The organism is Gemmiger sp. An194, from assembly GCF_002160145.1.
Lineage (GTDB): Bacteria > Bacillota > Clostridia > Oscillospirales > Ruminococcaceae > Allofournierella.
Map to the genome: position 1 here is coordinate 56,807 of NZ_NFKA01000007.1, position 55,064 is coordinate 111,870.

The window sequence follows — 55,064 nt, forward strand, 5'->3', positions numbered from 1 at the left end:
GAAGGACCTGGTGGAAAAGGGCCTGGCCAACAACATCAAGAGCGCCCGCAAGATGGTGGAGCGCGCCCGCACCGAAGTGTGGGACAGTCTGGAGACCGTAATCAAGGGTCACCCCGTCATGCTGAACCGTGCGCCCACCCTGCACCGTCTGGGCATCCAGGCCTTCGAGCCTGTGCTGGTTGAGGGCCACGCCATCAAGCTGCATCCCCTGGTATGTACCGCCTTCAACGCCGACTTCGACGGCGACCAGATGGCCGTGCACCTGCCCCTGAGCGTGGAGGCCCAGCGCGAGGCCCGCATGCTGATGCTGGCTTCCGGCAACCTGCTGAAGCCCTCTGACGGTGCTCCCGTTGCCGTGCCCACCCAGGATATGATTCTGGGTTCCTACTACCTGACCATGGTCAACAATGGTGATAAGGGCGAGGGCAAGGTCTTCCGCGATGAGGAAGAGGCCATCATGGCTTACAGCGACAAGGTCATCACCCTGCAGGCCCGCATCAAGGTTCGCCGTACCATGGAAGTGAACGGCGAGCTGAAGAGCAAGCTGGTGGACACCACCGTGGGCCGCATCATCTTCAACCAGCCCATCCCGCAGGATCTGGGCTACGTGGATCGCAACGATCCCGAGACCATGTTCGGCTACGAGGTCGATTTCCAGGTCACCAAGAAGAACCTGCCCGACATCATCAGCCGCTGCCTGGCAGTGCATGGCACCAAGGCCACCAGCGAAATGCTGGACCGCATCAAGGCCCAGGGCTACAAGTACTCCACCATCAGCGGCATCACCGTTGCCGTGTGCGACGCCGTGATCCCGCCCCAGAAGCCCGAGCTGCTGGCTGAGGCCGACGAGCGCGTTTCCAAGGTCATCAAGCAGTTCAACCGAGGCCTGATCTCCAACGAGGAACGCTACAACGGCGTGATCCAGATCTGGCAGGAGACCACCGATAAGGTTTCCAAGGCTCTGGCCGACAACCTGGAGGACCGCAACCCCATCTTCATGATGGCGGACTCCGGTGCCCGTGGTTCTATGAACCAGATCAAGCAGCTGGCCGGCATGCGCGGTCTGCTGGCCAACACCGCCGGTAAGACCATCGAGATGCCCATTCGAGCCAACTACCGTGAAGGCCTGAACATCTTGGAGTACTTCGTTTCCTGCCGTGGCGCCCGTAAGGGCATGGCGGATACCGCTCTGCGTACCGCCGACTCCGGTTACCTGACCCGCCGTCTGGTCGACGTTTCTCAGGACGTGATCGTCCGTGAGGAGGACTGCGGCGCTACCGAGGGTATCTGGGTATCCGATATCCGCGAGGGCAAGGAAGAGATCGAGACCTTCCGTGAGCGTCTGATCGGCCGTTACGCCGTGGGCGATGTGTGCAACCCCGCCACCGGCGAGGTCATCGTGCCCGAGGGCAAGATGATGGACCTGTTCGACGCCGAGAAGATCGAGGCTGCCGGCATCACCGAGCTGCAGATCCGCAGCGTGCTGAACTGCCGCGCCAAGGTGGGCGTATGTGCTCACTGCTACGGCTCCAACCTGGCCAACGGCGATCCCGTACACATCGGTGAGTCCGTTGGTATCATCGCTGCTCAGTCCATCGGTGAGCCCGGTACCCAGCTGACCATGCGTACCTTCCATACCGGCGGTATCGCATCTGCTGAGGATATCACCCAGGGTCTTCCCCGCGTTGAGGAGCTGTTCGAGAGCCGCCGGCCCAAGGCTCTGGCCATCATGACCGAGATCGCCGGTACCGCTCACATCGACGACAGCAAGAAGAACCGCCATGTGGTGGTTTCCGGTGTGGACGAGAACGGTGCTCCCGCTGAGAAGAGCTACCTGATCCCCTTCGGCCAGCGCATCCGCGTCACCGAGGGTCAGCAGCTGGAAAAGGGCGACATGATCACCGAGGGTCATGCTTACCCCCACGACATCCTGGCCATCAAGGGCCGTATCGCCGTTCAGAACTACCTGATCCAGGAAGTTCAGAAGGTATACCGCCTGCAGGGTGTAGAAATCAACGACAAGCACATCGAGGTTATCGTGCGTCAGATGATGCGCAAGGTCCGCGTGGACGACGCGGGTTCCACCACCCTGATTGGCGGCGCTCTGGCCGACAAGATGGAAGTGGAGCAGCAGAACGCCGCTCTGATGGAGCGCATCGCTGCCGGTGAGGAGGGCCTGAAGCTGGCTCAGTACACCGATGTGCTGCTGGGTATCACCAAGGCGTCCCTGTCCACCGACAGCTTCCTGTCTGCCGCCTCCTTCCAGGAGACCACCCGCGTGCTGACCGAGGCCGCCATCAAGGGCAAGGTCGACCCGCTGATGGGCCTGAAGGAGAACGTCATCATCGGTAAGCTGATCCCGGCCGGTACCGGTCTGGACGAGGTGGAAGCCGAGCTGATCCGCCGCGAACAGCTGGAAAACGGCATCGTTCCCACCGAGGAAGAGATCGCCGATCCTGCCGAGGACGCACTGGAGCTGGTCACTGAGATCGCTGCCGAGTAAGAACCGTTCCGGTATCCGATTCGTTTTTCAGGAAATGCCGCCCTTTTGAAGGGCGGCATTTCTTTGTAAAACGGGCAGCTCTGATGCAGCACAGGGCAGGGGAGGCCCGCATCCGGGCGGCTAAAATAAAATTTCAGTGAATCAACCAAGTTTTTTTCGAAAATACTGTTGACATACACAAAGCTTGTGTGTAAAATAAAACTGTTGCGCGGCTAAGGCGCAACTATGCCTGTTTGATGTTATGGCGGCTTGCCGCCTTAACATAAATAATTTGAAGAAAGGAGAACAAAATGCCTACTTTTAACCAGCTTGTACGCAAAGGCCGTGAGGTGTCTGTCCGCAAGTCTACCGCTCCTGCTCTGCAGAAGAGCTACAACTCTCTGGACAAGTCCTACAGCGACGCTAACAGCCCCCAGAAGCGTGGTGTATGCACCGCTGTTCGTACCATGACCCCCAAGAAGCCCAACTCTGCTCTGCGTAAGGTAGCCCGTGTAAAGCTCACGAATGGTATTGAGGTAACCTCTTACATTCCTGGCATCGGCCACAACCTGCAGGAGCACAGCGTAGTACTGATTCGTGGCGGCCGTGTTAAGGACCTGCCCGGTGTTCGTTACCACATCATCCGTGGTACTCTGGATACCCAGGGTGTGGCCAACCGTAACCAGGCCCGCTCCAAGTACGGCGCGAAGCGCCCCAAGGCCGGTGCTAAGAAGAAGTAATTAACGTTTACCCCGCCATCAAAGGCGTCTTTATATAAGACCTCTTTGTATGGCACAACGGGAGTTTATTGCTTTCGAGTACCGATGATATCATTCTGTGAAGGAGGGAAGAAAGATGCCTAGAAGAGGTAACATTGCTAAGCGGGACGTTCTGGCTGACCCGCTGTACAATTCCAAGATGGTGACCCGCTTGATCAACAGCATCATGCTGGACGGCAAGAAGGGCGTCGCTCAGAAAATTGTTTACGATGCTTTCGAGATCGTAAAGGAGAAGTCCGGTAACGATCCCCTGGAGATGTTCGAAAAGGCTCTGGAGAACATCATGCCCAGCCTGGAAGTTAAGGCCCGCCGCGTTGGTGGTTCCACCTACCAGGTACCTGTTGAGGTTCGTGCCGAGCGCCGCGAGACCCTGGGTCTGCGCTGGCTCACCGCTTACTCTCGCGCCCGCAGCGAGCGCACCATGCGCGAGCGTCTGGCTAACGAGATCATGGATGCCGTGAACAACACCGGTAACGCCGTGAAGAAGCGTGAAGACACTCACAAGATGGCCGAGGCCAACAAGGCTTTCGCCCATTACCGTTATTGATCCGCCCTGTAGATATAGGAGGTTAATATGCCAAGAGACGTTTCTCTGGAAATGACCAGAAACATCGGCATTATGGCGCACATCGACGCCGGCAAGACCACCACCACCGAGCGTATCCTGTATTACACTGGTGTTAACCACAAGATCGGTGAAACGCACGATGGCGCGGCTACCATGGACTGGATGGCGCAGGAGCAGGAGCGTGGTATTACCATCACCTCTGCTGCGACCACTTGCTACTGGAGCCACACTGAGCTGCTGGGCGACCCCGCCAAGGCCAAGAAGAACCGGCATCGGATCAACATCATCGACACCCCCGGCCACGTGGACTTCACCGTTGAGGTAGAACGTTCTCTGCGTGTTCTGGACGGTTCTGTTACCGTTCTGTGCGCCAAGGGCGGCGTTGAGCCCCAGTCCGAGACTGTTTGGCGTCAGGCCGACAAGTATCACGTACCCCGTATGGCTTACGTGAACAAGATGGACATCATGGGCGCGGACTTCTACCGCGTTGTGAAGATGATGCGCGAGCGTCTGAAGTGCAACGCTGTGCCCATCCAGCTGCCCATCGGCAAGGAAGACGAGTTCAAGGGCATCATCGATCTGATCGATATGCAGGCGGACGTCTACTACGACGACCTGGGCAAGGATATCCGCGTGGAGCCTATCCCCGAGGATATGCGTGAGCTGGCCGAGCAGTACCGTGCCGAGATGCTGGAGGCCATTGCCGAAGGCGACGAAGAGCTGATGATGAAGTACCTGGACGGCGAGGAGCTGACCAAGGAAGAAATCAAGAAGGCTCTGCGTAAGGAAACCATCGCAAACACCGTGGTTCCTGTTACCTGCGGTACTTCCTACCGCAACAAGGGCGTTCAGAAGCTGCTGGACGCCATCGTGGATTACATGCCCGCTCCCACCGATATCGAGGACATCAAGGGCGTTGATCCCGAGACCGGCGAGGAGACCAGCCGTCCTTCCGACGACAACGCTCCCTTCGCTGCGCTGGCATTCAAGATCGCGACCGACCCGTTCGTTGGTAAGCTGTGCTTCTTCCGCGTGTACTCCGGTACCGTAGAGGCCGGCACCACCGTTTACAACTCCGTGAAGGAGAACAACGAGCGTATGGGCCGCATCCTGCAGATGCACGCTAACCATCGTCAGGACATCGAGATCTGCTACGCCGGTGATATCGCCGCCGCTGTAGGTCTGAAGAACACCACCACTGGTGACACCCTGTGCGATCCCAAGCATCCCGTCATCCTGGAGAGCATGGAGTTCCCCGAGCCCGTTATCCGCGTTGCCATCGAGCCCAAGACCAAGGCTGGTCAGGAGAAGATGGGCATTGCGCTGAACAAGCTGGCTGAAGAGGACCCCACCTTCCGTACCTGGACCGACGAGGAGACCGGCCAGACCATCATCGCCGGCATGGGCGAGCTGCATCTGGAGATCATCGTTGACCGTCTGCTGCGTGAGTTCAAGGTTGAAGCCAACGTGGGTGCTCCCCAGGTTGCTTACCGTGAGTGCATCCGCCGCCCGGCCAGCTCCAACACCAAGTACGCTCGTCAGTCCGGTGGTAAGGGCCAGTACGGTCACTGCATCATCGACATCGAGCCCAATGAGCCCGGCAAGGGCTACGAGTTCATCAACGCCGTTGTTGGCGGTGATGTTCCCAAGGAGTTCATCGCTCCTATCGATCAGGGTATCCAGGGCGCTATGAAGGCCGGTATCCTGGCCGGTTACCCGGTGGAAGATGTTAAGGTCACCCTGAAGGGTGGTTCTTACCATGAGGTTGACTCCTCTGAAATGGCATTTAAGATCGCTGGCTCCATGGCGTTCAAGGACGCTATGGCCAAGGCTGATCCCGCCATCATGGAGCCCATCATGAAGGTTGCTGTTATCGTTCCCGATGATTACATGGGCGACGTTATCGGCGATCTGAACTCCCGCCGCGGTCAGATCCAGGGTATGGAAGCTCTGTCTGGTTCTCAGCAGATCAACGCTTTTGTTCCCCTGTCCAACATGTTCGGTTACTCCACCGACCTGCGTTCCAAGACCCAGGGCCGCGGTCAGTATTCCATGGAGCCCAGCCACTACGCTGAGGTTCCCAAGAATATTGCCGAGGGCATCATGGCTGGCCGCAACAAGGAGTAAACAAGACCAGAGATTTGCCGCATGGGATTTTCCATGCGGCAAATCATCAAAAATCTCTTGATTTTTGACGTTGGTTTTAGTATTATAACCTTAGGCTCTATGGTTTAAAAAAAGGAGGACAATTAAAATGGCAAAGGCTAAGTTTGAGCGCAGCAAGCCTCATATTAACATTGGCACCATCGGTCACGTTGACCACGGCAAGACCACTCTGACCGCCGCTATCACCAAGGTTCTGGCGATGAAGGGCGACGCCGAGTTCACCGATTACGCCAACATCGATAAGGCTCCCGAGGAGCGCGAGCGTGGTATCACCATCAACACCTCTCACGTTGAGTACGAGACCGACAACCGTCACTACGCTCACGTGGACTGCCCGGGCCACGCCGACTACGTTAAGAACATGATCACCGGTGCTGCTCAGATGGACGGCGCTATCCTGGTGGTTTCTTCTGCTGACGGCCCCATGCCCCAGACCCGCGAGCACATCCTGCTGTCCCGTCAGGTTGGCGTTCCCTACATCGTTGTTTTCATGAACAAGGTTGACCAGGTGGACGATCCCGAGCTGCTGGATCTGGTTGAGATGGAGATCCGCGATCTGCTGAGCGAGTACGACTTCCCCGGCGACGACACCCCCATCGTGAAGGGTTCCGCCCTGGCTGTTCTGGAGAGCACCAGCACCGACATCAACGCTCCCGAGTACAAGTGCATCCTGGACCTGATGGACGCTGTTGACAGCTACATCCCCACTCCCGATCGTATGGCTGACAAGCCCTTCCTGATGCCCGTTGAGGACGTGTTCACCATCACCGGCCGCGGCACCGTGGCTACCGGTCGTGTTGAGCAGGGCCAGATCAAGGTTGGCGAGGAAGTTGAGATCGTTGGTCTGAAGGACGAGAAGAGCAAGACCACCGTTACCGGTCTGGAGATGTTCCGCAAGCTGCTGGACTTCGCTGAGGCTGGCGACAACGTTGGTGCTCTGCTGCGTGGCGTTCAGCGCTCCGACATCGAGCGTGGCCAGGTTCTGGCTAAGCCCGGCAGCATTCATCCTCACACCAAGTTCCAGGGTCACGTTTACATCCTGAAGAAGGATGAAGGCGGCCGTCACACCCCGTTCTTCAACAACTACCGTCCTCAGTTCTACTTCCGTACCACCGACGTTACCGGCGTTATCACTCTGCCCGAAGGCACCGAGATGTGCATGCCCGGCGACAACGTTGATATGAACGTTGAGCTGATCACCCCCATCGCCATGGACGAGGGCCTGCGTTTCGCTATCCGTGAGGGTGGCCGCACCGTTGGTTCCGGCGTTGTTTCCAAGATCTACGAGTAATCTTTTGATTCTCTGATTTTGTGAGCTTCAAAGCTCCCCGCTGTTAAGGCGGGGGGCTTTTTTGCGCTGTTTTATAGTTTTATATACTTCGATGGGAAAAGAAAAATCCTCCTGCGCCGGTCTTTGACGCAGAAGGAAGGAAAGTGAGAACAATCAGATGGATGTGGATTCATAGGTGTGGTCACAGACTTTTTCGATCATCTCACGCAAAGCAACAAAGTCCCCAAAGGCCATGGGCTTTTGCTTGGGATTGCGCAGCAGTGCCGCGGGATGAAGAGTGGCCATGAAGAGAACGCCGTTCTTTTCAATGAATTGTCCGTGTTCCTTGGTTACCGAGAAGTCCGGCCGAATCAGACGCTGGGCGGCAATGCGGCCCAGGCAGACCACGATTTTGGGGCGGATCAGTCGGAACTGTTCCCGAAGCCAGGGCAGGCAGGCATCCCATTCCTCCGGCAGAGGGTCTCGGTTCTGAGGCGGACGACACTTCACGATATTGGCGATGAAAACGTTTTTCTCCCGGGAAAGGTCCACGGCCTCCAGATACTGGTCCAGCAGCTTTCCGCTGCGGCCAACAAAAGGAAGACCCTGCTCATCTTCATTCTGGCCGGGGCCCTCACCGATGAACATGATTTCGGCGGTGGGGTTGCCCATACCGAACACCACATTGTGCCGAGTCTCGCACAGGCCGCATTTGCGGCAGGTCAAGCATTCCTGCTTCAGGGTTTCAAAATCCATCCGGGGCACCTCGCTTTGCTGTGTATCACTTGTTATAAAAATATTATAGCACAAAAGGGCGGTTTTTGTCTTGAAGTTTTAGTTTGCCCTTGTTACAATAAATATGAGCGGCCGGAACCTATCCGACCCAAGGGAGGAAATGACATATGAAATTCTTAGTTGAAACTTCTGCCCGTCACGTACATGTGACCAAAGAGACCTTGGAGACCCTGTTTGGCAAAGGCTTTGAGCTGACCGTGAAGAAGGAGCTGAGCCAGCCCGGCCAGTATGCTTCCGAGCAGCGCGTGACCGTTGTTGGCCCCAAGAAGGAGCTGGCCAATGTGTCCATCCTGGGCCCCTGCCGCAATGCGGATCAGGTGGAGCTGTCCGCTTCTGATGCCCGTTCCATCGGCATTGCTGCTCCCGTGCGTGAGTCCGGCGACATCGCTGGTTCCGGCGCCTGCAAGCTGGTTGGCCCCTGCGGCGAGGTTGAGCTGAAGGAAGGCGTGATCGTTGCCAAGCGTCACATCCACGTAACTCCTGAGGACGCCGAGAAGCTGGGCGTGCAGGATAAGGAGATCGTGAAGGTAGCCTGCGGCAAGGAAGGCCGTAAGCTGGTATTCGACGATGTTGTGATCCGCGTGAGCGAGAAGTTCGCCACCGCTATGCACATCGACACCGACGAGTCCAACGCCTGCCTGGGCGCCAACGAGGGCGAGATCGTTAAGTAATCGTTCCCGTGAACAAGAGGCTTGAACCGCTGAACGGGAAGAGCCTGTCGTAATGAAACAACAAGACCCCCTGCTGCGGAAGGTGAATGCCCTGCGCCAGGGGGTTTTGCTGTTTCATAAAAATATTGGGTTGGAACAAAATAAAAAGCTCGGTGCGGCCTGTGGCTGCACCGAGCTTTTTATTCAGAACATGTTCGCGGCCAAGGTGTTGAATCCATTCGCCGGAACCTTTGGAAAACGATCAGTTCAGGAAGGCCAGATCGTTCTCATAGGGGCTTTCCACTGCAGTTTCGATGGGAGCTTCCTTCTTGTACTTGGACAATGCGGCAGCAGCCTTCACAGGATCAGCCAGAGTACCGGCGCCGCCCATGCAGCCGCCGGGGCAGCCCATGCCCTCCAGCAGGTAGCCGTTGTACTTGCCGGCCTTGGCCATCATGAGCAGCTTCTTGCACTCGGCCAGACCCTGAGCGCTGGCAACCTTGACCTCACGGTCCGGGTCCAACTTCTTGATTGCGTTTGCCACAGCCTGGGCGACACCGCCGCCCACAGCGAAACCGCGGCCGTCAGCAGAGGCCTTGTTGAAGTCGTCGACGGGATCGACCTCCAGATTGTCGAAGTCCACCTCGCGGGCTTCGAACATGCCCATCAGCTCCTCGAAGGTGAGCACGAAGTCCACATCGCTGCGGATGCTGCGGCGGCTGGCCTCCAGCTTCTTGGCGGAGCAGGGGCCAACGAAGACCACCTTGCAGTCCTTGCCGTGATGCTTCTTCACCAGACGGGCGGTGAGCACCATGGGAGTCAGAGCCATGCTGATGTAGTCGGCCATTTCGGGGAAGAGTTTCTTGGCCATCACGCTCCAGCTGGGGCAGCAGCTGGTGGCCATGAAGGGCTGATGCTCGGGAACCTCACGCATGAAGTCCTTGGCTTCTTCGATGGTGCACAGGTCAGCGCCCACGGCAACCTCGAAGGTGTCCGCAAAGCCCAGCTGACGCATGGCGGCCTTCAGTTTGCCCACGGTCAGGCCGGGGAACTGGTTCACGAAGGCGGGAGCCATGATGGCGTAGACCCGGTCACCCTGGCGGATGCTCTGGATCAGCTGGAAGATCTGGCCCTTGTCCACGATGGCGCCGAAGGGGCAGTTCACCAGGCACATGCCGCAGGATACGCACTTGTCCTGATCGATCTGAGCGCGGCCCAGGTCATCGGAGTGGATGGCGTTCATGCCGCAGGCAGCAGCGCAGGGGCGCTCCATCTTCACGATGGCGTGATAGGGACATACATCCACGCACTTGCCGCACTTGATGCACTTGTCCTGATCGATCACGGTCTGGCCGCCGGGGGTAAAGGTCAGGGCATCCTTGGGGCATACATCCACACAGGGATGGGCCAGACAGCCGCGGCACAGGTTGGTCACTTCCACCTTCTTTTCAGGGCAGGCGTTGCAGGCGAACTTGATGATGTTCACCAGCGGGGGATCGTAGTACTTCTGGGCGATCACGCTGTTTTCCATGCCGGAATTGGTGGGCGCCTGCTCATCCATGGGGCGCAGGGGCAGACCCATGGCCAGACGGATGCGCTCGGAAACGATGGCGCGCTCCAGGAAAATGCTGTTGCGGAAGCTGTTGACCTCGCCCGGGATAATTTTATAGGGCAGGCGGGAAACCTCCTGTGCGTAGTTCTGCCCCTCATAGGAGAGGCGGGCCACTTCGGTGAAGACCCGGCGGCGGATCTCGGTGACCGAGGTGTAGATACCGCGCATGTTGCTCATAATCACATAACTCCTTCCAAAATGCGTTGGGGTTCGCATACAATAAAAATATAACATACTCGCTCTTCCGGGGCAAGCACCGAAAGAGGACAAGAACGGGAAAGAATGTGGATATTTTTTGTGGCTGCAATCAAAGCTGCACAGCGGTGGCCCGGCAGCGCTCGCCATCCCACTCACCCAGACGGCAGGAAAGGATCTGACCGGCCGCTGCACCGGGGGCGCTGACCACTACCGGCAGATACAGCCGGGTATAACCGGTGAACAGATTTGCACTGAGGGGCTTCTCCAGCAGCACGGTATCCACCGAGCCGAACCACTCTTTGGCCAGCTTGCCGCGCACCTCGTCTGCCGCGCTCTGCAGCAGGTGTACCCGGCGGGCCTTTTCCTCCTCGGGAATCTGGTCCGGGAAGGTGGCGGCAGGGGTTCCCTCCCGGCGGGAATAGGGGAACACATGGACCTTCAGGAATTCCAGCTCCTGCACAAAGCGCACGCTCTCGGCAAATTCCTCCTCGGTCTCACCGGGGAAGCCCACGATCACATCGGTGGTGAAGCTGCAGGCGCCGCCATAAGCCTGGCGCAGCTTTTTCACCACAGTGGCGTATTCCTCGGCGGTGTAGACCCGGCGCATCCGGCGCAGGGTAGCAGTGCAGCCGCTCTGCAGCGAAAGATGGAACTGGGGACAGAGCTTTTCGGTGCGGGCCATGCGGGCGATGTCGTCGTCGCTCAGCAGGTCCGGCTCCAGGCTGCCCAGACGGATGCGTTCGATGCCCTCCACCTGTGCGCTGTGCTCGATGAGTTCGATCAGGTTGGTGCCGGTGTCCTGGCCGTAGCTGGGCAGGTTAATGCCGCTGAACACCACTTCCTTGTAGCCCGCGGCAGCCAGAGCCTCCAGCTCCTTCAGGATGCTGGCCTCACTGCGGCTGCGCACCCGGCCACGGGCCCGGGGAATCACGCAGTAGGCGCACTGGCGGTTGCAGCCGTCCTGAACCTTGATGAAGGCCCGGGTGTGACCCTCGAAGCGCTCCATGGGCAGCTCCTCAAAGGCCTCGCCTTTTTCATGGGCGGCAATGTCCACCACCCGCTCGCCCTCCAGGGCGCGGGCCACGTTGCGCAGAATGGCGTGCCGGTTGGCATTGCCCATCACCACATCCGCCTCCATCACCGCGGCGGCCTCTTCGGGAAAAGCCTGGGGATAGCAGCCTGTGAGCACCGTGACCGCGCCGGGATACTGGCGCTTGGCCCGCCGCAGCCACTGGCGGCTTTTTTTATCGCCCCCGGCGGTGACGGTGCAGCTGTTCACCACAAAGACATCGGCCTCCTCGTCGGGTTCGGCCAGGGTGTATCCGTTCTGACGGAAAAGCTGGGCAAGCGCGCCGGTCTCATTCTGATTGACCTTGCAGCCCAGCGTATAAAAACTTACGCGCATGGATTCGCTCCTTTATCTGATAGGAAAATACTTCTCTTATATTATAGGGGAGAATGGCAAAAAGGCAAGCATATTCCCGGCGGGCGGCAGCATAGAGATAAACGAAAGAACAACGCCCGCGGGCCGGCGAAAAGACCCCGGGAAGAAGGGTGGAGGTTTTATGGCGAAACGACGGGCGGCGGCGCTTGCTTTGACGGTGGCAATGCTTTTCGGGCTGGCCCTGCCGGTCAGAGCGCAGGAGGTGCAGGCGGGGCGGTTTGCCCTGGGGCAGTTTGATGTGCCCTGCCGGGCGGCGATTCTGATCGATCAGGAAAGCGGCACCGTGCTGTATGAAAAGGAGGCAGATACACAGATGCCCATTGCCTCCATCACCAAGGTGATGACGCTTTTGCTGGTGATGGAGGGGCTGGAGGCGGGCCGCTTCACCCTGGAGGACACCGTCCCGGTGACCGAGCATGCCTACAGCATGGGCGGCAGTCAGATCTGGCTGGAGCCGGGGGAGCAGTTCACTGTGGACGAGATGCTGCGGGCGGTCTGCGTGGCCAGCGCCAACGATGCAGCAGTGGCCCTGGCTGAGATGGTGGGCGGCAGCGAGCCGGTGTTTGTGGAGCAGATGAATCAGAAGGCCGCCCAGCTGGGCATGACCAACACAACCTTCCGGAACGCCTGTGGGCTGGATCAGGAAGGGCATCTTTCCACCGCCCGGGATGTGGCGATTATGAGCCGGGAGATCCTGAACAAGCATCCGCAGATTCTGAATTACACCGGTATCTGGACTGACAGCCTGCGGGATGGTCAGACCCAGCTGGTGAACACCAACAAGCTGCTGCGCCGTTACCAGGGCAGCACAGGGCTGAAGACCGGAACCACCGGCGGGGCAGGGGTCTGCCTTTCCGCCAGTGCCACCCGGGACGGCCTTTCCCTAATCGCGGTGGTGCTGGGGGCCTCCAGCAGCACCGAGCGATTCGACGCGGCCACCACGCTGCTGGATTACGGTTTTGCCAATTTTACCCGCACCCAGGCTCCCGTGCCGGAAAACGCGCCGGGAAGTCTGCCGGTAACCGGCGGCGCACTGGAGGAGGTGCCGCTGCAATACCAGACACCGGGCACGGTGCTGCTGCAGAAGGGGGAAGAGCAGAGCCTGCGGGCAGAGCTGGAGCTGAGCGAGGGCGCACAGGCACCGGTGGCGCTGGGCGATGAGCTGGGCCGGGTGGTGATGTACGCCGGCCAGACCGAACTGGGAAGCTGGCCGGTGACCGCTGCCGCCCAGGTGCCGGCCATGAGCTGGCAGCTGGCCATGGAACGCCTGTGGCAGGGCCTTCTGGCGCACTGAAAAATAAAGCACAAAGCCGCCGCTTGGGCCCCGCCGCCCGGGCGGCGGCTTTGCTGCAGGAAAGCCGCGAAATATTTGTGCGGAATGTACGCTGCCCTTGACTTTTAGCAGTCAAAACGGTATAGTTATAACAAAGAAAACACATGGTGGGAGGCAGCGATATGAGCGTTAAATTTAACGGTAAATATCTTGCAAAATTTGTAAAGGACTCTGAATTTGAAGCCATCTGGCCTCAGGTGAAAGCGGCTCACGAGATGATGGAAGGCCGTAACGGCCCCGGCAACGATTTCCTGGGCTGGGTGGATCTGCCCGTAAATTACGACAAGGAAGAGTTTGCCCGCATCAAGGCCGCGGCCGAGAAGATTTGCTCGGATTCCGACGTGCTGGTGGTGATCGGTATCGGTGGCTCCTACCTGGGCGCCCGCGCCGCCATCGAGGCCATCAAGGGTCAGATGTACAACTGCACCTGCAAGAAGACCCCGCAGATCTTCTTCGCAGGCAACTCCATTTCTCCCGCCTACCTGCAGGATATCCTGGCCTGCTGTGAGGGCAAAGAGGTCAGCGTGAACGTGATCTCCAAGTCCGGCACCACCACCGAGCCTGCGCTGGCGTTCCGTGTATTCAAGAAGTACTTGGAAGAGCGTTACGGCAAGGAAGGCGCTGCCAAGCGCATCTACGCCACCACCGACCGCAGCCGCGGCACCCTGAAGAAGCAGGCCGACGAAGAGGGCTGGCCCACCTTCGTGGTACCCGACGATGTGGGCGGCCGTTACTCGGTGCTCACCGCTGTGGGCCTGCTGCCCATCGCCTGCGCCGGCTGTGACATTGACGCTCTGATGCAGGGCGCCGCCGATGCCCGCGCTGAGTACTCCAGCTGCACTCCTGACAACGACTGCTACAAGTACGCTGCCGCTCGCAACATCCTGTACCGCAAGGGCAAGGCTGTTGAACTGCTGGCTGCTTACGAGCCCAACTTCACCATGATGAACGAGTGGTACAAGCAGCTGTTCGGCGAGAGCGAAGGCAAGGACAACAAGGGCCTCATGCCCACCAGCGTTGTTTTCTCCACCGATCTGCACTCCATGGGCCAGTTCGTACAGGAAGGCGCCCGTGTGATGTTCGAGACCGTGGTTAACATCCACAAGCCCTCTCAGGACCTGTTCATCGAGAACGATGAGGAGAACCTGGACGGTTTGAACTTCCTGGCAAACCAGAACATGAGCGTGGTCAACGAAAAGGCCATGCAGGGCACCATTCTGGCCCACACCGACGGCGATGTTCCCAACATCGTGCTGGAGACTCCCAGCCTGAACGAGTATGATCTGGGCTACCTGATCTACTTCTTCGAGCGGGCCTGCGCCATCAGCGGTTACCTGCTGAGCGTGAACCCCTTCGATCAGCCCGGCGTGGAGAGCTACAAGAAGAACATGTTCGCGCTGCTGGGTAAGCCCGGCTACGAGGACCGCAAGGCCGAGCTGGAAGCAAAGCTGGGCTGAGCACACCGCATCCCCGGCGGAAAACGGGGCATAACGTGAAGGGAATTGCGGCATGCCGCATTTCGCAAAATAGAAGGAGGTACCCTCTTATGATTAAACTGATCGTTGGCACGAAAGGCACCGGCAAAACCAAAGCGATGATCGAGGCCATCAACGCAGTTACCAAAACCACCAGCGGCAACGTTGTCGTTCTGGAAAAGTCCATGAAGCTGACTTATGATATCGATCATGCTGCTCGCCTGATCGATCTGGATGAGTATCACATCGCCGGCTACAACATGATGTATGGTTTTGTGGCGGGCGTTCTGGCCGGCAACTACGACATCACCGAGCTGTTTGTGGACGGCATTCTGAAGGTTGGCGACCACGATCTGAACGGTCTGGGCAAGTTCCTGGATGACGTGCAGGCCATTGCTGGCGAAAACGTGAACGTTACCATCACCATTTCCGCCGCCCTCGAGACTCTGCCTGAGGACGTAAAGAAATACCTGTAATCGTTCCATCAGCGGGCGGGAGCCAAAAAAATTGGTTCCCGCCCGAAATTTGGTATTGACAAACCCTCTGGGATTCGGTATACTAGGTAGGCAGTCTTTTAGAGGTGTACTATGCAATTCGACCTGAAAAAATTTTTTCAGACCGGCCGCGTGCCTTATCACGCGGAGCTGCAGCTGGACCTGAGTGATTATGACTTCCCGGGTTACCAGATCACGCAGCCGGTCACGGGCACCTTTGACGCCGCGCTGAATGGCGAGGGCGTTGTGCTGCGGCTCAGCTTGCATGCGCTGGCACAGGCAGAATGTGCCCGTTGCCTCACACCGGTGGAATATCCCTGTTCGCTGGAACAGGAATGGCTGGTGCGCGAAAGCGAACTGAGCAATGAATATCAGGAATTACCCATCGATGAGACGGGCAAGCTTTCCGTCAAGGAACTGGCTTGTGAAGAGCTTGTGATGGAGATTCCCACCGTGCTGCTGTGCAGTGCGGATTGCCAAGGGCTATGCCATGTTTGCGGTAAACCCAAAGCAGCGGGGTGCACCTGCTGTGAGGGGGGCTCCACTACCCCCGTAGACGAACGGCTTGCTATATTAAAACAACTGCTGAATTAACTTCATTCACATTGAGGAGGTGCTAAAATGGCAGTACCCAAGAGAAAGGTTTCCAAGGCACGGCGTGACAAGCGTCGCTCCTCTGTGTGGAAGCTGGAAGCCCCTGCACTGGTAAAGTGCAGCCAGTGTGGCGAGTACAAGCTCCCCCACCAGGTATGCGGCAATTGCGGCTACTACAAGGGCAAGGAAATCATCAAGAAGGAAGCGTAATCCGCTTTCCGTAAGAGCTAGGGGAGGGCTTACGCCTTCCCCTTTTTCTTGTGCGGTGCAAAACCTGTTGAAAAGGAAGGTGCAAAACTGGCATGGCAGTACGCGTGAAAAGCGTGCAGAAGGGCTCGGCAGCCGAAGCGCTGGGCCTGAGCGCCGGGTCGATGCTCTATTCGGCTGACGGCAACGAAATCAACGATATGCTGGATTACCAGTTCTACACCGCCGGCGAACGCTTCGAGCTGGCCGTGATGAAGGACGGCCAGCTGGATTATCTGAAGGTGGAAAAGGGCGAATACGAGCCTCTGGGCTGTGAGTTCGAGACCTATCTGATCGACCAGAAGCATTCCTGTGCAAACCATTGCATGTTCTGCTTCATCGATCAGCTGCCCAAGGGCCTGCGGGAAACCCTGTATTTCAAGGACGACGACGAGCGCCTGTCGTTCTTGTTCGGCAACTATGTGACCCTGACCAATCTGAACGAGCATGAGGTGGAGCGCATCAAGAAGATGCACATTTCGCCCATCAACATCTCGGTGCACACCACCAATCCGGAGCTGCGGGTACGGATGATGGCCAACAAGCGGGCGGGCGAGGTGCTCAAATATCTGGATGAATTTGCCGAGGCGGGTATCCAGATGAACTGCCAGCTGGTGCTGTGCCGGGGCGTGAACGACGGCGACGAACTGCGCCGCACGCTGGACAAGCTCACCGGCATGTACCCGGCGGTGCAGAGCATCGCAGCGGTGCCCAGCGGCCTGACCGATTACCGCAAGGGCCTTTACAAGCTGGAGGCCTATGACGCGGCTACCAGTGCCGCCGTGCTGGATATCCTGGAGGAATACGGCGACCGCTGCAAGGCGCAGAATGGCTGCCGTATGGTCTATCCCGGCGACGAGTGGTACCTGTGCGCCGGGCGGCCCATTCCCGGCGGCGATTTCTATGAGGATTTCCCCCAGCTGGAAAACGGTGTGGGCATGTGGCGCATGTTCCGGGACGAATTCCTGGCGGAGCTGACCTTTGCCCACCGGCGTATTCCCATTCCCCGGAACATCGATGTGGTCACCGGAACTCTGGCGGCACCGCTGATCCGGGAGATGATGGCCGAGCTGACCCGCCGTCACCGCAGTGTGAAGGTGCATGTGCATCCCATCAAAAATAATTTCTTCGGCGGCAACGTGAGCGTGGCCGGTCTGGTCACCGCCACCGATATCATCGACCAGTGCAAGGGCAAGCTGAAAAGCAAGCACCTGGGTGTGCCGGAAGTGATGCTGCGGGACGAAAAAGACCTGTTCCTGGATTCCAAGTCCATCGCGGATCTGGAAAGCGCTCTGGGCGTGAAGGTGCATATCCTGCCCAGCGGCGGCGGCGATCTGGTACGGACGCTGCTGGCGCACAAGCTGGCCTGACCGCCGGTATGGAACCCCCGTGCCCGAAGGGGCAGAAACAACTGAGAAAAGGAGGCTCTTATGGCAAAACCTATCGTTGCAGTGGTGGGCCGCCCCAACGTGGGCAAATCCACCCTGTTCAATAAATTGATCGGTCAGCGGCTGGCCATCGTGGAGGATACCCCCGGTGTGACCCGCGACCGTATCTTCGGCGACTGCGAGTGGCAGAACCACACCTTCCTGCTGGTGGATACCGGCGGTATCGAGATGGGCGAGGACGACATCCAGACCCATATCCGCCACCAGGCCCAGCTGGCCATCGACGCGGCGGAGTGCATCATCATGGTGGTGGACCTGCGGGCCGGTGTGACCGCCCAGGACCAGGACATCGCCAACCAGCTGATGCGCAGCGGCAAGCCCGTTGTGCTGGCGGTCAACAAGGTGGACCGGATCGGCGAGCCCCCCATGGAGTTGTACGATTTCTACAGCCTGGGTCTGGGCGAACTGTACCCTATCTCCAGCGTACACGGCCACGGCACCGGCGATCTGCTGGATGCGGTGTGCCAGTACCTGAACTTTGACGATGAGAACGGCGAAGAGGACGAGCGCATCACCGTTGCGGTGATCGGCCGTCCCAACGTGGGCAAGTCCAGCCTGATCAACCACATCCTGGGCGAGAACCGGATGATCGTAGCCAACCAGGCAGGTACCACCCGCGACGCCATCGACTCCCAGGTGGACAACAAATACGGCAGCTTCATCTTCACCGATACTGCGGGCCTGCGCAAGCGGGGCAAGGTGGAGGAAGGCGTGGAGCGCTACAGCGTGCTGCGCAGCCTGGCCGCCGTGGAGCGCAGCCGGGTGTGCGTGATCATGATTGACGCCACCGTGGGCTTCACCGAGCAGGACTCCAAGGTGGCGGGCTATGCCCATGAGCAGGGCAAGGCCTGCATCATCGCCGTGAACAAGTGGGACGCGGTGGAAAAGGACGACAAGACCATGGATGTGCAGCGCAAGAAGCTGATGAACGACTTTAGCTTCATGAGCTATGCACCCATCATCTTCATCAGCGCCAAGACCGGCCAGCGCGTGGACCGGCTGTTTGAGCTGATCAAGTACGTGGACAGCCAGAATGCCCTGCGCGTGACCACCGGTATGCTGAACGAGCTGCTGGCCCGTGCCACCGCCCGCGTACAGCCCCCCAGCGATAAGGGCCGCCGCCTGAAGATCTACTACATGACCCAGATCTCCACCCGGCCGCCCACGTTTGTGTGCTTCGTGAACCGGAAGGACCTGTTCCACTTCTCCTATCAGCGCTACATCGAGAACCAGATCCGTGAGACCTTCGGCCTGGAAGGAACCCCCGTGCGCATGGTCGTGCGGGAACGGGGCGACGGCAGCACCAAGTAAAACAGCCGCAAAGCGGGAAACAACAAAGGAGCGTGTGAATCCATGGCGTTAGAACAAGCGTTTATTCTGATGATGGCCGTCTCCGTTGTGATTGGTTATCTGCTGGGCAGCATCAATTTCGGCGTGGTGGTGAGCAAGGGCCTCTACCATGAGGACGTGCGTACCAAGGGCAGCGGCAATGCCGGTACCACAAATATCCTGCGCACCTACGGCAAAAAGGCCGCAGCGCTGACCCTGGCCGGTGATATGACCAAGGGCGCAGTGGCGGTATGGCTGTGCCACTGGGGTGTGGCCGCACTTACCGGTGCGGATGTGAACGGCGTGTATGCCGGATATCTGGCTGCCATCGGTGCGGTGTGCGGCCATCTGTGGCCGATCTGGTTCGGCTTCAAGGGCGGCAAGGGCATCGCGGTGGCCGCGGGCGCCATTCTGGCCAGTGAGCCGGTGGTGCTGCTGGCACTGCTGGTGGTGTTCTTCGCAATCGCTCTTGCCACCCGCATTGTGAGTCTGGCTTCGGTTACCGTTGCGATCCTGTATCCCATCCTCACGCTGCTTTGGTCCTGGTACACCCAGCGCAGCCTGCTGTTTACCGGTGTGTGCACCGTGCTGATGGCGGTGCTGGTGGTATGGATGCATCGGGCCAACATTCAGCGCCTGCTGAACGGCACCGAATACCGCTTCGGCGAAAAGAAAAAGGACGAATAATCAAACTGTTCTGCAGCCCTTCGGGAAGATCTTCCCGAAGGGCTGTTTTTTTGCTGGAAAATGCCGGTGATTTTTTCACGATTTTCAAAGAGCTTTTGCAGAATTTTCACAGCCGGACGATACACTCAAACTAGGGAAAGGCGGGCGCAGAGCGCCCGAAAAGGCCTCGGGCGAAAGAAACTGAGGCCGCCTTTTTTATGTTGCAGCCGTTGCCCGGCCGGGCGGCGGAACAAAAGGAGTGTGGCTTTTTTGATTCAAGTGGAGCATCTCACCAAGCGTTATGGCAGCCATCTTGCGGTGGATGACATCTCGTTTGAAGTGGAGGAGGGCATCGTATATGGATTGCTGGGTCCCAACGGCGCAGGCAAATCCACCACGATGAACATTCTGACCGGTTATCTTTCCGCCACCAGCGGCACGGTGGCCATCGATGGGCACGACATTCTGGAGGAGGCCAGCGCGGCGAAGGCCTGTGTGGGCTATCTGCCCGAGCAGCCGCCCCTGTATGTGGATATGACGCCCCGGGAGTATCTGATGTTTGTGGCCGAGCTGAAAAAGGTGAAGCGGGCCGAGCGCGCCGCGCAGGTGGAGCAGGCCATGGACCGCACCGGCCTGGCGGAGATGGAGCACCGGCTGATCAAGAATCTGTCCAAGGGCTACCGCCAGCGTGTGGGCCTGGCCGCTGCGCTGCTGAGCAGCCCCAAGGTCATCATTCTGGATGAGCCCACTGTGGGCCTGGACCCGGCTCAGGTGATTGAGATCCGCAGTCTGATCAAGGAGCTGGGCCGGGACCACACTGTGATCCTTTCCAGTCACATCCTCAGCGAGGTGAGCACCCTGTGCGATAAGGTGCTGATCATCGCCAAGGGTAAGCTGGTGGCGCAGGGCACCCCTGAGGAGCTGGCCCAGCGGCTCGCCGCCGGTTCTTCTTTGAATATTACCGCTTTGGGCGAGGCGGAGGCAGTGAAGAATGCGCTGCTCACCGTGCCCGGCGTGAGCGAGGTCCAGATCACCGGCCAGCAGAATGGCGAGACCAGCGCCACCGTGCAGGTGCCCCAGGGCGAGGATCTGCGGGCAGCGGTCAGCGCCGCGCTGGCAGCGGCCGGATGCCCGGTTCTGGGCCTGACCACCGCCTCCATGAGCCTGGAGGACGTATTCCTGCAGCTCACCGCACAGGCAGGCGACGAGGAGGCACAGGAGGTCCTGGAGAACCAGGAGGAAGCGACCCTGCGTCCGGAGGACCTGGAATTTGTGCAGGATGCGGTGGAGAGCACCGCGCAGCCTGACGAGGAAGAAATCGAGCAGGAGGATGCGTCCGCCCAGGCGGAAGAAGAGGAGGCGGACAAGCAATGATCGCTATTTTCAAACGGGAATTCAAGAGCTATTACAGCGGCATGATGGGCTGGCTGCTCACCGGTGTGATGCTTCTGTTCGGCGGTTTGTATTTTACCGCAGCCAATCTGCAGGGCGGCTACACCAACTATGCCATCTCGCTCTACAGCTTCGTGATCGTGCTGCTGATCTTCATCCCGCTGCTGTGCATGCGCAGCTTTGCGGAGGAAAAGCGCAGCAAGACCGACCAGCTGCTGCTCACCAGCCCGGTGAGCGTGAGCGGCATCGTGCTGGGCAAATATCTGGCGCTGCTGGCCATGTTTGCGGTGCCGGTGGCCGTCTTCTGCCTCTACCCGCTGGTTATGCTGCTGCTGGGCGGCGTGGACCTAATGGCCAGCTACGCGGGCATTCTGGGCTATTTCTTCATGGGCGCGGCCTGCATTGCCGTGTGCATGTATCTTTCCACCCTCACCGAGAACCAGATCATCGCGGCGCTGTCCGGCTTTGGCGTGCTGCTGGTGGCCTATCTGCTGCCCAGCATCCAGACCCTGTTCACTGCCGGCAGCGGCCTTGCCATGGCCGCCTTTGTGGTGATTCTGCTGGCGGTGAGTGTGATCGTGGGTCTGCGCAGCCGCACTCTGACTCTGGGTGCCGGTGTGTTCCTGGTGGGCTTTGTGCTGCTGACCATCCTGTTCAATACCAAAAGCGCCGCGCTCACCAGTGCCTTCACCAGTGTGCTGGGTGCGCTGGCTCTGTTCGAGCCCTTCCTGGAATTTGTGAACGGGCTGTTCAGCGTTACGGCGCTGGTGTATTACCTGGGCGTGATCGTGCTGTTCCTGTTCCTCACCGGGCAGGCGCTGGAAAAGCGCCGCTGGAACTGAGAGGAGGAAACGAGCGATGAAGTTTTTCAAAAAGAAGCAGGAAGAACCTGCACAGGAAAAGCGCAGCCTCCGCCAGTGGGCGGCGCTGATGGTATCCGCGCTGAAGGGGCAGCCCGCCAGCAAGGCGGTGTTCCAGAACGGCGCCATGGCCAGTGCGCTCACCGCCCTGGTGCTGGTGGCGGTGATTCTGGTGAACCTGATGGTGGGTATGCTGCCCAGCAAATACACTCAGTGGGATATGAGCCAGAACGGGCTTTACTCCATTGGCGACACCACCAAGGAGCTGCTGGCAGGCCTTGAGCAGGATGTGACCTTCTATTATCTTGCCCAGAGCGGCTATGAGAGCGAGAGCGTGGTCACCTTCCTGGACCGCTACACCCAGGAGAGCAAGCACCTGAGCTGGGAACAGAAGGACCCGGCGGTTTACCCCACCTTTGCCCAGCAGTATGGTGCCGAAACCGCCAGTGAGGGCAGCATCATCGTGGTGAGCGGCGACCGCAGCAAGGTGATCGACGCCAATGATCTTTACACCTACGATTACAGCAACTACTACACCAGTGGCACCTACGATGTGCTGTTCGATGGCGAGCAGCAGTTCACCAGCGCGGTGTATTATGTGACCACCCAGGATCTGCCCAAAGTGTACACCCTTACCGGCCACGGCGAGCAGCAGCTCACCAGTGACCAGGAGAACGCCCTGAACATGCAGAACATCGATGTGGAGGAGCTGGCCCTGGTATCCAGCGAGGGTATCCCGGAGGATGCGGCGGCGGTGCTGATCGCAGGCCCCACCGTGGACTACACCACCGATGACGTGCAGCTGCTGCGGGATTACCTGAGCAGCGGCGGCAAGCTGATCCTGCTGAGCGACAGCGCCGCCAGCACCCCCAATCTGAACGCACTGATGGCGGATTACGGTCTGACCGCTCTGAGCGGCCTGGTGGTGGAGGGCAATTCCTCCTACCATGCCCGGGGCTTCAATTACTATCTTCTGCCCCAGATCCAGAGCCACGAGGCCACCAGCGGCCTTTCCAACCTGTACGTGATGCTGCCCTATGCCCAGGCCATCCAGTCCGGTGAGCTGGAGAACGTGACGGTGGACAGCCTGCTCATCACCAGCTCCTCTGCCTACAACAAGGCTGCAGGTTACGACATGGCCACCACCGACAAGGAGGAGGGCGACCAGGAAGGTCCCTTCGATCTGGCTGTGGCAGCCACCAAAACCGAAAATGAGGACGAGGGCATTGAATCCCAGGTGATCTGGGTGAGCAGCGTGGCTCTGCTGGACCAGAACGTGAATGCTTCGGTGGGCGGCGGCAACGACCAGTTCCTGCTGGGCTGTGTCAGCTGGCTCAGCGGACAGGACAGCAGCATCCTGATCGCGGGCAAGAGCCTGAGCAGTGATGTCCTCACCGTGAGCGCAGCGGATGCCGCCTTCTGGGGCAATCTGACCACCATTGTGCTGCCGGTGATCTGCCTGATCGCCGGTGCGGCCATTACCATCAAACGGAGGCGCCAATAATGAAAGCAAAGCGAAACCTGATGATCGGTCTGGTGATCCTGCTGGTGATTCTGGCCGCCGGCGTGTTTGCCGCCAAGACCATCAGCGACCGGGATGCGGCGGCCAGCGCTTCGGAGGACACCAGCATCAACCTCACCTCCATCACCGCATCCTCTGAGATTGAAAGATTCGGCTACACCTTCGAGGGGGACACCCTGAACTTTGAACAGCGGGAAGAGGTGGTGGAGGCAGAGAGCGAATCCACCAGTGAAGCCGCTGATGATTCCGAAAGCACTTCGGCCTCGGAGGAGACTGAGCCGGAGACCGAGATCGTCTGGTATCTGGCAGATGACCCGGAATACAAACTGAATCAGAGTACCGTGAGCAGCATGCTCACCGCGTTTGTGAATCTGGAGGCCAGCCGTCAGCTGACCGAGACCAGCGAGGAATACGGCCTGGAAGAGCCCACCCTCACCTTCTGGATGACTGCAAACGGCGAGACCACCACCTGGATCTGCGGTGCCACCAACGATGTGACCGGCACCGTTTACCTGCAAAAGCAGGGCGAGGATACGGTCTATCTGGTGGACACCGACAAGGTGACCGTGTTTGAAAAGAGCCGGATGGATCTGGGCGATACCAGTGATGCCACCGGCGACATCGCCACCAGCGAAGAGGCCACCAGTGAGACAGCGGCCAGCGAGGAGGCTTCCAGTGAACCAGCCGCCAGTGAAGTGACTTCCGCTGAATAATTTAATCTTCAGGCAATCAGAGCCGCCGCGGGGAAAAGTCCTTGCTGCGGCTTTGTTCGTTTGGCAAAAAATCGCCGCCCGGCAGGATGCAGCAAAAACGGCGTGCCGCCCGTGGTAGCATGGGTTCACAAAAGCAGAAAAGGGGAGTGGGATTCATGGGAACGATCCTGTTGCTGTTACTGCTGGGGGCGATGCTGGGCAGTGCGCTGGTCTGCTATGCGGGGGCCTGTGTGTCCGGCCGGGAGGAGCGCCGCGAGGAGCGGCAGCGAAGGCGATGAGCATGCAAAGAGGGAAAAAGCGGCTCGGAATTTTGCGAATTCTGTGATACAATAAAAGGCAGTATGATCACAGGAGAAAAACGCGATGAAACGAATTTGTGCTGGTCTGCTGGCCCACGTGGACGCAGGCAAGACCACTCTGTCTGAGGCGCTGCTGTATCGGGGCGGCTGCCTGAAAAAGCTGGGCCGGGTGGACCATAAGGATGCCTTTCTGGATACCAACGCCATGGAGCGGGAGCGGGGCATCACCATCTTTTCCAAGCAGGCGGTGCTCAGCCTGCCCGACGCCCAGATCACCCTGCTGGATACCCCCGGCCATGTGGATTTTTCCGGCGAGATGGAGCGTACCCTCTCGGTGCTGGATTACGCGGTGCTGGTGGTGAGCGGCACCGACGGTGTGCAGAGCCATACCGAGACCGTCTGGAAACTGCTGCGCCGGTACGGGGTGCCGGTGTTTGTATTTGTAAATAAGATGGATCTGGCGGGAGCAGACCGGCAGGCGGTACTGGATCAGCTGGCCCGCCTGGAGGAGGGCTTTGTGCCCTTCGACGGCTCCCTGGACCCGGATGCCTTTGCGGAAGCGCTGGCCATGCAGAGCGAGGAGGCCATGGATGCCTATCTGGAAAACGGCCAGGTGCCTGCCGACCTGATCACCGCCATGGTGGCCCGGCGGCAGGTGTTTCCCTGCATGTTCGGCTCGGCGCTGAAGCTGCAGGGAGTGGATGAGCTGCTGGAAGCGCTGCAGGCCTATACCCGTCAGCCCAAAGCAGCAGAAGAGTTTGCTGCCCGGGTGTTCAAGATCGCCCGGGATGAGCAGGGCAACCGGCTCACCTGGCTCAAGGTCACCGGTGGCAGTCTGCGAGTGAAGGCGCTGCTTACCGGAGAGGACCCGGACGGCCAGTCCTGGCAGGAAAAAGCAGACCAACTGCGCGTATATTCCGGCGCAAAATTCCAGATGGTAGAACAGGCTCCGGCGGGAACCGTGTGCGCCGTCACCGGTCTGACCCGTACCTGGGCGGGTCAGGGCCTGGGTGAGGAGACCATGGGCCGATCCCCGGTGCTGCAGCCGGTGCAGAGCTGCCGTCTGCTGCTGCCTGAGGGCTGCGACGCTCATGCAGTGCTGCCCAAGCTGACCCAGCTGCAGGAGGAGGACCCCCAGCTGCGCATCGTGTGGAACGAGCGGCTGGCCGAGATTCATCTGCAGATGATGGGCGAGGTGCAGCTGGACGTGCTCAAGCGCCTGATCTGGGAGCGGTTCGGTCTGGCCGTGGGCTTTGGCCCCGGCAGTATTGTGTATAAGGAGACCATCGCGGGCCCGGTGGAGGGCGTAGGCCATTTTGAGCCCCTGCGCCATTATGCCGAGGTGCATCTGCTGCTGGAGCCGCTGCCCCGGGGCGCGGGCCTGCAGTTTGATACGATTTGCAGCGAGGATGTGCTGGATCGGAACTGGCAGCGGCTGATTCTCACCCACCTGGAGGAGAAGGAGCATCTGGGCGTGCTCACCGGCAGCCCCATCACCGATATGAAGATTACCCTCACCGCGGGCAGAGCACATTTGAAGCACACCGAGGGCGGCGATTTCCGCCAGGCCACCTACCGGGCGGTGCGCCAGGGCCTGATGCAGGCGGACAGCATTCTGCTGGAGCCCTGGTATGAGTTCCGGCTGGAGGTGCCCGCCGAGCAGGTGGGCCGGGCCATGGCGGATGTGCAGCGGATGGGCGGCAGCTTTGACCCGCCCGAGCTGCTGGGCGAAACCTCGGTGCTCACCGGCAGCGTGCCGGTGGCCGAGATGCGGGGTTATGCCATGGAGCTTGCCGGATATACCCGGGGCAAGGGGCGGCTGTCCTGCACGCTGGCAGGCTACCGGCCCTGCCACGACGCCCCCGCCGTGATCGAGGCGATGGGCTACGACCCCGAGCGGGATACCGAGAACCCGCCGGATTCGGTGTTCTGTGCCCACGGCGCAGGCTATACCGTGAAGTGGGATGAGGTGCCCGCCCACGCCCATGTGGAGAGCGGTGTGCGTCTGAACGAGCCGGAACCGGAGGAGCAGCCCGCACCCCGGCAGACCCGGCGGCAGAGCGTACCTGTTTCCTCGCTGGAGGAGGACAAGCAGCTGGCAGCCATCTTCGAGCGCACCTATGGCCCCTCCAAGGGCCGGGAGCTGTTCCGCCCCGCACCAGTGAAGCAGGCGGAGTATCATTTTGAATCCAGCGGGCCGGAGTATCTGCTGGTGGACGGCTATAACCTGATCTTTGCCTGGGAGGAGCTGAAAAAGCTGGCGGCGGATAACCTGGCGGGAGCCCGTCAGGCGCTGGCAGATCTGTTGTGTAATTACAAGGGCTTTCACGACTGCCAGGTGATTCTGGTGTTCGATGCCTACAAGGTGCCCCATGGCACGGGCGAGGTGAGCCGGTATCATAATATCCATATCGTCTATACCAAGGAAGCGGAAACCGCTGATATGTATATTGAAAAGACCACCTATCAGCTGGCGAAAAAGCGCCGGGTGCGTGTGGTCACCTCGGACGGTGCAGAGCAGCTGATCATCCTGGGGCACGGTGCGCTGCGCATTTCGGCCCGCCTGTTCCGGGAAGAGGTGGAGCGCACCAACGGTGAGATCCGGCGTATTTTGGAGGAAAACCGCCTGAAAAACGCCCGGCGGTAAACGAATGCAGGCAACGAGAAACAGGCAGAAAAACAGCGGCCCGGTTTTGCGAAACGCAATGCCGGGCCGCCGCTGCATACCGCGAAAAAGGGCTTGCTTTTTTGGCGTTGCTATAGTATAATAAACCCTGTTACAAATAAGCCGGTGTGTCGGAATGGCAGACGATGCGGACTCAAAATCCGTTGGTGGCAACACCGTGTGGGTTCAAGTCCCACCACCGGCACCACGTCGGAATGGACTACGCTCCATTCAAAAGCCCAGCAAGCCCAGCCGTTTGGCTGGGCTTTTCTCATACCGCTCCGTCATTCCTCCTTTTCCCCACAAAACTTTGCTGTGCAAACTTTCGTGGGAGCCCCGCCCTACGGGCCAAGGAGGAGAAAGGCATCAATTCATCACGCAAACTCAAAAGATCCCGAACGTGAGAGCGTTCGGGATCTTTTGTTTTACACGGTGTCACTGTCCAAAATTTTAATCAGAATCTTCGTAATATAATTTTGCGGATTTACCTCCACAAACTGGTCAATGATATTGATGCAGATGACATCATCAGCCAGAGGTAGCTCGGTGGAGGTACGCATTCTGGCAAAGGTTTCCCAGATTGTGGAGTAAGGCCCGGAGTGGTAACCGGTCAGATAGGTCCCGGCGTGAATCTCGTGTACGGCGTGCTGCGAGGCCTCGGGAACTTCACCGATGAGATATGCACCGAAGGACTGCTCCTCGCCCTGATAAAAGGCCAGGGTGGGATACAGATAGAACAGCTCGTTGGAAAAAACCTCGCTGAGGTTTCCCAGCGCAATATACTGCATGGAATCAAGATGCTCCGCACTGACCTTTTCAACACAAAGATTTTCCAGTTCCTGCTCGGTAAAGGCAATTTTCGTCTGGATCACCGCATCCAGACGCAGCAGCTCCTGAAGCTGTTCCTGAAGGTTGCTGGACTGATGACGCAGATAGGAGCAAGTTTCTGTGAAGCTGCGCTGGCCCATAAAGCCGCTGATCTCAGACAGCGGGCAGCCCAGCCGCCGCAGATAGCGGATCAGTGCCAACGAGTAGGACTGATCGAATTTATAATAGCGATAGTTGCTTCCTTTCTCCCGCCCCTGTGGTAGCAAAAGTCCCTTTTCCTCATACAGCCGCAATGTCTGTACATCCACATGAAACAGCTTGGCCAGTTCTCCGATTCGCAGATACTCCTTCATAATGCACCTCCCGTGATGGCGGTAAAAAAGATGACAACCGCCGGGCTTCGACGGTTGTCATAATAGGGGGAATTTGAACGTTTGTCAAGAGCTGCATCAGCCAATGCGTTTGCCGCCAAGGTACCGGGCCTTGATGTTGTCGGTGGTTCCGATGTAGCAGAACCGCTCCACCACCTGAGCCGGCGTCAGAGGGATATTCAGATCCTCCATGCCGTCGATGACCAGCGCGTTGAACACATAGTCCTTTTCGAAGGCACCAACCTTCCCGAACACGCTTCCGCCAGCCTTGGTGGCCAGATAAAAGGCGTTGGTGAAGGTAATGGGGCTGGCGTTTTCCGGCTCATAGAACCACTTCAGCTTGGACAGCTGAACAGCGCGGCCGATCTGTGTGTAGACGCCCATGGAATGGCCGCCGCCCACATCGGTGCCCAGGGTGATGTTTACGCCATTGCTGTGCAGGTTGGAAACACCCATGATTCCGGCGATGATGTTGGTGGTTGCATCCGGGCAGTGAACGGTGTAACCGCCGTGACGCTTGATGATTTCGATGTCCTCTTTGGCGGGGAAAATGAAGTGCGCGCCCACAACCGGGCCATTCTCCATCAGCCCCGCTCTCTCGTAGATCTCAGTGTCGCACTTGTATCCCGGATAGACCCACAGAGCTTCCTGAGCTTCCCAGCGGGATTCCACCAGATGGGTCTGCAAGCCCACCTGATACTTTTTGCCCAGAGTACCCAGTCCCTTCACCAGCTCCTCGCTGCAGGTGGGGGCAAAGCGAGGGGTGATGATGGGTTTTGCGGTTTTGTGATCCTTGCAGTCGGCCAGGTACTGTTCGGTTTCCCGGAGGGATTCCTCCACGGTCTCGTACAGGTACGACGGGGAGGCGATATCCATGTTCACCTTGCCCACATAGCCGTAGAGACCGCGCTCCTCCATGCGGCGAATCAGATAAGAGGTGGCCTCCCGATGGATGGTGGCGAAAATACAGGCATGGAAGGTTCCGTGCTTGATCATATCGTCAATGAAAGCATCGTAGATGGGCCGGGCGTAGTTCATGTCCGCAAAGCGGGCTTCCTGGGGGAAGGTGTACTGATTCAGCCAGTCGGACAAAAGCATATCCATGCCAAGACCGCGCTCGATGTACTGCGAAGCGTGGACATGCAGGTCCGAAAAGGCCGGAATGATCACGCCTTTGCCATAGTCGGTGATCTCGGCGTTTTTATACTGCTCCGGCAGAACGCTGCAAATTTCCTGAACTTTTCCGTTTTCCACGATCAGATAGCTGTCTTCATAGGTGACCAGCTCGTCGTAGCTTTTTGAAAACAGAATGTTGCCATGAAGAATATTCACTGTATGTTCCTTTCTTCTATCAGACCGCGAGTCCCGACACAACGGACAGGAATCGAATTGCAATACCGGCCAGAAGACCCACAAAGGGATCGATCAGCGCGGTGACGGCAATGGTAGCGCCGCCGGCCAGAGCATCCGCCTGGCTTGCACCCTCAAAGGTGGCTGCTGCGTACTGGGGAACACTGACCATGGAGCCCAGCACGAACAAAAAGCCGGAAATGGAGACCGCCGGAATAAACCGTGCGATCTTCGGCACAAGGCGTGCGAAGAGGATGAGTGCCATCACCACCATCAGCAGGATGCCGGCCGCCACCGGATGGGGCGCCGCCGCTGTGGAGGAGAGGGTGATTTCAACGGGAGTACCGCCAAACAGACCGGTCAGGATATCCGCCGCGCCGGAATAGATGGTCAGGCCGTCCACATTGGGGTTTTCCATTCCGGCCATGCCGGAAACGATGCCGCTGTAAGCGATGTTCGTGCCAATGGACAGGCAGGCCAGGGCAAGAGCACCGCGAACAACATTCAGATTGGTCACAGGCTTGAAGAATTTGAACTTGCTCTCTTCCTTTACCTCCTCCATGGGACCTTTGTTCAGGATCAGGAAGCAGGCGATGCTGGCGGCCATGCTGATGACCAGGGTCCAGTTCAGGTCCTTGGTCAGAAAGTAGGCGGCAAAGGCGGAAATGAGCGAGACTGCACCGGTCTTCTTGCTCTCCCTGATCAGATCAATGGCTACCCGAATAACGATGATGCCCACACCGGCCTCCATGCCGGAAATGATGGAGGTGCCCGCAAAATCCACGATGCGCTGCAGCAGTCCCAGACCGCCCAGCACCACCATGATCACACCGCTGTAAAATACGATGCTGATGCGTTCCCGGAAGTTTTTGCCCACACTTCCGGCCAGCACGATGGTCTCGCCCTGAATGTTGATGGGAATGACGGTTTTAAATACCAGCATGCCGATGATGCCCGCACAATAGCCCAGTGCGGTGGGGGCGGACAGAAACCCGAAGCTGAGGCCCATGATGATTCCCGAAAGGCCGTTGATCACGTTTCCGAGCACCGAAAGAATGTCTTTGATGATCTCAAATTCCAATGTGTTTTCCTTCCTCTCTGTTTCTGCGCCAGCCGGAACGCCGCTGTTCTGGAATAGCGCGGATTTGCTGTTATTGAATGGTTTCCGATGTCAGGATAAACCCTATGGTAACCATAGAGTCAAGAGCTTTTAAAAGGAGATTCGGAATATTTTTCATAATTATCGGATACTTCTTGTAATTACTCATGGTGCAATTACAAGAAGTATCTTTTTTACAAGAAGGAAAAGTAAAATAGCTGCCGCTGCTTATCCAAACACACAGGGATATGCGATATAATATGGGGGAGCTTTGGAATGGGCAAACAGCCTGCAGAATGTGTGGAAGGGAGAAAAAGATGGAGATTCGGGAATACCGGCCGGAGGACTGCGCAGAGCTTACCCGGCTGTTTTACGACACAGTGCACACTGTCAACAGTAAGGACTACATCCCGGACCAGCTGGACGCCTGGGCGGATGGGAAGCCTGATCTGGAACGGTGGGATCGGTCGCTGCGGGAGCATTTCAGTCTGGTGGCGCTGGAAGGGGAACGAATCGTCGGCTTTGGCGATATGGACGCCACCGGCTATCTGGACCGGTTGTATGTGCACAAGGACTACCAGAAGCAGGGCGTTGCCACTGCACTCTGTGACCGACTGGAGCGGGCCGTGAGCGGAACTATCGTTACCCATGCCTCCATCACCGCCCGCCCCTTTTTTGAGGGGCGGGGATATGTGGTGGTCAAGGAGCAGCAGGTGGAGCGCAAGGGGATTCTGCTGTGCAATTTTGTGATGGAGAAAAGACGATAAGAAACGCCGGGCTTCCCGATTGATCGGAAAGCCCGGCGTTTTTATGGCTGTATTTTGAAAAAAGGATCAGGCATTCTCACCGAAGAAGAGGGCCAGGTCCTCCTCCACGGTGCCGATGCCCGCGATGCCGAACTGCTCCACCAGCAGCTTTGCCACATTGGGGCTCAGGAAGGCGGGCAGCGTGGGACCCAGATGGATGTTCTTTACACCCAGATACAGCAGCGCCAGCAGTACGATTACCGCCTTCTGCTCGTACCAGGCAATGTTGTAAACGATGGGCAGCTCGTTGATGTCCGAAAGGCCGAAGGCCTCCTTCAGCTTGAGGGCGATCACGGCCAGCGAGTAGGAGTCGTTGCACTGACCGGCATCCAGTACCCGGGGAATGCCGCCGATGTCGCCCAGAGGCAGCTTGTTGTATTTGTACTTGGCGCAGCCCGCAGTGAGAATCACGGCATCCTGGGGCAGCGCCTTGGCGAACTCGGTGTAGTAGTCCCGGCTCTTGGCGCGGCCGTCGCAGCCTGCCATGACCACAAACTTTTTGATGGCGCCGCTCTTCACCGCGTCCACGATCTGATCGGCCAGAGCCAGCACCTGCGCATGGGCAAAGCCGCCCACGATCTCGCCGGTCTCGATTTCGGTGGGAGCCGGGCAGGTCTTGGCCTGCTCGATGATGGCAGAGAAGTCCTTGGTCTGGCCTGCATCGCCGGGAATGTGTTTGCAGCCGGGGTAACCGGCGGCGCCGGTGGTGTACAGCCGATCCTTGTAGCTGGCTTTGGGCGGCACAATGCAGTTGGTGGTCATCAGGATGGGACCATTGAAGCTCTCGAACTCCTCCTTCTGCTTCCACCAGGCGTTGCCGTAATTGCCCACAAAGTTGGGATATTTGCGGAAGGCGGGGTAGTAGTGGGCGGGCAGCATCTCGGAATGGGTGTATACGTCCACGCCGGTGCCCTGGGTCTGCTCCAGCAGCATCTCCAGATCACGCAGGTCGTGGCCGGAAACCAGAATACCGGGGTTCTTGCCCACGCCAATGTTTACCCGGGTGATCTGCGGGTTTCCGTAGGCGGTGGTGTTGGCCTTGTCCAGCAGAGCCATGCCGGTCACACCCTGCTTTCCGGTTTCCAGAACCAGTGCAGTCAGCTCATCGGCAGTGAGGCTATCGTCCAGAGTGGCAGCCAGAGCCCGCTGCAGGAAGGCGTCCAGCTCCGGGTCCTCCTCCAGCAAAGCGTTGGCATGCTTGGAATAGGCGGAAAGACCCTTCAGGCCGTAGGTGATCAGTTCACGCAGGGAACGGATGTCCTCGTTTTCGGTGGCCAGTACGCCCACGGTACGGGCTTTCTGCTCCCAGTCGCCGCTGCCGTCCCACAGAGCGGCCTCGGGCAGGGGGATGCGGTTATTCAGCTGAGCCAGCAGAGCCTTCTTTGCATCCAGAGTGGCATGAATGCGGGCCACGATGGCTTCTTTATCAAAATTGGCGTTGGTGATGGTGGCAAACAGATTCAGAGTAATCAGATGATTGATGTGAGAAGGCACCTCTTTGCCTTCGCTGCGCAGGGCGGTGGTCACCGCGCTGATGCCCTTGCTGGCGTACACCAGCAGATCCTGCATAGCGGCCACATCGGGGGTCTTGCCGCACACGCCGGAAAGGGTACAGCCCTTGCAGCCGGCGGTTTCCTGGCACTGATAACAAAACATTTTCTGTTCCATGGTCAAATCTCCTTATGGATGGGGAATGAAGGGAACGCCGGAGCGTTCTTAGTGAAAAAGCAACCGGCATAAAAGGCTTTATCTGCCGGAAAGCTGCTCTAATGATAATGCATTTTTGAAAACATGTATGTTTGAAATCCAACATTTTGATGATGCCAAATGGAAAGAACGGCCCCGGATAAAGATATATTGCGCAGGAATGGAACCGAAATTCCTAGGATTCAGGCAGGTTTTATGAATATCACATTGTGAGACTTGAGATTTTTATGCATAAAAACGGGGAAACTGTCACTATTTTTTCATTGACCTGAAGACTTTTCTGTGATACAGTGTTAACAAACAGGAAGGTGTTTGCCAAATCGCACAAAGATGATAGGTAATTGGTGAATTTGCCTGTGAATTTGCTCCAAAAGTTGTCGATAATCCCATTTGACAAACGTTGGGCAAAACGGTATGCTTTTATTATGTCACATAGAGGTCCGGCGGATAGGCCGGTTCAGGTCGCCGCGTATGACTCAGATCACTCCAGAATTGCTTGAGCAGGCCAAGGCAGGGCAGGAAGCTGCGCTGGCCGCTGTGCTTGCCCATATGATGCCGGTGATCCGCAGCCATGCGGCAGCGGGCGTTTGTCCCGGGCTGGATCTGGACGATGCGGTGCAGGAAGGAATCATCGGCTTGTTTGCCGCCATCCGAAGCTACCGCCCCGGAGAAGGAACCTCGTTTGGCACCTATGCGGGCCGCTGCATCCAGAATGCAATCCGCACCGCAAGGCGAGCGGCCGGCCGCAAAAAGCATGGTCCGCTCAACCAGAGCGTTCCCCTCAGTGAGGAGAACACCGCTCCCGGGCCGGAGGAGCTGGCCATCCAGAATGAGCAGCTGCAGGATACTCTGCAGACCATTCAGACCCGGCTTTCCCCTTTTGAGCAGGAGGTGCTGGAGCTGTTCCTGAACGGCTGCAGCTACGAGCAGATCGCTCAGGCGCTGAATCGCAGTGCCAAATCGGTGGAGAACGCACTTTCCCGCCTGCGCCGCAAGCTGAAAGAGGCCCGCGGCTGAAGTTTTTCTTTTGGATTATGGGTGGCGACCCATAAGTATATATGCCCCTGTAGCTTAACATTTAGAGCATTGGTCAATTCCAAAGGTGTCGGTTGAAATCCTTCCGCGGGCAAAAAAACAGAATGCAGAGGAGAATCTAGCATGTACGAAGATAAGACCCTGGTATGCAAAGACTGCGGTAAGGAGTTTGTATTCACCGCCGGCGAGCAGGAGTTCTACGCCAGCCGTGGCTTTGAGAACGAGCCCCAGCGCTGCAAGGCCTGCCGTGACGCTCGCAAGAACGCCACCCGCGGCACCCGCGAAATGTTCGAGGCTACCTGCGCCGCTTGCGGCAAGGTTGCTCGCGTGCCCTTCCAGCCCCGCGAGGATCGCCCCGTTTACTGCAGCGAGTGCTTCGCCAAGATGAAGGAGAACGGCTGATCCGTTTTTCGCTTCTTTGCGATTCAAAGCCCCCGGCAACAGCCGGGGGCTTTTTCTGTGCCCGGGACGCGGCCTTGTGTTTTGGGTGCATTTACGGTACAATGAACAGGCGGCAGAACGGCGTGAACGGCTCTGCCCATATACTGTATATAATAATGTAAGAGCAGGCGGGACCAGAGCGTCCGGCCTGAATGCAAACCCAAACGGAGGAGCCCTGTTATGGCATGGAACCAAACAGCTTGCAAGCGCTGGCGGCTGGTCGCCGCGGGTATTCTGGTGGCTGCGGTCACGGCGCTGGCCCTGGCCTGGACCGGCTACAATGTGATTCGCACGGTGAACGGCCAGTCGGAATATTACCAGGTGCATGATTATTACGCCGAGGATCAGGTGATGCTGGCGGCGGACCCGGCCCAGGGCTGGACCCAGGGTATTCTCGCCGGGCCGGATACCCCGCTCTACGGCGTACGGCTATATTTTTCCAGTCTGGACCGGGTGGTGCACGGCACCCTGTATGTGGACCTGCTGGATGAAAGCGGCCAGAGGCTGACCGGCGCCGTGCTGGATATGACCGAGATCCTGGGTCTGGATTTCCAGGGCATTGTATTTGAGCAGCCGGTCTTCCCGGAACAGGATGGCACCCGCTACACCCTTCATATCTATTATGCACCGGCCACGGCAGAGGATGTGCTGGGCCTTGTCTATGGCGCCGGACCCATGCCAGCGGAAGCGGAGCTGGATGCAAACCAGATCCCTCTGGTGCCAGACCCGGATGCGGCGATCAGCGCCAATGCGGCGAACCCGGCCTTCCCGTTGGAGGGCGGAACGGTGCAGCCGGAGGGCGGCGCCACCGCGGCGATGCAGTACATCACCAACTACAGCGGCAACATCGGCCTGTGGCTGTGTGTTCCGGTGGCGGTAGTTCTGTTCGCGGCGGTGATGGGAGCCTGGTGGCTGATTTTTTGGAAAAAGGCGTCCGCACCGGCTTGTGTAGCTTATGCGGTTGCGGCTCTGGGTCTGGGTTGGGCGCTGATCACACCTCCCATGGCCGGGCCGGATGAATATACTCATCTGGCGGGAGCTTATTCCATGGCAAATCAAATGCTGGGTCAGCCCGGTGCACAGATGCATTACGACGACTGGGGCCGGGAGGTCTACACGCTGCCCATGCGGGAATGTGACGCCGGATACATGCGGGATCGTTCCGGTGAGATCGGGGTGTTCGGCTACAAGCAGATTCTGGATCATCCGGGCGGATTTGGCAACAGCGGTCAGCTCACCCGAGAGGTGGACGTGGTGGCACCGGCCAACCCGCAGGCGGTGCAGTATCTACCTCAGGCGCTGGGCATCCTGCTGGCCCGGCTGATCGGTCTGGGCTTTTATCCCATGCTGCTGATGGGGCGGCTGTTCAGCGTAGCGGCGTACACCGCATTGGCGGCGCTGGCAGTGAGCGCAGCGCCCCGGGGCAGCAAGGAAATCTTCAGTGCGGCGGCGCTGCTGCCCATGGGGCTTTCCCTGGCGGGCAGCTTCTCAGCGGACACCATGGTATTGGGCATGGCCTTTCTGTTCACGGCCCTGTGCTTCGCCGGTATGACGGAGAAGAAGCCGGTGAGTTTTGTGCGTCAGGCGGCGCTTCTGATTCTGGCAGCACTGCTGGCCCCGGCAAAAGCGATCTACCTGGGTATGGTGGCGCTGGTCTTCCCTATGAAGGCGGAGAATCTGGGGGGCAGGCTGCGCAGCCGTGTTTTCAAGGCGCTGGTATGTGCGGCGGCCGTGATCGGCTGGCTGCTGGCCAACGGCACCACCATGGCCTATATGCTGCGCAGTGTGGATACCGAGCGCATCCAGCTTGCCGTATTGCCTGCGCTGCTTCTGGCGGCGGTATGCGTAGCTGCCTGGTATAAACTGCATCACAAACGCTGGTTCAAGTGGGCGGCGCTTGGGGTCTGCGGGCTGATTGTGCTGGCGGGCGGAGCCACCGTGCTCTGGGTGCTGGCCAACAGCGGCCAGACCCTGACCCCGGAGGAGATGGCCGCGGGCATCCAGCCCAACGGAGAATCCATCTATACCTTCAGCATTGGCTACATGCTCAGCCATCCCAGTCAGACCATCAAGCTGCTGGCCAACACGGTGGTGGATCAGCTGCCGGTCTATCTGCAGGGACTGGTGGGCGCACTGCCCGGCGAGCCCATTGTGCACAAGCTGGCGCTCAGCTGGAGCCTGACCATCCTTCTTCTGCTGGTCCCGGTGTGTGCTTCGGTCCGCCAGACCGAGCAGCCGGTGCGGCTGACCCGGCCGGTCCGCTGGGTCATGGGCCTGGTGGTGGTATCGGTGGTGCTGCTCATGGTGGCGGCGGCTCTGATCTGGACGCCCATCAATGCGACCACGGTGTTCGGCATTCAGGGCCGATACCTGCTGCCGGTGCTGCCCTTGTTCCTGCTGCTGTTGGGGGAGCAGGGAGCCTTCTGCACCCGGCGGGATATGAGCCGAGGCATTCGCGCGGCCTCGGTCTTCGTCAGCGCGGCGGCTGCGATGGAAAGCTTCGCGCTGTTTTGCGGGGCCTGACGGTTGCAAAATATGGAGAAATTGGGTATAGTATAAGTACCGGCGGCCTGTGCGGCTGCCCGAGATTATAAAGGAAAGTGAGATCGAACATCATGATCATTACCAAAAATACCATCATCGGCGATATTCTGGACACCGACGGCACCGTGGCCCCCTACTTCCTGGAGATCGGCATGCATTGCCTGGGCTGCCCCTCTGCCCGCGGTGAGACCATTGAGGAGGCCTGCATGGTTCACGGCACCAACGCCGACGAGCTGGTGGCCAAGCTGAACAAGCACTTCGGCAACGAATGATCGCCCCCAAGCTGGATGAACGGCTGCAGGCGGCGGCAGATCTGGTTCGCCCCTGCGATACCGCCGCGGACATCGGCTGCGACCACGGCAAGCTGTCGGCCTATCTGGCCTGCACCGGCCGTGCCCGGCGGGTGATCGCGGCGGATCTTCGCCCCGGTCCTCTTTCTACTGCCGAGAAGACCTGCCAGGAGGCGGGCTGCCTGGAGAAGGTGGACCTTCGCCTGGGCGACGGACTGAGTGTGCTGGCTCCCGGTGAGGCGCAGGCGGTGGTGATTGCGGGCGTGAGCGCCCAGACCGCCATCGAGATGCTCACCGCCGCTCCCTGGGTGCGGGACGAGGGCACCCAGCTGGTGCTCATCCCGGCCACCAAGGCCCCGGTGCTCCGGCGCTGGCTGTGGGAAAACGGCTTTTCGCTGAACGCTGAGCGCCTGGTGTGCGCGGCGCACCACTGGTATGCCGTGATGGATGCGGCTTATACCGGAACGGTCCGGCAGCCCACCGATGCGGAATGTTTGCTGGGCCTGACCCAGGACCAGCCGGGCGCGGCGGAATACCGTGCCCAGCAGCTGAACCGGCTGAAAAAGTTCCGGCGCGGACTGGAGCAGGACCCGGAAGCCGCCCGGCGCGCCGACGCGCTGCTGCGGCAGCTGGAAGGCGAAGCATAAAGGAGGAAGACCCAACATGGCAAGAGTGCGTGAGATCTGTGAGTGTCTGGAGCAGCTGGCCCCGAAGGACCTGGCGGAAAGCTGGGACAACGTGGGCCTGCTGGTGGACTGCGGGGCTGAGGTGACCAGCGTTCTGGTGGCGCTGGACATCACCGACGAGGTGGTGGCTGAGGCTGAACTGCAGGGCTGCCAGCTGATCGTGGCCCATCATCCGGTGATCTTCAAGCCGCTGCGCACCCTTGCCCGGCGAGATGTGGCCTTCCGCCTGGTGAAGAAAAATATCTCCGCCATCTGTATGCACACCAATCTGGATGCGGCAGAGGGCGGCGTGAACGACGTGTTGGCCCGGCTGTTTGAGGTGGAAAACCCGGAGCCCTTCGGTGAGGAGGGGATCGGTCGGGTGGGCAGCGTGGAGCCCACCGACGCAAAGGCGCTGGCTGCTTTGTGCCAGAGTCGACTGAATGCCCATGTGAAGCTGGTGGATGCGGGCAAGCCTATCCGGCGGCTGGCACTGATCGGCGGCAGCGGAGGCAGCATGCTGGCGGACGCGGCCGCTGCGGGAGCAGATGCTCTGCTCACCGGCGAGGCCAGCCACCACGATGCCATCGACGCCCGGGCGATGGGCCTGAGCCTGATCGTGGCCGGGCATTACAGCACCGAATTTCCCATCGTGCCGGTGCTGGCGGACCATCTGAGCCGCCGCTTCAGCGGGCTGCGGGTGATCTGCAGCCGCCGCAACAAGGACCCCTTTTCTTATTTATAATAGGAAGGAGCAGCCGTCATGTGGAACGAGCAGGACAAGAGCAGCGTGGGCTATAACGAGGAAATGTTCGGTGAATCACCCGCAGCCGGGCGTGAGGCAGCGGAGCAGCCCCGGCCCCGCGAGACAACCGGCGCAGCACAGGCGTTGCTGGAGCGCCAGATTGCTCCCGGTGAACGGCTGCTCTGGTCCGGCAGACCGCAGAAGCTGCACGGTCCCCGGGGAGCGGGCAGGCTGTTCGCGGTGTTTTTTCTGGGCTTTGCCTGCTTCTGGGAGCTGATGGCACTGCAGACCCTCACGTTGGGAGCAGGGCTGTTTGGCATCCTGTTCCCGCTGTTCGGCATTCCGTTCATTCTGGTGGGCATCAAAATGCTGTTCCCCCAGGTGGGCGGACCCAAGCCGGAGGAGATTGCATACGCCATCACCGACCAGCGGGTGCTGGTGGTGACCAAAGGGCGGGTGAGTTTCTGGGAGCTGGATTCCATCCAGGGCGTGGAGAAGCGCTATTATCAGGATGGGACCGGTGACCTGATCCTTTCCAATGGTCAGGTGGAGACCTATTATCGAAACGGTCACACCCGTCACCGCAACATCACGATGGAATTTTCCGGTCTGGCCGATGTGGATGCTGCCGAAGCGGCGCTGCGCGGCCGGTGAACCAAGTTGACTGCAAGCAGGCCGTGCCGCCCGGCACGGCCGCTTTTTTTACAAAGAGGTGAGACCCATGGCATTGGATGCCGCATTGCTGGCCCTCGCGGCCCGCGAATTGAAACAAACCCTGCTGGATGCCAAGATCGACAAGATCTTCGAGCCCACCCGGGACGAGGTGGTCATTACACTGCGCACCCGGACGGATACCTTCAAGCTGCTGCTTTCCGCCCGCAGCGGTTCCGCCCGCGCCTGCCTGACGCAGGACACCTTTGAAAATCCGGCAGTTCCGCCCAGCTTCTGCATGCTGCTGCGCAAGCATCTGACCGGCGGCCGTCTGGTGGACCTGCGGGTGGAGCAGGGCGACCGGCTGGTCTTCTTCGAATTCCAGTGCACCAACGAGATGGGCGATCTGGTCCGCAACATCCTGGCGGTGGAGCTGATGGGCCGTTATTCCAATCTGGTGCTGGTGCAGGAGGGGCGGATCATCGATGCCCTCAAGCGGGTGGACTTCGAAGATTCTCAGATTCGCCAGCTGCTGCCGGGTCTGGCGTACACCCTGCCCCAGAAGCCCAACAAGCCGGATCTGTTCGCGGTGAGCAGCGCCGGGCTGGTGGCTGCCGCCTGTCAGAAGGATCTTCCGGTGGCGGATGCGCTCATGCGCAGCTGTGCCGGTGTGGGCCCGGTGGTCTGCCGGGAGGCAGCCTTCCGGGCGCTGGGGGAGAGCGCAGCCCAGGCGGATATGCTCACCGAGAGCGAGAAGACCGCGTTGATTGCCGCCATCGACGGCATCAAGGCGGATTACGAGGCGGGCGGCAAGCCCTGCCTGGCCTGCGACGAGACCGGCAAGCCGGTGGAGTTCAGCTTCACCGCCCTGACCCAGTACGGCGAGCAGCGCCTGACCCATTACGACAGCTTCAGCACCATGCTGGAGGGGTATTACTCCACCAAGGACCGGGCCGAGCGGCTCCGCCAGAAGAGCAAGGACCTGGCCAAGACCGTGAAAAATCTGCACGAGCGTGCCATCCGCAAACAGGCCGCCCGAAAGGAAGAGCTGGCCCAGAGCGGCAAGGCCGATCAGCTGCGGCTGTACGGCGAGCTGCTGCAGGCCAACCTCTGGGCGGTGGACAAGGGCATGCGCAGCGTACAGGTGCTGAACTACTACGACGGTCAGACCATTGAGATCCCGCTGGATGCCCGGCTGAATGGCGTGGGCAACGCCCAGAAGTATTTCAAGGAATACAAGAAAAAGCAGACCGCGGCCAAGATGCTGAAAAAGCTGCTGGAGGAAGGCGAGCGGGAGATCGAATATCTGGGCACCGTGCTCTACGAGGTGGAGACCGCCACCGGCGAGCAGGCTCTGGGCGAGATCCGCGCCGAGCTGAAGAGCCAGGGCTATCTGAAGTATTACAAGATCCGGGACAAAAAGCAGAAGCCGGCGGATTTCTACCGCTATCGCTCTTCGGACGGCTTTTTGATCCTGGTGGGCCGCAACAACCTGCAGAACGACAAGCTCACCCTGCATACCGCCCGTGGCAAGGACCTGTGGTTCCATGTGAAGGATGCACCCGGCAGCCATACCGTGGTGATGAGCGAGGGCAAAGACATCCCCCTCACCACTCAGAACGAGGCGGCCATGCTGGCGGTGGTGCATTCCAGCCTGGCAGGCGGCGCCAAGGTGGCGGTGGACTACACCGAGGTGAAGAACATCCGCAAGACCGGCGACCTGAAGCCCGGCATGGTGCTCTATGAAAAATACGAGACCGGCTATATCACCCCGGAGGAGGGCATTGAGGAACGCCTGCGGGAACAGCCGGCCAAAAAGTGACGCGAAGGAGGAATCCATCATGTATTGCAAACAGTGCGGCAGTTATCTGGAACCGGACACCTTGACCTGCCCGGTGTGCGGCGCTCCCGCGCCGGAGCAGCCCGCTCCCGAGCCGCAGCCCGCGCAGGCGGAGCCGGTGCAGCCCGGCAGCACACCGGAGCAGCACAGCGCCTCCTGGGAGTTTGGTGCAGGCGTTACGGGTGGTCCGGCCACCCCGCCGCCCCCGCCCTATGACGAGCCTCGCTACCAGCGCCAGGCACCGCCCGCGCCCGCCCCGAAAGCAGAGGATGAGCCGGAACCGCCGGTCAAGACGCTGGAATGGCTGTGGAGTTTGATTCTCACCGCTGTTCCCATTGTCAATCTGGTGGTGCTGCTGATCTGGAGCTTCGGCGGCGGCACCAGCATCACCAAACGTAACTGGGCCCGGGCAAAGCTCATCCTGGTGGCAGTGAGCACGGTGGTCAGTGTGATCCTGTGCATCGCGCTCTTTGGCCTGGTCGCTTACTTCACCGGCTTTGGCTACGGTGGCTTCGGTCATGGCGGTTACGGCTACGGCTTTGATTCGCCTTTCTATTATTATTGATGCAGCATCTCCGGCGCGGGGTTCCGCCCGCGCCGGGGACCATCGCCTCCTGAAAGAAAGCAGGGAAAAGGCTATGTTAAAACGCGTTTGGCATATAGCCGAAAAACTTTTGAAAAATTTTATTTTTTTTACAAAAAGCCCTTGCAACCGGCGAATCCATGTGCTACAATAAGTCTCGGCTGCAAATGGCTTGTGTACCAAGCTGCGCAAGCCATGATATGCGTTGATGCGGGAGGTTGCCGTCACAAGACGGGTTTTTCCGCGGAGTATGTCCGATCTAGAACCGGGCGAAAGAATTACTGAGAGCAAAGGGATACGTACCCTGTCGCATTCTGCGCGGTGTACCAATGTCCAACTCAATTTGCCGAAGTCTGTCCGGGGGAACTGCCAAGCGGTTCACCGGCTTTTATCGTGCCAAATTGTGAAACACCCGGCGCTGTGTTCAGTAGTTGATCGGCCGCCTAGGCACCAAATAATTACAGGAGGCGACGAAAATGGCAGTCAAAGAGAAAATCAGAATTCGTTTGCAGAGCTACGATCATCAGCTGATCGACGGTGCTGCTGAGAAGATTGTGGAGACCGCTAAGCGCACCGGCGCTCGCGTGTCCGGCCCCATCCCTCTGCCCACCGACAAGGAAGTGGTCACCATTCTGCGCGCTGTTCACAAGTACAAGGACAGCCGTGAGCAGTTCGAGACCCGCACCCACAAGCGTCTGATCGACATTCTGAAGCCGTCCAACAAGACGGTTGAGGCTCTCATGAGCCTGCAGCTCCCCGCTGGCGTAGACATCGAGATCAAGCTGTAAGCTTACATTTAAACAGGTAAGGGCGGCCGCTCTGGTGCCGCCAACTGCCGGATTCAATGAAGGCAACATCGATCGAAATGCTATCCAAACGGAGAGGTCATGTTGGCATCCAAGTTACTCACGATGTCAACCAATAACCTTATAGGAGGAAAAGAAAAATGCAAAAAGGTATCATCGGCAAAAAGCTGGGCATGACTCAACTGTTCGATGAGAACGGCAAGGTCGTTCCCGTAACCGTCATCGAGGCTGGTCCCTGCACCGTAGTGCAGAAGAAGACCGTTGAGAGCGACGGCTATCAGGCAGTTCAGCTGGGCTTCGGCGAAGTTTCCGCTAAGCGCGTAAACAAGCCCGCCAAGGGCCACTTCGCTAAGGCGGACGTTGCTCCCAAGAAGACCCTGCGTGAGTTCCGCCTGGCGGATATCAGCGCCATGAACGTGGGCGATATCCTGAAGGCCGACGTGTTCGCTGCTGGCGACCACATCGACGTAGTTGGCGTAAGCAAAGGTAAGGGCTACGCCGGCACCATCAAGCGCTGGAACGGCCATCGCCTGCGCGAGAGCCACGGCACCGGCCCCGTTGCCCGTCATGCGGGTTCCATGGGCGCCTGCTCCACTCCCAGCCGCGTATTCAAGGGCAAGAAGCTGCCCGGCCACCTGGGCGCCGAGCGGGTTACCATCCAGAACCTGACCGTCGTCAAGGTAGACGCCGAAAATAATCTGATCGCTATCAAAGGCGCTGTTCCCGGCCCCAAGGGCGCTGTGGTTTGCATCAGCGATAGCGTGAAGGCGTAAGGAGGGAAAGCACAATGGCACAATTTGACGTTTTGGATATGAACGGCAAGAAAGTTTCCACCGTAGAGCTTTCCGACGCCGTGTTCGGTATCACCCCCAACGAGAAGGCTGTGCACGCCGCTGTGGTCAACTTCCTGGCCAACCAGCGTCAGGGCACTCAGAGCACCAAGACCCGCAGCGAGGTTCGCGGCGGCGGCCGTAAGCCCTGGCGTCAGAAGGGCACCGGTCATGCCCGTCAGGGTTCCATCCGCGCTCCCCAGTGGACTCACGGTGGCGTTGCTCTGGGCCCCAAGCCCCGCGATTACAGCTACCGCATCAACCGCAAGGTTAAGCGTCTGGCCATCCTGAGCGCTCTGAGCGCCAAGGCTGCTGCCGGCGACATGATCCTGGTCGACAACCTGAGCGTTGCCGAGTACAAGACCAAGACCGTGGTCAACATGCTGAACGCCCTGGGCGTTAGCAAGAAGGCCCTGATCGTTACCCCCGAGGTCGAGGCTAAGCTCGTGAAGAGCGCCGCCAACATCCCCGGCGTGGTTACCACCGTGGCTACCAGCGTGAACACCTACGACGTTGTGAACGCCGACAAGTTCATCCTGAGCGTAGACGCGGCCAAGAAACTTGAGGAGGTTCTGGGCTAATGAAAACTGCACAAGACATCATCCTGGCTCCTGTCATTACCGAGAACTCTATGGCGGGCATTGCTTCCAAGAAGTACACCTTCAAGGTTGCCACCGATGCCAACAAGGTAGAGATCGCTAAGGCCGTTGAGAAGCTGTTCGGCGTCCAGGTCGAGAAGGTTAACACCATCAACGTGCGCGGCCGTTACCGCCGCCAGGGCATGCACGGCGGTTACACCGCTGCCAAGAAGAAGGCTGTTGTTACCCTGAAAGAGGGCAGCAAGGGCATCGAGTTCTTCGAGAGCATGGTATAAGAGATCGTTTCAAACGATTTCTTCCAAGAGCCCGAGCAGGGCTCATGTATGGGGATATGACCCCGATAACAATTCATAAGTAACGAAGGAGAATAGCAATGGCTATCAAGAAGTATAAGCCGACTACCCCGGGCCGCCGCGGTATGACTGTTACTGACTACAGCGTGCTGAGCAAAGTGGCCCCCGAGCGTAGCCTGCTGGAGCCCATGAAGAAGGCTTCCGGCCGCAACAACACCGGCCGCATCACCGTTCGCCATCACGGCGGCGGCAATCGCACCAAGTACCGTGTGATCGATTTCAAGCGCAACAAGTTTGATGTTCCCGCTACTGTAAAGACCCTGGAGTACGATCCCAACCGTTCTGCTCACATCGCTCTGGTTCAGTACGAGGACGGCGAGAAGCGTTACATCCTGGCTCCCGAAGGCCTGAAGGTTGGCGATGTGATCATGGCTGGCCCCAATGCCGACATCAAGCCCGGCAACGCTCTGCCCTTCGCCAACATCCCTGTTGGTACCATCATCCACAACATCGAGCTGTACCCCGGTAAGGGCGGCCAGCTGGTGCGCAGCGCCGGCAACATGGCTCAGCTGATGGCGAAAGAGAACGGCTACGCTCTGGTTCGCCTGCCCTCCGGCGAGATGCGCAACATTCCTCTGAACTGCATCGCTACCATCGGCCAGGTTGGCAACGTGGATCACGAGAACGTGAACATCGGTAAGGCCGGCCGCAAGCGCCACATGGGTTGGCGTCCCACTGTTCGCGGTTCTGTTATGAACCCCTGCGATCACCCCCACGGTGGTGGTGAGGGCAAGAGCCCCGTTGGCCGTCCCGGCCCTGTTACCCCCTGGGGCAAGCCTGCTATGGGTTACAAGACCCGCAAGCATCACAACCGCTCTGACAAGTTCATTGTCAAGCGCGCGAACGGTTAAGAGAGGAGAACGAACATGGGTAGAAGTGTTAAGAAGGGACCTTATGTCCTGCCTGTTCTGCTGAAGCGCGTTCAGGAGATGAATGCCGCCGGTGAGAAGCGGGTTCTGAAGACCTGGAGCCGCTCCTCCACCATTTTCCCTGATTTTGTCGGTCACACCTTCGCGGTGCACGACGGCCGCAAGCATGTGCCTGTGTATGTAACTGAGGATATGGTTGGTCACAAGCTGGGCGAGTTCGCCCCCACCCGTACCTTCAAGGGCCATGCCGGCTCCAAGACCGGTAAGTAATTAAAAGGAGGAGTAAAGCAATGGAAGCTAGGGCACATCTTAGATACGCCCGCATCAGCCCCCGGAAGGTTTCGGTTGTTCTGGATCTGATCCGCAACCAGCCTCTGGATAAGGCGCTGGCGATTCTGCAGTACACCCCGAAGGCCGCTTGCGAGCCCCTTCTGAAACTGGTGAAGTCTGCTGCCGCGAACGCGGAGAACAACCACAACATGGATAAGAACAGCCTGTATGTGGCCGAGTGCTTTGTTACCCCCGGCCCCACCCTGAAGCGCATCCGTCCCCGCGCCCAGGGCCGCGCTTACCGTGTGCTGAAGCGCACCAGCCATGTGACCGTGGTTCTGAAAGAGAAAGAGTAAGGAGGTAAACACAATGGGCCAGAAAGTCAATCCCCACGGCATTCGCGTGGGTGTAATCAAAGATTGGGACAGCCGCTGGTTTACTTCCAAGAAGGAATTCGGCGACACCCTGGTCGAGGACTACAAGATCCGTAAGACCCTGAAGAAGCAGCTCTTCGGCGCGGGTATCCCCAAGATCGAGATCGAGCGCACTGTGGACAATCAGTCCGGCGCTCCCAAGCTGAAGGTCAACATCTTCTGCGCTAAGCCCGGTATGGTTATCGGCAAGGGCGGCAGCGAGATCACCAAGCTGCAGGAGCAGCTGGCTAAGATGACCGGCAAGGCCGTCAACGTGAACATCGTTGAGGTTAAGAACATGGACACCAACGCTCAGCTGGTAGCTGAGAACATCGCCGCTCAGCTGGAGCGCCGCATTGGCTTCCGCCGTGCGATGAAGCAGTGCATGGGCCGTGCGATGCAGCGTGGCGCCAAGGGCATCAAGACCCAGGTTTCCGGCCGTCTGGGCGGCGCGGACATCGCCCGCACCGAGAGCTACCACGAGGGCACCATTCCCCTGCAGACCCTGCGCGCCGACATCGACTACGGCTTCGCTGAGGCTGCTACCACCTACGGCCGCATCGGCGTTAAGGTGTGGATCTACAAGGGTGAGGTTCTGAAGGGTTCCAAGCCCGCATCCCGTAAAGAAGGAGGCAACAAGTAATGTTACTGCCTAAGCGCGTCAAATACCGCCGTGTGCATCGTGGTCGTATGACCGGTAAAGCCATGCGCGGCAACACTGTTAACCAGGGCCAGTATGGTCTTGTTGCTCTGGAGCCCGGCTGGATCGACTCCCGTCAGATCGAGGCCGCCCGTATCGCCATGACCCGTTACATCAAGCGTGGCGGTAAGGTTTGGATCAAGATCTTCCCCGATAAGCCCGTTACCGAGAAGCCCGCTGAGACCCGAATGGGTTCCGGTAAAGGCTCTCCCGAGTACTGGGTGGCCGTTGTGAAGCCCGGCCGCGTGCTGTTTGAGCTGGCCGACGTGAACGAGGAGATCGCTCGCGAGGCTCTGCGCCTGGCCATGCACAAACTGCCTGTTAAGTGCAAGTTCGCTAAGCGCGAAGAGAATGTAGTAGAGGAGGGTGGCAACGCATGAAAGCTGCAGAACTGCGCGGTATGTCCGCTGCTGACCTGAATAAGAAGCTGGCCGAGCTGAAGGAAGAGCTGTTCAACCTGCGTTTTCAGCACGCCATCAACCAGCTGGAGAACCCCGGCCGCATCGAGACCGTTAAGCGCGACATCGCTCGTGTGCTGACTGTCCTGGCTGAGAAAGCGTAAAGGAGGTTAAACGATGGAACGCAATTTGAGAAAGACCCGTGTGGGCACCGTTGTGTCCGACAAGATGGATAAGACCATCGTGGTTGCCGTGAAAGACAGCGTGCAGCACCCCCTTTACAAGAAGATCCTGAAGCGCACTGTTAAGTTCAAAGCCCACGACGAAAACAACGAGTGCGGCATTGGCGACCGTGTAATGATCATGGAAACCCGCCCCCTGTCCAAGGACAAGCGCTGGCGCATGGTCAAAATCGTAGAGAAGGCGAAGTAAGCCTGGTACTTTGAAAGGAGGATCTGGCAATGGTTCAGATGCAAACTTATCTCAAAGTGGCCGACAACACCGGTGCCAAAGAGTTAATGTGCATTCGTGTGCTGGGCGGCTCCCGCAAGAGATACGCTAACATCGGTGACGTTGTGGTTGCTTCTGTTAAGAAGGCAGCTCCCGGCGGCACTGTGAAAAAAGGCGACGTGGTCAAGGCTGTGATCGTTCGCAGCAAGCAGGGCCTGCGTCGTGAGGACGGCAGCTACATCCGTTTCGACGAGAACGCTGCGGTCATCATCCGTGAAGACAAGAACCCGAGAGGCACCCGTATCTTTGGACCCGTTGCTCGCGAGCTGCGTGAGAACGGCTACCTGAAGATCTTGAGCCTGGCTCCGGAATCGCTGTAAGGAGGTTTTAAGAATGAACAATCTTCATGTTAAAACCGGCGACAACGTAATGATCATCAGCGGTAAAGACAAAGGCAAGACCGGCAAAGTGATCGCTGTTAGCCCCAAGGAGGGCAAGGTGATCGTTGAGGGTCTGAACATGGTCACCAAGCACGTGAAACCCCGCCGCCAGGGCGAGCAGGGCGGTATCGTGAAGGCCGAGGGTGCTATCTACGCCTGCAAGGTTATGCCGGTTTGCCCCAAGTGCGGCAAGGCCACCCGCGTGGCTCACGCTGCCAAGGATGGCAAGAATGTGCGCGTCTGCCGTAAGTGCGGCGCCGAGCTGTAAGGAGGGAATACAACACAATGGCACGTTTGAAAGAAAAGTATGTCAATGAAGTTGCTCCCGCCCTGATGAGCAAGTTTGGGTACAAGAGCGTTATGCAGATCCCCAAGCTGGACAAGGTAGTCGTCAACGTTGGCTGCGGCGACGCTAAGGACAACCAGAAGATGCTGGACGCCATCCTGGGCGACATCGCTCAGATCACCGGCCAGAAGCCCGTTGTGTGCCGTGCCAAGAAGAGCGTTGCGAACTTCAAGCTGCGCGAAGGCATGCCCATCGGCGTGAAGGTCACCCTGCGTGGCGAGCGCATGTACGAGTTCGTGGATCGTCTGTTCAGCGTGGCTCTGCCCCGCGTGCGTGACTTCCGCGGCATCAACGGCAACTCCTTCGACGGCCGCGGCAACTACGCTGTGGGCATCAAGGAGCAGCTGATCTTCCCCGAGATCGACTATGATAAGATCGACGCTGTGCGTGGCATGGACATCTGCTTCGTGACCACCGCCAAGACCGACGAAGAGTCCAAGGAGCTGCTGAAGGCTCTGGGCGCTCCGTTCGCTAACTAAGGGAGGGTACGACTGTGGCAAAAACTTCTATGAAGATCAAGCAGCAGCGCGAGCCTAAGTTCTCCACCCGCGGTTACAACCGCTGCAAGATCTGTGGCCGTCCCCACGCCTACCTGCGCAAGTACGGTATCTGCCGTATCTGCTTCCGTGAGCTCGCTTACAAGGGCGAGATCCCCGGCGTGAAGAAAGCCAGCTGGTAAACACTGTTTTAAGCTGTGAGTTCCTTTGCGCTCCTCCCCGTGCCGGTTCGGCGCGGCGGGGGAGGCGGCAAGGGGTCTCACACTTAAATATATGTGAGGCGTTTGTCTCACAACTGTCCGAACAAAAACGAAACGAAGAACCTTAAAGGAGGTTAGTGGCATGCACATTACTGATCCTATCGCGGACCTGCTCACCCGCATCCGCAACGCCAGCACTGCCAAACACCCTTCTGTAGACGTTCCCGCTTCCAACCTGAAAAAAGCGATCTGCCAGATTCTGGTTGACGAGGGCTACATCAAGAGTGTGCAGCTGATCGAAGACAACAAGCAGGGCACCCTGCGCCTGACCCTGAAGTATCAGGAGAACGGCACTCCCGTTATCGCCGGCCTGCGCCGTGTTTCCAAGCCCGGCCTGCGCATCTACACCAACTGCGAAGATATGCCCAAGGTCATGAAGGGCCTGGGCACCGCGATCATCTCCACCTCTAAGGGCGTTATGACCGATAAGGCTGCTCGCGCTGCCCATGTTGGCGGCGAAGTACTCGCCTTTGTGTGGTAAGAAAGGGGCAAAAAGACAATGTCGAGAATTGGAAGAAAACCCATCGTCATTCCTGCGGGCGTTGAAGTGACCGTGAATGGCCACAACGTTACCGTGAAGGGCCCCAAGGGCACCCTGAATTCCAACATCCATCCTCTGATGAACGTAACCGTCGAGAATGGTGAAGTGCTGGTGACCCGCCCCAATGACGAGAAGCAGGCCCGCAGCCTGCACGGCCTGACCCGCACCAACATCAGCAACATGGTGGAAGGTGTTGTGAACGGCTTTGAGAAGAAGCTGGAGGTTCAGGGCGTTGGCTACCGTGTGGCCAAGCAGGGCAAGAGCCTGGTCATGAACCTGGGCTTCTCCCACCAGGTGATCGTCGATGAGACCGACGACATCAAGATCGAAGCTCCCGATGCTAACACCATCATCATCAAGGGCATCGACAAACAGAAGGTCGGCCAGTTCGCGGCGGAAGTCCGCGAGAAACGTCCTCCCGAACCCTACAAGGGCAAGGGCATCCGCTATGCTGGTGAGCACATCATCCGCAAAGAGGGCAAGGCCGGCAAAGGCAAATAAGGTAAGGAGTGAAAGACAATGGTTAATAAGCCTGACAAGAACGAAGCTCGTCTTCGTCGTCACCGCCGCGTGCGCGGTAAGATCAGCGGCACCGCTGAGCGCCCCCGTCTGGATGTATTCCGCTCCTCCAAGCACATCTATGCCCAGATCATTGATGACGTTGCCGGCGTGACCCTGTGCAGCGCTTCCACTATGGAGAAGGGTTTTGAGGGCTTCGGCGGCAACATCGAGGCTGCCAACAAGGTTGGCAAGATGATCGCCGAGAAGGCTCTGGAGAAGGGCATCAAGGTCGTAGTATTCGACCGCGGTGGCTTTGTATATCACGGCCGCGTAAAAGCTTTGGCTGAGGGCGCTCGCGAGGGCGGCCTGGAGCTGTAAGGAGGATACACATGCAGAGAAATAACGAGACCGGCAGTGAAATGCTGGAAAAGGTTGTTGCGATCAACCGCGTATCCAAAACCGTTAAGGGCGGCCGTATCTTCAAGTTCAGCGCTCTGGTAGTCGTTGGCGACGGCAAGGGCACCATCGGTTTTGGCCTGGGTAAGGCTGGCGAGGTTCCCGAGGCGATCCGCAAGGGCATCGAGGACGCTAAGAAGAACATGCACACCATCGCCCTGAAGGGCACCACCATTCCTCACGAGATCGTGGGCGAGTTCGGCGCCGGCCGCATCCTGATGCGTCCCGCCGCTCCCGGTACCGGTGTTATCGCCGGCGGCCCCGTGCGTGCGGTTCTGGAAGTTGCCGGCATTAAGGACATCCGTACCAAGTGCCTGCGTTCCAACAACCCCTGCAACGTGGTTACCGCCACTTTCGAAGGCCTGTGCCGTCTGGTAAGCGCTGAGGAAGTTGCTGCCAAGCGCGGTAAGACCGTGAAGGAAATCTTAGGTTAAGGAGGCAGTCAACCATGGCAGAGACCGAGAAGAAGGTAGTAGCCACCGAGGCTGCTGAGAAGAAGCCTGCAGCCAAGAAGACTGCGGCTAAGAAGACCACCACCGCCAAGAAGCCCGCTGCCAAGAAGGCTGAGGGTGAAAAGGCTCCCGCTAAGAAGGCTGCCTCCAAGAAGGCTGCCGCTGCTGCTACTGTTACCGTCAAGCTGGTTCGCAGCCTGTCCGGCCGCAGCGAGAAGCAGATCGCTACCGCTCTGAGCCTGGGTCTGAAGAAGATCGGCGACGTAACCGTTCAGCCCGACAACGCCCAGACCAACGGCAAGATCGCTAAGATCAGCCACATGGTAGCGGTGACCAAAGCGTAACAGCAAGGAGGTGCAAGCAATTGAAGCTTCATGAATTACAGCCCGCTCAGGGCTCCAACACCGCTGCAAAGCGGAAAGGCCGCGGCCACGGCAGCGGCAACGGCAAGACCGCTGGCTACGGCCACAAGGGTCAGAAAGCTCGCTCCGGCGTCAAGAAGGCCGGTTTCGAAGGCGGTCAGATGCCCCTGCAGCGTCGTCTGCCCAAGCGCGGTTTCAACAACATCTTTGCCACCAAGTACGCTAACGTCAAGATCAGCGACCTGGAAGCGAAGTTCGAGGCCGGCAGCGTAGTAGATACCAAGGCTCTGGTAGAGGCCGGTATCATCAAAAAGTCTCTGGACGGCATTAAGGTCCTGGGCAACGGCGAGCTGACCAAGGCTCTGACCGTTCAGGCCGCCGCCTTCACTGCTTCTGCTAAAGAGAAGATCGAAAAGGCAGGCGGAAAGGCCGAGGTGATCTAAGGTGTTTGATACGTTCCGGAATGCGTGGAAGATCCCTGAGCTGCGCAAAAAGCTCCTGTTCACCCTGCTGGTGATCGTGATCTTCCGGATTGGCTGCGTCATCACTGTGCCGTACATCAATCCGGAAGCGCTGCAGCTGTTCGCGGGCGGTACCGGCAACATGCTGGACTACCTGAACATGATGAGCGGTGGCGCTTTGTCGCAGTGCGCGATTTTCGCGTTGGGCGTTACTCCTTATATCAATGCCTCGATCATTATTCAGCTGCTGACTGTGGCCATCCCGGCTCTGGAGCGGCTGAGCAAAGAAGGCGAAGAGGGCCGGCGCAAGCTGACCCGCATCACCCGCTACACCGGCGCCGGCATCGCGCTGGTGATGAGCGTGGGCTACTATCTGGTTCTGCGCAGCTACACCGGCGTGCTGGCCTACACTACCGGCTGGGAGGGCATCTTCTCCGCTGTGGTTATCGTGTTCAGCTTCACCGGCGGCGCGCAGCTGCTCACCTGGATGGGCGAGCAGATTGACTTCAAGGGCATTGGCAACGGCATCTCGCTGCTGATCTTCGCGGGTATCGTATCCCGCTGGGGCAACGTGATCACCACTGCCCGCACCATGATCACCAACGCCATGAACGGCGAGATCAAGTACTTCATCCTGATCCCGGTGATTGTGATCCTGGCTCTGGCGGCTATCGTGTTCGTGGTCATTCTGACCAACTCCGAGCGCCGCATCCCGGTACAGTATGCAAAGCGTGTTGTGGGCCGTAAGATGTATGGCGGTCAGTCCAGCCACATCCCCCTGAAGGTGAACATGAGCGGCGTTATGCCCATCATCTTCGCCAGCGCCCTGCTGAGCATCCCCGGCACCATTGCCAGCTTTATCCAGACGGACAGCCCCATCTGGCAAGGCTTCTTCAGCGTGTTCAACTACAACAGCCTGCTGTACGCTGTGCTGTACCTGCTGCTGATCCTGGCCTTTAACTACTTCTATGTGGCCATTCAGTACAACCCCGTTGAGATTGCCAACAACCTGCGCAAGAACAACGGCGCCATCCCCGGCATCCGCCCGGGCAAACCCACCAGCGACTTCATCACCAAGTGCCTGTCCAAGATCACCTTCGTAGGTGCGATCTTCCTGGGTGTCATCGCCGTCATGCCCATCATCCTGGGTAACGTGGCCGGCATGAACATTCAGCTGGGCGGTACCAGCCTGCTGATCGTTGTGGGCGTGGCTCTGGATACCGGCCGCAGCATGGAAAGCTACATGCTGATGCGCCATCACAAGGGCTTCTTAGAGTAATGAAAATTTCAATGACCCATGAGAAAGGGGACAACCCGGTATGAATATCATCCTGTTAGGCGCTCCCGGAGCCGGTAAAGGCACTCAGGCGGAGGTAATCTGCGACAAGCTGAAAATCCCCGCCGTGAGCACTGGCAACATCCTGCGGGCCGCGGTCAAAAACGGCACCGAGATGGGCCTGAAGGCTCAGGAGTTTATCGACAAGGGCGCGCTTGTCCCTGATTCCGTCATCATTGGCATCATCAAGGAACGTCTGGCCGAGCCGGACTGCGCCAATGGCTTCATCCTGGACGGCGTGCCCCGCACGGTGGCTCAGGCTGAGGCACTGGAGCAGATGGGCGTGGTCATCGACAAGGTGGTTGACCTGGAAGTGGCGGACGAGATCATCATTCATCGCCTCGCCGGCCGCCGCGTATGCTCGGCCTGCGGTGCGTCCTACCACCTGGAAAACAAGCCCAGCCGGGAGCCTGACCGGTGCGATCGCTGCGGCGGCGCGCTGATCATCCGTAAGGACGACGCTCCCGAGACCGTGAAGGGCCGCCTGAAGGCCTATCACGAGCTCACCGAGCCGCTGATCGCGTTCTACCGTGAACGCGGCAAGCTGGTGGTGGTAGAAGGTCATGAAAGCATTGCCGACACCAGCGAACTGCTGCTGAAAGCACTGGAGGCGTGAGCATCGTGATCCAGATCAAAAATGCCAAAGAGTTGGAGGTTATGCGGCGAGCCTGTGAAATCAGCGCCGCCGCCCTCCGGCTCGGAGGCGAGTCGATCGAGGCAGGTATCACCACCGCCGACATTGACAAGATTATTTATGACTATATCGTGAAGCAGGGCGCCAAGCCCAACTTCAAAGGCCTTTACGGCTTCCCGGGCACCGCGTGCATCAGCGTCAACGACGAAGTGATCCACGGTATCCCTTCCAAAAAGAAGGTGATTCGGCCCGGCGATATCGTCAGCATCGACACAGGCGCTGCCTGGGGCGGCTTCAACGGCGACAATGCCTGCACCTTCGGGTGCGGCAAGCTGGACCTGGAAGCCCAGCGGTTGCTGGATGTGACCCGCGAGTCGCTGCACATGGGCATTCGTGCCGCGGTGTGCGGCGCCCGCATCGGCGACATCAGCAACGCCGTGCAGACCTATGTTGAGGAACATGGGTTTTCGGTGGTGCGCAGCTTTGTGGGCCACGGCGTGGGCAAAGAGCTCCACGAGGACCCCGAGGTGCCGAACTACGGCAAACCCGGGCGCGGCCCCCGGCTGGTCAGCGGCATGACCCTGGCCATTGAGCCCATGGTCAACCAAAAACACTATTCAGTGGCAACACAATCCGATGGATGGACGGTAAAAACGGCGGACGGCGGTCTTTCTGCCCACTTTGAGCACTCGATCGCCATTACCTCCGCAGGGCCGGTCGTCTTGACAAAGGACTGGGAGGGACCGGGATGGACTTTGTAAAAGGTCAGCTCGTTCGATCCCTTGCCGGGCGCGACAAGACCCGCACCTTTGCGGTAATGGCCGTGGAAGGCCAGATGCTTTCTCTCGCAGACGGAAGTCTGCGCACAGTAAGCCGGCCGAAGGCCAAAAAGATAAGGCATGTGGCCCCCACCGCCACCGTCCTGCGGGAAGAGATTCTCGCAGACGACACACAGCTCAGTGAGGCGATCCGCGCCTATGACGCTGATCACCCCATGTAAACTCACGAGGAGGGAAGAGCTTGTCTAAAGAAGACGTAATCGAAGTAGAGGGTACGGTCGTAGAGGCCCTGCCCAATGCCACCTTCCGGGTGGAGCTGGCAAACGGCCATCGGTTGCTGGCACACATCTCCGGCA

Annotated in this window: 63 protein-coding genes and 1 tRNA gene (2 of these 64 running past the window's edge); 57 read left to right on the plus strand and 7 right to left on the minus strand. The window is 58.9% G+C overall.

The genetic code is table 11. The annotated features are described in order from the left end of the window. The 5 genes from rpoC to tuf all read left to right on the plus strand — a co-directional run. A protein-coding gene (gene rpoC / locus B5F28_RS06150; protein WP_087294411.1) for a DNA-directed RNA polymerase subunit beta' crosses the window boundary here: on the plus strand, positions 1-2,503 show its 3' portion. Its footprint begins 1,109 nt before the window's first position; the window shows 2,503 of its 3,612 coding nt (coding positions 1,110-3,612); its start codon lies beyond the left edge, outside the window; the stop codon is at positions 2,501-2,503. A 290-nt stretch (positions 2,504-2,793) separates the two neighbouring features. Beyond that, positions 2,794-3,222 (plus strand): 30S ribosomal protein S12, encoded by a 429-nt coding sequence (gene rpsL, locus B5F28_RS06155; RefSeq protein ID WP_058965808.1) that lies wholly within the window; start codon positions 2,794-2,796, stop codon positions 3,220-3,222. Between the two features lie 115 nt (positions 3,223-3,337). Next, the gene (gene rpsG / locus B5F28_RS06160) at positions 3,338-3,808 is read left to right on the plus strand and encodes a 30S ribosomal protein S7 (protein WP_140401627.1); all 471 of its coding nucleotides are present in this window, start codon (positions 3,338-3,340) and stop codon (positions 3,806-3,808) included. Between the two features lie 27 nt (positions 3,809-3,835). Continuing rightward, positions 3,836-5,956: an elongation factor G gene (gene fusA, locus B5F28_RS06165; protein WP_087294413.1), complete on the plus strand. Its 2,121-nt coding sequence runs from the start codon at positions 3,836-3,838 to the stop codon at positions 5,954-5,956. Between the two features lie 127 nt (positions 5,957-6,083). Beyond that, the gene (gene tuf / locus B5F28_RS06170; RefSeq protein ID WP_087294415.1) at positions 6,084-7,286 is read left to right on the plus strand and encodes an elongation factor Tu; all 1,203 of its coding nucleotides are present in this window, start codon (positions 6,084-6,086) and stop codon (positions 7,284-7,286) included. 153 nt (positions 7,287-7,439) lie between these two features. On the opposite strand, the gene B5F28_RS06175 is transcribed toward tuf, so the two are convergent. Then, the gene (locus B5F28_RS06175; RefSeq protein WP_087294417.1) at positions 7,440-8,021 is read right to left on the minus strand and encodes a uracil-DNA glycosylase; all 582 of its coding nucleotides are present in this window, start codon (positions 8,019-8,021) and stop codon (positions 7,440-7,442) included. 146 nt (positions 8,022-8,167) lie between these two features. Between B5F28_RS06175 and pduL the strand changes: the two genes are divergently transcribed. After that, positions 8,168-8,731 (plus strand): phosphate propanoyltransferase, encoded by a 564-nt coding sequence (pduL, locus tag B5F28_RS06180; protein ID WP_058965817.1) that lies wholly within the window; start codon positions 8,168-8,170, stop codon positions 8,729-8,731. A 241-nt stretch (positions 8,732-8,972) separates the two neighbouring features. On the opposite strand, the gene B5F28_RS06185 is transcribed toward pduL, so the two are convergent. Together B5F28_RS06185 and mtaB are read right to left on the minus strand one after the other, a co-directional pair. Next, positions 8,973-10,490, minus strand: coding sequence for a 4Fe-4S dicluster domain-containing protein (locus B5F28_RS06185; RefSeq protein ID WP_087294528.1), 1,518 nt, complete (start codon positions 10,488-10,490; stop codon positions 8,973-8,975). Between the two features lie 139 nt (positions 10,491-10,629). Next, on the minus strand, positions 10,630-11,925 hold the full coding sequence (gene mtaB / locus B5F28_RS06190) for a tRNA (N(6)-L-threonylcarbamoyladenosine(37)-C(2))-methylthiotransferase MtaB (protein ID WP_087294419.1): 1,296 nt from the start codon (positions 11,923-11,925) through the stop codon (positions 10,630-10,632). Between the two features lie 160 nt (positions 11,926-12,085). Between mtaB and B5F28_RS06195 the strand changes: the two genes are divergently transcribed. The 15 genes from B5F28_RS06195 (at position 12,086) to B5F28_RS06260 (ending at position 27,208) form a co-directional block, all read left to right on the plus strand. Continuing rightward, positions 12,086-13,258, plus strand: coding sequence for a D-alanyl-D-alanine carboxypeptidase family protein (locus tag B5F28_RS06195; RefSeq protein ID WP_087294421.1), 1,173 nt, complete (start codon positions 12,086-12,088; stop codon positions 13,256-13,258). A 161-nt stretch (positions 13,259-13,419) separates the two neighbouring features. Further along, positions 13,420-14,754, plus strand: a complete 1,335-nt coding sequence (locus tag B5F28_RS06200; protein WP_087294530.1) for a glucose-6-phosphate isomerase — start codon at positions 13,420-13,422, stop codon at positions 14,752-14,754. An 89-nt stretch (positions 14,755-14,843) separates the two neighbouring features. Beyond that, positions 14,844-15,248, plus strand: coding sequence for a hypothetical protein (locus B5F28_RS06205; RefSeq protein ID WP_087294423.1), 405 nt, complete (start codon positions 14,844-14,846; stop codon positions 15,246-15,248). A gap of 111 nt (positions 15,249-15,359) precedes the next feature. Beyond that, a complete protein-coding gene (locus B5F28_RS06210; protein ID WP_087294425.1) occupies positions 15,360-15,860 on the plus strand; it encodes a YceD family protein in 501 nt (166 codons plus the stop codon). A gap of 27 nt (positions 15,861-15,887) precedes the next feature. Further along, a complete protein-coding gene (rpmF, locus tag B5F28_RS06215; RefSeq protein ID WP_058967140.1) occupies positions 15,888-16,070 on the plus strand; it encodes a 50S ribosomal protein L32 in 183 nt (60 codons plus the stop codon). A gap of 92 nt (positions 16,071-16,162) precedes the next feature. Further along, on the plus strand, positions 16,163-17,476 hold the full coding sequence (locus B5F28_RS06220) for a DUF512 domain-containing protein (protein ID WP_087294427.1): 1,314 nt from the start codon (positions 16,163-16,165) through the stop codon (positions 17,474-17,476). 60 nt (positions 17,477-17,536) lie between these two features. Next, positions 17,537-18,865, plus strand: coding sequence for a ribosome biogenesis GTPase Der (gene der / locus B5F28_RS06225; RefSeq protein WP_087294429.1), 1,329 nt, complete (start codon positions 17,537-17,539; stop codon positions 18,863-18,865). Positions 18,866-18,907: 42 nt separating this feature from the next. Then, positions 18,908-19,570 carry a glycerol-3-phosphate 1-O-acyltransferase PlsY gene (gene plsY, locus B5F28_RS06230; protein WP_087294431.1) on the plus strand — a complete coding sequence of 221 codons (663 nt, stop codon included), beginning with the start codon at positions 18,908-18,910 and terminating at the stop codon, positions 19,568-19,570. Positions 19,571-19,828: 258 nt separating this feature from the next. Continuing rightward, positions 19,829-20,923: an ABC transporter ATP-binding protein gene (locus tag B5F28_RS06235; protein WP_247643426.1), complete on the plus strand. Its 1,095-nt coding sequence runs from the start codon at positions 19,829-19,831 to the stop codon at positions 20,921-20,923. Further along, positions 20,920-21,783 (plus strand): ABC transporter permease, encoded by an 864-nt coding sequence (locus tag B5F28_RS06240; protein WP_087294435.1) that lies wholly within the window; start codon positions 20,920-20,922, stop codon positions 21,781-21,783. The genes B5F28_RS06235 and B5F28_RS06240 overlap by 4 nt, the downstream gene beginning before the upstream one ends. 16 nt (positions 21,784-21,799) lie before the next feature. Beyond that, positions 21,800-23,305 carry a GldG family protein gene (locus tag B5F28_RS06245; RefSeq protein ID WP_087294437.1) on the plus strand — a complete coding sequence of 502 codons (1,506 nt, stop codon included), beginning with the start codon at positions 21,800-21,802 and terminating at the stop codon, positions 23,303-23,305. Beyond that, complete coding sequence (locus B5F28_RS06250; RefSeq protein ID WP_087294439.1) at positions 23,305-24,036, plus strand: DUF4340 domain-containing protein; 732 nt, start codon at positions 23,305-23,307, stop codon at positions 24,034-24,036. The genes B5F28_RS06245 and B5F28_RS06250 overlap by 1 nt, the downstream gene beginning before the upstream one ends. Positions 24,037-24,191: 155 nt before the next feature. After that, positions 24,192-24,314 carry a hypothetical protein gene (locus B5F28_RS15290; protein WP_275532609.1) on the plus strand — a complete coding sequence of 41 codons (123 nt, stop codon included), beginning with the start codon at positions 24,192-24,194 and terminating at the stop codon, positions 24,312-24,314. Positions 24,315-24,399: 85 nt separating this feature from the next. Beyond that, positions 24,400-26,982 carry a translation factor GTPase family protein gene (locus B5F28_RS06255; RefSeq protein ID WP_087294441.1) on the plus strand — a complete coding sequence of 861 codons (2,583 nt, stop codon included), beginning with the start codon at positions 24,400-24,402 and terminating at the stop codon, positions 26,980-26,982. 140 nt (positions 26,983-27,122) lie between these two features. Then, positions 27,123-27,208, plus strand: a tRNA-Leu gene (locus B5F28_RS06260). A gap of 217 nt (positions 27,209-27,425) precedes the next feature. Here B5F28_RS06260 and B5F28_RS06265 read toward each other — a convergent pair. The 3 genes from B5F28_RS06265 to B5F28_RS06275 form a co-directional block, all read right to left on the minus strand. Then, on the minus strand, positions 27,426-28,181 hold the full coding sequence (locus B5F28_RS06265) for a MerR family transcriptional regulator (protein WP_087294443.1): 756 nt from the start codon (positions 28,179-28,181) through the stop codon (positions 27,426-27,428). A 96-nt stretch (positions 28,182-28,277) separates the two neighbouring features. Beyond that, positions 28,278-29,531, minus strand: a complete 1,254-nt coding sequence (locus B5F28_RS06270) for an amidohydrolase family protein (protein ID WP_087294445.1) — start codon at positions 29,529-29,531, stop codon at positions 28,278-28,280. A 19-nt stretch (positions 29,532-29,550) separates the two neighbouring features. Further along, positions 29,551-30,630 carry a SulP family inorganic anion transporter gene (locus B5F28_RS06275; protein WP_087294447.1) on the minus strand — a complete coding sequence of 360 codons (1,080 nt, stop codon included), beginning with the start codon at positions 30,628-30,630 and terminating at the stop codon, positions 29,551-29,553. 335 nt (positions 30,631-30,965) lie between these two features. Between B5F28_RS06275 and B5F28_RS06280 the strand changes: the two genes are divergently transcribed. Next, entirely contained in the window at positions 30,966-31,415 is a 450-nt protein-coding gene (locus tag B5F28_RS06280) for a GNAT family N-acetyltransferase (protein ID WP_087294449.1), read from the plus strand. Between the two features lie 66 nt (positions 31,416-31,481). Here B5F28_RS06280 and hcp read toward each other — a convergent pair whose 3' ends face one another. Continuing rightward, complete coding sequence (hcp, locus tag B5F28_RS06285; RefSeq protein WP_087294451.1) at positions 31,482-33,122, minus strand: hydroxylamine reductase; 1,641 nt, start codon at positions 33,120-33,122, stop codon at positions 31,482-31,484. A 510-nt stretch (positions 33,123-33,632) separates the two neighbouring features. On the opposite strand from hcp, the gene B5F28_RS06290 reads away from it, so the two are divergent. The 35 genes from B5F28_RS06290 to infA form a co-directional block, all read left to right on the plus strand. Then, positions 33,633-34,178, plus strand: a complete 546-nt coding sequence (locus B5F28_RS06290; protein ID WP_158097538.1) for a sigma-70 family RNA polymerase sigma factor — start codon at positions 33,633-33,635, stop codon at positions 34,176-34,178. Between the two features lie 141 nt (positions 34,179-34,319). Continuing rightward, positions 34,320-34,598 (plus strand): zinc-ribbon domain containing protein, encoded by a 279-nt coding sequence (locus tag B5F28_RS06295; protein WP_087180234.1) that lies wholly within the window; start codon positions 34,320-34,322, stop codon positions 34,596-34,598. Between the two features lie 219 nt (positions 34,599-34,817). Continuing rightward, complete coding sequence (locus tag B5F28_RS06300) at positions 34,818-37,160, plus strand: DUF2142 domain-containing protein (RefSeq protein ID WP_087294456.1); 2,343 nt, start codon at positions 34,818-34,820, stop codon at positions 37,158-37,160. 92 nt (positions 37,161-37,252) lie between these two features. Next, positions 37,253-37,453: a DUF1858 domain-containing protein gene (locus tag B5F28_RS06305; protein ID WP_087294458.1), complete on the plus strand. Its 201-nt coding sequence runs from the start codon at positions 37,253-37,255 to the stop codon at positions 37,451-37,453. Then, entirely contained in the window at positions 37,450-38,118 is a 669-nt protein-coding gene (locus B5F28_RS06310) for a class I SAM-dependent methyltransferase (protein WP_247643425.1), read from the plus strand. Before B5F28_RS06305 ends, B5F28_RS06310 begins: the two co-directional genes overlap by 4 nt. Before the next feature lie 16 nt (positions 38,119-38,134). After that, positions 38,135-38,881 (plus strand): Nif3-like dinuclear metal center hexameric protein, encoded by a 747-nt coding sequence (locus tag B5F28_RS06315; protein ID WP_087294459.1) that lies wholly within the window; start codon positions 38,135-38,137, stop codon positions 38,879-38,881. An 18-nt stretch (positions 38,882-38,899) separates the two neighbouring features. Continuing rightward, on the plus strand, positions 38,900-39,535 hold the full coding sequence (locus B5F28_RS06320; protein WP_087294461.1) for a hypothetical protein: 636 nt from the start codon (positions 38,900-38,902) through the stop codon (positions 39,533-39,535). A gap of 67 nt (positions 39,536-39,602) precedes the next feature. Continuing rightward, complete coding sequence (locus B5F28_RS06325; RefSeq protein WP_087294463.1) at positions 39,603-41,354, plus strand: Rqc2 family fibronectin-binding protein; 1,752 nt, start codon at positions 39,603-39,605, stop codon at positions 41,352-41,354. A gap of 19 nt (positions 41,355-41,373) precedes the next feature. Further along, positions 41,374-41,937, plus strand: a complete 564-nt coding sequence (locus tag B5F28_RS06330) for a hypothetical protein (protein ID WP_087294465.1) — start codon at positions 41,374-41,376, stop codon at positions 41,935-41,937. A 494-nt stretch (positions 41,938-42,431) separates the two neighbouring features. After that, positions 42,432-42,743 (plus strand): 30S ribosomal protein S10, encoded by a 312-nt coding sequence (gene rpsJ, locus B5F28_RS06335; protein ID WP_058965305.1) that lies wholly within the window; start codon positions 42,432-42,434, stop codon positions 42,741-42,743. Positions 42,744-42,901: 158 nt separating this feature from the next. After that, a complete protein-coding gene (rplC, locus tag B5F28_RS06340) occupies positions 42,902-43,534 on the plus strand; it encodes a 50S ribosomal protein L3 (RefSeq protein WP_058965304.1) in 633 nt (210 codons plus the stop codon). A gap of 14 nt (positions 43,535-43,548) precedes the next feature. Next, entirely contained in the window at positions 43,549-44,172 is a 624-nt protein-coding gene (rplD, locus tag B5F28_RS06345) for a 50S ribosomal protein L4 (protein ID WP_058965303.1), read from the plus strand. Continuing rightward, positions 44,172-44,465: a 50S ribosomal protein L23 gene (rplW, locus tag B5F28_RS06350; RefSeq protein ID WP_058965302.1), complete on the plus strand. Its 294-nt coding sequence runs from the start codon at positions 44,172-44,174 to the stop codon at positions 44,463-44,465. Before rplD ends, rplW begins: the two co-directional genes overlap by 1 nt. A gap of 98 nt (positions 44,466-44,563) precedes the next feature. After that, the gene (gene rplB / locus B5F28_RS06355; protein WP_058965301.1) at positions 44,564-45,394 is read left to right on the plus strand and encodes a 50S ribosomal protein L2; all 831 of its coding nucleotides are present in this window, start codon (positions 44,564-44,566) and stop codon (positions 45,392-45,394) included. A 15-nt stretch (positions 45,395-45,409) separates the two neighbouring features. Further along, positions 45,410-45,682, plus strand: a complete 273-nt coding sequence (gene rpsS, locus B5F28_RS06360) for a 30S ribosomal protein S19 (protein WP_058965300.1) — start codon at positions 45,410-45,412, stop codon at positions 45,680-45,682. 20 nt (positions 45,683-45,702) lie between these two features. Next, positions 45,703-46,038 (plus strand): 50S ribosomal protein L22, encoded by a 336-nt coding sequence (rplV, locus tag B5F28_RS06365; RefSeq protein ID WP_058965299.1) that lies wholly within the window; start codon positions 45,703-45,705, stop codon positions 46,036-46,038. A 13-nt stretch (positions 46,039-46,051) separates the two neighbouring features. Next, positions 46,052-46,738 (plus strand): 30S ribosomal protein S3, encoded by a 687-nt coding sequence (rpsC, locus tag B5F28_RS06370; RefSeq protein WP_087294467.1) that lies wholly within the window; start codon positions 46,052-46,054, stop codon positions 46,736-46,738. Then, complete coding sequence (gene rplP, locus B5F28_RS06375) at positions 46,738-47,175, plus strand: 50S ribosomal protein L16 (protein ID WP_087180224.1); 438 nt, start codon at positions 46,738-46,740, stop codon at positions 47,173-47,175. The genes rpsC and rplP overlap by 1 nt, the downstream gene beginning before the upstream one ends. After that, the gene (gene rpmC, locus B5F28_RS06380) at positions 47,172-47,357 is read left to right on the plus strand and encodes a 50S ribosomal protein L29 (protein ID WP_058965296.1); all 186 of its coding nucleotides are present in this window, start codon (positions 47,172-47,174) and stop codon (positions 47,355-47,357) included. Before rplP ends, rpmC begins: the two co-directional genes overlap by 4 nt. A 13-nt stretch (positions 47,358-47,370) precedes the next feature. Beyond that, complete coding sequence (gene rpsQ / locus B5F28_RS06385) at positions 47,371-47,625, plus strand: 30S ribosomal protein S17 (protein ID WP_058965295.1); 255 nt, start codon at positions 47,371-47,373, stop codon at positions 47,623-47,625. A gap of 29 nt (positions 47,626-47,654) precedes the next feature. Further along, on the plus strand, positions 47,655-48,023 hold the full coding sequence (rplN, locus tag B5F28_RS06390; protein WP_087180223.1) for a 50S ribosomal protein L14: 369 nt from the start codon (positions 47,655-47,657) through the stop codon (positions 48,021-48,023). A 13-nt stretch (positions 48,024-48,036) separates the two neighbouring features. Next, positions 48,037-48,351 (plus strand): 50S ribosomal protein L24, encoded by a 315-nt coding sequence (rplX, locus tag B5F28_RS06395; RefSeq protein ID WP_058965293.1) that lies wholly within the window; start codon positions 48,037-48,039, stop codon positions 48,349-48,351. Between the two features lie 17 nt (positions 48,352-48,368). Continuing rightward, positions 48,369-48,908 (plus strand): 50S ribosomal protein L5, encoded by a 540-nt coding sequence (gene rplE / locus B5F28_RS06400; RefSeq protein ID WP_087294470.1) that lies wholly within the window; start codon positions 48,369-48,371, stop codon positions 48,906-48,908. Between the two features lie 14 nt (positions 48,909-48,922). Next, positions 48,923-49,108: a type Z 30S ribosomal protein S14 gene (locus tag B5F28_RS06405; protein WP_058965291.1), complete on the plus strand. Its 186-nt coding sequence runs from the start codon at positions 48,923-48,925 to the stop codon at positions 49,106-49,108. Between the two features lie 160 nt (positions 49,109-49,268). Continuing rightward, positions 49,269-49,667, plus strand: coding sequence for a 30S ribosomal protein S8 (gene rpsH / locus B5F28_RS06410; RefSeq protein WP_058965290.1), 399 nt, complete (start codon positions 49,269-49,271; stop codon positions 49,665-49,667). Between the two features lie 18 nt (positions 49,668-49,685). Beyond that, positions 49,686-50,228, plus strand: coding sequence for a 50S ribosomal protein L6 (gene rplF, locus B5F28_RS06415; RefSeq protein WP_058965289.1), 543 nt, complete (start codon positions 49,686-49,688; stop codon positions 50,226-50,228). An 18-nt stretch (positions 50,229-50,246) separates the two neighbouring features. After that, on the plus strand, positions 50,247-50,606 hold the full coding sequence (rplR, locus tag B5F28_RS06420) for a 50S ribosomal protein L18 (RefSeq protein ID WP_058965288.1): 360 nt from the start codon (positions 50,247-50,249) through the stop codon (positions 50,604-50,606). Positions 50,607-50,617: 11 nt separating this feature from the next. Next, on the plus strand, positions 50,618-51,118 hold the full coding sequence (gene rpsE, locus B5F28_RS06425; protein WP_058965287.1) for a 30S ribosomal protein S5: 501 nt from the start codon (positions 50,618-50,620) through the stop codon (positions 51,116-51,118). A gap of 203 nt (positions 51,119-51,321) precedes the next feature. Then, positions 51,322-51,480, plus strand: coding sequence for a 50S ribosomal protein L30 (gene rpmD / locus B5F28_RS15105; protein ID WP_058965332.1), 159 nt, complete (start codon positions 51,322-51,324; stop codon positions 51,478-51,480). A gap of 20 nt (positions 51,481-51,500) precedes the next feature. Beyond that, positions 51,501-51,941, plus strand: coding sequence for a 50S ribosomal protein L15 (gene rplO, locus B5F28_RS06435; protein WP_058965286.1), 441 nt, complete (start codon positions 51,501-51,503; stop codon positions 51,939-51,941). 1 nt (position 51,942) lies between these two features. Beyond that, positions 51,943-53,238, plus strand: coding sequence for a preprotein translocase subunit SecY (secY, locus tag B5F28_RS06440; protein ID WP_087294472.1), 1,296 nt, complete (start codon positions 51,943-51,945; stop codon positions 53,236-53,238). 40 nt (positions 53,239-53,278) lie between these two features. Next, positions 53,279-53,911, plus strand: a complete 633-nt coding sequence (locus tag B5F28_RS06445) for an adenylate kinase (RefSeq protein ID WP_087294474.1) — start codon at positions 53,279-53,281, stop codon at positions 53,909-53,911. A 5-nt stretch (positions 53,912-53,916) separates the two neighbouring features. Next, positions 53,917-54,690 (plus strand): type I methionyl aminopeptidase, encoded by a 774-nt coding sequence (map, locus tag B5F28_RS06450; RefSeq protein ID WP_087294534.1) that lies wholly within the window; start codon positions 53,917-53,919, stop codon positions 54,688-54,690. After that, positions 54,678-54,929, plus strand: coding sequence for a KOW domain-containing RNA-binding protein (locus B5F28_RS06455; protein WP_087294476.1), 252 nt, complete (start codon positions 54,678-54,680; stop codon positions 54,927-54,929). Before map ends, B5F28_RS06455 begins: the two co-directional genes overlap by 13 nt. Positions 54,930-54,949: 20 nt before the next feature. After that, positions 54,950-55,064, plus strand: the 5' portion of a protein-coding gene (gene infA, locus B5F28_RS06460) for a translation initiation factor IF-1 (protein ID WP_058965282.1). It continues 104 nt past the right edge of the window; only the first 115 of its 219 coding nucleotides appear in the window; the start codon lies at positions 54,950-54,952; its stop codon lies off the right edge, out of view.

What these genes read in the sequence shown, in the direction of transcription:
- rpsL (WP_058965808.1), top strand. Translation starts at nt 2,794, where the DNA reads ATGCCTACTTTTAACCAGCTTGTACGCAAAGGCCGTGAGGTGTCTGTC.
- rpsG (WP_140401627.1), top strand. Translation starts at nt 3,338, where the DNA reads ATGCCTAGAAGAGGTAACATTGCTAAGCGGGACGTTCTGGCTGACCCG.
- fusA (WP_087294413.1), top strand. Translation starts at nt 3,836, where the DNA reads ATGCCAAGAGACGTTTCTCTGGAAATGACCAGAAACATCGGCATTATG.
- tuf (WP_087294415.1), top strand. Translation starts at nt 6,084, where the DNA reads ATGGCAAAGGCTAAGTTTGAGCGCAGCAAGCCTCATATTAACATTGGC.
- B5F28_RS06175 (WP_087294417.1), bottom strand. Translation starts at nt 8,021, where the DNA reads ATGGATTTTGAAACCCTGAAGCAGGAATGCTTGACCTGCCGCAAATGC.
- pduL (WP_058965817.1), top strand. Translation starts at nt 8,168, where the DNA reads ATGAAATTCTTAGTTGAAACTTCTGCCCGTCACGTACATGTGACCAAA.
- B5F28_RS06185 (WP_087294528.1), bottom strand. Translation starts at nt 10,490, where the DNA reads ATGCGCGGTATCTACACCTCGGTCACCGAGATCCGCCGCCGGGTCTTC.
- mtaB (WP_087294419.1), bottom strand. Translation starts at nt 11,925, where the DNA reads ATGCGCGTAAGTTTTTATACGCTGGGCTGCAAGGTCAATCAGAATGAG.
- B5F28_RS06195 (WP_087294421.1), top strand. Translation starts at nt 12,086, where the DNA reads ATGGCGAAACGACGGGCGGCGGCGCTTGCTTTGACGGTGGCAATGCTT.
- B5F28_RS06200 (WP_087294530.1), top strand. Translation starts at nt 13,420, where the DNA reads ATGAGCGTTAAATTTAACGGTAAATATCTTGCAAAATTTGTAAAGGAC.
- B5F28_RS06205 (WP_087294423.1), top strand. Translation starts at nt 14,844, where the DNA reads ATGATTAAACTGATCGTTGGCACGAAAGGCACCGGCAAAACCAAAGCG.
- B5F28_RS06210 (WP_087294425.1), top strand. Translation starts at nt 15,360, where the DNA reads ATGCAATTCGACCTGAAAAAATTTTTTCAGACCGGCCGCGTGCCTTAT.
- rpmF (WP_058967140.1), top strand. Translation starts at nt 15,888, where the DNA reads ATGGCAGTACCCAAGAGAAAGGTTTCCAAGGCACGGCGTGACAAGCGT.
- B5F28_RS06220 (WP_087294427.1), top strand. Translation starts at nt 16,163, where the DNA reads ATGGCAGTACGCGTGAAAAGCGTGCAGAAGGGCTCGGCAGCCGAAGCG.
- der (WP_087294429.1), top strand. Translation starts at nt 17,537, where the DNA reads ATGGCAAAACCTATCGTTGCAGTGGTGGGCCGCCCCAACGTGGGCAAA.
- plsY (WP_087294431.1), top strand. Translation starts at nt 18,908, where the DNA reads ATGGCGTTAGAACAAGCGTTTATTCTGATGATGGCCGTCTCCGTTGTG.
- B5F28_RS06240 (WP_087294435.1), top strand. Translation starts at nt 20,920, where the DNA reads ATGATCGCTATTTTCAAACGGGAATTCAAGAGCTATTACAGCGGCATG.
- B5F28_RS06245 (WP_087294437.1), top strand. Translation starts at nt 21,800, where the DNA reads ATGAAGTTTTTCAAAAAGAAGCAGGAAGAACCTGCACAGGAAAAGCGC.
- B5F28_RS06250 (WP_087294439.1), top strand. Translation starts at nt 23,305, where the DNA reads ATGAAAGCAAAGCGAAACCTGATGATCGGTCTGGTGATCCTGCTGGTG.
- B5F28_RS15290 (WP_275532609.1), top strand. Translation starts at nt 24,192, where the DNA reads ATGGGAACGATCCTGTTGCTGTTACTGCTGGGGGCGATGCTGGGCAGT.
- B5F28_RS06255 (WP_087294441.1), top strand. Translation starts at nt 24,400, where the DNA reads ATGAAACGAATTTGTGCTGGTCTGCTGGCCCACGTGGACGCAGGCAAG.
- B5F28_RS06265 (WP_087294443.1), bottom strand. Translation starts at nt 28,181, where the DNA reads ATGAAGGAGTATCTGCGAATCGGAGAACTGGCCAAGCTGTTTCATGTG.
- B5F28_RS06280 (WP_087294449.1), top strand. Translation starts at nt 30,966, where the DNA reads ATGGAGATTCGGGAATACCGGCCGGAGGACTGCGCAGAGCTTACCCGG.
- hcp (WP_087294451.1), bottom strand. Translation starts at nt 33,122, where the DNA reads ATGGAACAGAAAATGTTTTGTTATCAGTGCCAGGAAACCGCCGGCTGC.
- B5F28_RS06290 (WP_158097538.1), top strand. Translation starts at nt 33,633, where the DNA reads ATGACTCAGATCACTCCAGAATTGCTTGAGCAGGCCAAGGCAGGGCAG.
- B5F28_RS06295 (WP_087180234.1), top strand. Translation starts at nt 34,320, where the DNA reads ATGTACGAAGATAAGACCCTGGTATGCAAAGACTGCGGTAAGGAGTTT.
- B5F28_RS06300 (WP_087294456.1), top strand. Translation starts at nt 34,818, where the DNA reads ATGGCATGGAACCAAACAGCTTGCAAGCGCTGGCGGCTGGTCGCCGCG.
- B5F28_RS06305 (WP_087294458.1), top strand. Translation starts at nt 37,253, where the DNA reads ATGATCATTACCAAAAATACCATCATCGGCGATATTCTGGACACCGAC.
- B5F28_RS06310 (WP_247643425.1), top strand. Translation starts at nt 37,450, where the DNA reads ATGATCGCCCCCAAGCTGGATGAACGGCTGCAGGCGGCGGCAGATCTG.
- B5F28_RS06315 (WP_087294459.1), top strand. Translation starts at nt 38,135, where the DNA reads ATGGCAAGAGTGCGTGAGATCTGTGAGTGTCTGGAGCAGCTGGCCCCG.
- B5F28_RS06320 (WP_087294461.1), top strand. Translation starts at nt 38,900, where the DNA reads ATGTGGAACGAGCAGGACAAGAGCAGCGTGGGCTATAACGAGGAAATG.
- B5F28_RS06325 (WP_087294463.1), top strand. Translation starts at nt 39,603, where the DNA reads ATGGCATTGGATGCCGCATTGCTGGCCCTCGCGGCCCGCGAATTGAAA.
- B5F28_RS06330 (WP_087294465.1), top strand. Translation starts at nt 41,374, where the DNA reads ATGTATTGCAAACAGTGCGGCAGTTATCTGGAACCGGACACCTTGACC.
- rpsJ (WP_058965305.1), top strand. Translation starts at nt 42,432, where the DNA reads ATGGCAGTCAAAGAGAAAATCAGAATTCGTTTGCAGAGCTACGATCAT.
- rplC (WP_058965304.1), top strand. Translation starts at nt 42,902, where the DNA reads ATGCAAAAAGGTATCATCGGCAAAAAGCTGGGCATGACTCAACTGTTC.
- rplD (WP_058965303.1), top strand. Translation starts at nt 43,549, where the DNA reads ATGGCACAATTTGACGTTTTGGATATGAACGGCAAGAAAGTTTCCACC.
- rplW (WP_058965302.1), top strand. Translation starts at nt 44,172, where the DNA reads ATGAAAACTGCACAAGACATCATCCTGGCTCCTGTCATTACCGAGAAC.
- rplB (WP_058965301.1), top strand. Translation starts at nt 44,564, where the DNA reads ATGGCTATCAAGAAGTATAAGCCGACTACCCCGGGCCGCCGCGGTATG.
- rpsS (WP_058965300.1), top strand. Translation starts at nt 45,410, where the DNA reads ATGGGTAGAAGTGTTAAGAAGGGACCTTATGTCCTGCCTGTTCTGCTG.
- rplV (WP_058965299.1), top strand. Translation starts at nt 45,703, where the DNA reads ATGGAAGCTAGGGCACATCTTAGATACGCCCGCATCAGCCCCCGGAAG.
- rpsC (WP_087294467.1), top strand. Translation starts at nt 46,052, where the DNA reads ATGGGCCAGAAAGTCAATCCCCACGGCATTCGCGTGGGTGTAATCAAA.
- rplP (WP_087180224.1), top strand. Translation starts at nt 46,738, where the DNA reads ATGTTACTGCCTAAGCGCGTCAAATACCGCCGTGTGCATCGTGGTCGT.
- rpmC (WP_058965296.1), top strand. Translation starts at nt 47,172, where the DNA reads ATGAAAGCTGCAGAACTGCGCGGTATGTCCGCTGCTGACCTGAATAAG.
- rpsQ (WP_058965295.1), top strand. Translation starts at nt 47,371, where the DNA reads ATGGAACGCAATTTGAGAAAGACCCGTGTGGGCACCGTTGTGTCCGAC.
- rplN (WP_087180223.1), top strand. Translation starts at nt 47,655, where the DNA reads ATGGTTCAGATGCAAACTTATCTCAAAGTGGCCGACAACACCGGTGCC.
- rplX (WP_058965293.1), top strand. Translation starts at nt 48,037, where the DNA reads ATGAACAATCTTCATGTTAAAACCGGCGACAACGTAATGATCATCAGC.
- rplE (WP_087294470.1), top strand. Translation starts at nt 48,369, where the DNA reads ATGGCACGTTTGAAAGAAAAGTATGTCAATGAAGTTGCTCCCGCCCTG.
- rpsH (WP_058965290.1), top strand. Translation starts at nt 49,269, where the DNA reads ATGCACATTACTGATCCTATCGCGGACCTGCTCACCCGCATCCGCAAC.
- rplF (WP_058965289.1), top strand. Translation starts at nt 49,686, where the DNA reads ATGTCGAGAATTGGAAGAAAACCCATCGTCATTCCTGCGGGCGTTGAA.
- rplR (WP_058965288.1), top strand. Translation starts at nt 50,247, where the DNA reads ATGGTTAATAAGCCTGACAAGAACGAAGCTCGTCTTCGTCGTCACCGC.
- rpsE (WP_058965287.1), top strand. Translation starts at nt 50,618, where the DNA reads ATGCAGAGAAATAACGAGACCGGCAGTGAAATGCTGGAAAAGGTTGTT.
- B5F28_RS06445 (WP_087294474.1), top strand. Translation starts at nt 53,279, where the DNA reads ATGAATATCATCCTGTTAGGCGCTCCCGGAGCCGGTAAAGGCACTCAG.
- B5F28_RS06455 (WP_087294476.1), top strand. Translation starts at nt 54,678, where the DNA reads ATGGACTTTGTAAAAGGTCAGCTCGTTCGATCCCTTGCCGGGCGCGAC.